Below are 49,582 nucleotides of genomic sequence, written 5' to 3'. Positions count from 1 at the left end.
TTAGGCCTGCCGCCAGCGTTCAATCTGAGCCATGATCAAACTCTTCAGTTTAAAGTGTTTAATCGACCCATTGAATCAATGACTTAATAAATCTAATTTGTTAAGCACTTTTCCAATCAGTCAGGTGGTCCGTCTCTTGTTAAAGAGAGCATGACCTTTTGTGCATCCGAAGATGCTTCTCTGCCTGAATCCGGTAAGTGCCCACACAGTTTGCTTGGCTTGGTATATTGTTAAAGAACGTTCGCTTTCTCACTCAAGGAGTGTGAAGCGGGATGCGTATTCTACGCTATCCGTGGTTCAGGTCAAGATCCTTTTGGATCTTTTTTTGTGATTTTCATCACAGCTTCTTAAGACTTGAACCGCCGTCATCACTTGGTGACAACGGCGGCGAATTATAAGGATCATGAGCAACGGCGCAAGATCTTTTTTGCTTAAAACGAACTGACTGCGGAGTTTTTAATCAACTGATGGTTTATCACTCGCTTTTTCAGTTTTTTCTTGATCGTTTTGTTGCTTTTTAGTTGCGTCTAAGTCGATTTCGTCCTCCGCATCACCAACTACGTGCTCTAACTTAATATTCTTCACAGTTCGGAATGTCGTAATTGGACCCGAGATAGCATACAAAAAGAATATTGAGAACAAAACGAGCGATGGCTCCGTTGCGACCACAACAAATGCAAGCACAATTGCCAAAATCGCGATGAAAGGCACACGGCCACGCCAATCGACATCTTTGAATGAGTGATAACGAAAGTTGCTGACCATTAATAAGCCGGCGGCAATAGTTAACACCGCAGCAATGTAACTAACGCTATTTGGATCGATTTCATATTTGCTACCAACCCAGACAAAACCAGAAACAATGGCAGCTGCGCTTGGAATGGCTAAGCCTTGAAAATAACGCTTATCGGCCGAACCCAAGTTGGTATTGAAACGTGCGAGCCGTAAGGCACCGCCGGCAACAAAGATAAATGCAGCTAACCAACCAAGCTTACCTAAATCACTTAAAGCCCAGTTATACATAACTAATGCCGGCGCCATACCGAACGATACGATGTCAGCCATGCTGTCATATTCGGCACCAAATGCACTCTCTGTATTGGTCATACGCGCAACACGTCCGTCAAGACCGTCGAAGATCATGGCAATGAAAATAGCAACGGCTGCTGACTCGAACATATTGTTCATAGACGCTACGATGGCAAAGAACCCTGAAAACAGCCCTGCTGTTGTCAAAAGGTTTGGCAACAGAAAAATCCCACGGCTCTTTGCGGTGGATAATGACTGCTCTTTGTTATCAGGCATATTTTGGTTCCCTTATATAATGTGGCCACATAGCATAACATAGCTTATTCGGCGCAATAAATAGCCGAGCTTATGCTTAGCTCGGCTATTACATTTGCATGCTCTACTGCGTGATCACAAGTTGCTCGTTGTTGAAGTCAACTTTGATGAGCTGTTTAGGCAAGAGTTTGCCCGAAAGTATTTGCTGCGCTAACGGGTTTTCCAACTCCTGTTGAATAGCACGTTTTAATGGCCGAGCACCAAACACAGGATCAAAGCCAGCTGCAGCTAAGTGAGCTAACGCAGCATCTGTGAGCTCAATACTGTAATCACGCTCGGCTAGCCGTTTGTACAATCGTTGTAACTGTATTTGTGCAATGTTTTTAATGTGATCTTTCGCCAATGGGTGGAACACCACGGTTTCATCCACTCGGTTTAAGAACTCTGGGCGGAAATGATGCGATAAAATACCCATCACCTCAGCTTTCATCTGCTCATAAGTATGCTCATGCGCTTTTTCTTGAATAATATCTGAGCCTAAGTTTGACGTCATAATGATCACCGTGTTGCGGAAATCAACTGTGCGCCCTTGGCCATCAGTCAATCGACCATCATCCAATACTTGCAGCAGTATATTAAATACATCGGGATGCGCCTTCTCAACTTCATCAAGCAGCACCACCGAATAAGGACGACGACGCACTGCTTCAGTTAAGTAACCGCCTTCTTCATAACCGACATAGCCCGGAGGAGCACCAACTAAACGAGCAACTGAGTGTTTCTCCATAAACTCAGACATATCAATTCGTACCATGGCTTCGTCGGTATCAAACATAAAGTGCGCCAGCGCTTTGCAAAGCTCAGTTTTACCTACACCTGTTGGCCCTAGGAACAAGAACGAACCAATGGGCCGTTGCGGGTCTGAAAGCCCGGCACGCGAGCGGCGAATAGCATTCGCTACTGATGTCACGGCTTCGTCTTGTCCAACCACGCGCTTGTGTAGTTGTTGTTCCATGGCCAGCAACTTATCGCGCTCGCCCTCAAGCATTTTGCTCACCGGAATGCCTGTCCACCGTGACAGTACATCGGCAATCTGCTCATCAGTCACTTTGTTCTTGAGAAGCGACATACCCTGTTCGTCAGCTTCTGCAGCCGCTTTCAATTGACGCTCTAGTTCAGGTATACGACCATATTGCAACTCGGACATACGATTCAAGTCACCAGCCCGACGCGCAATTTCAAGATCCGTCTTTGCCTGCTCTAGTTGCGCTTTTATATTTTGCTCGCCCTGTACGACGGCTTTTTCCGATAACCAAACCTCTTCCAGTTCAGCATATTTGTGCTGCTGCTCTTTCAGCTCCGACTCAAGTAGATCTAGACGCTTCTTACTGGCATCGTCTTTTTCTTTCTGTAATGCTTTCTGTTCAAGTTGCAGCTGAATAATACGGCGCTCAAGGCGGTCTAGGTCTTCCGGCTTTGAGTCAATTTGCATACGAATACTTGAAGCTGCTTCATCAATCAAATCAATTGCTTTGTCTGGCAACTGGCGGTCGCTAATGTAACGATGTGAAAGCGCAGCCGCAGCGACAATAGCTGGATCTGTAATTTGCACAGAGTGATGCACTTCATAACGCTCTTTTAAGCCCCGCAAAATTGCAATGGTATCTTCTACTGACGGCTCATCGACCAATACTTTCTGGAAGCGACGCTCAAGCGCGGCATCTTTTTCAATGTACTGACGATATTCATCGAGCGTGGTTGCGCCAACACAATGCAGCTCGCCGCGCGCTAAAGCAGGCTTCAACATGTTGCCGGCATCCATTGCACCGTCGGCTTTACCAGCACCAACCATAGTATGCAATTCATCAATGAACAGTATGATGCGACCTTCTTCTTTACTCAGTTCGTTCAGCACGGCTTTTAAGCGCTCTTCAAATTCGCCGCGATATTTGGCGCCAGCTAGCAAAGCTCCCAAATCAAGTGACAACACGCGCTTATGTTTCAAACCTTCTGGCACCTCGCCATTGACAATGCGCTGTGCAAGGCCTTCAACTATTGCGGTTTTACCAACACCAGGTTCACCAATTAATACTGGGTTATTTTTAGTACGGCGTTGTAAAACTTGAATGGTGCGACGAATCTCGTCATCGCGTCCGATTACGGGGTCTAATTTCCCGAGCTCAGCACGCTCAGTCAAATCAATCGTGAATTTTGTCAATGCTTGACGTTGATCTTCAGCATTTTGATCTTGCACGGCTTCACCACCTCGAACTTTTTGTATGGCCTGCTCTAATTTGTCACGGGTTACACCAAGCTTTTTCAAAATTTCGCCAAGCGCACCTTTGTCTTCTGTCGCAGCCAATAAAAACAACTCGGATGAAATAAATTGGTCATTGCGTTTTTGCGCGAACTTATCACACAAGTTCAGCAACGTGCCGGTGGCCGCTGAAACCTGAACGTCACCGCCGGTGCCTTCAACTTTTGGCAGCTTATCTAATGCCGCAGTCAACTGCGTTCGCAAACTATTCGTGTCAACCTGCAAAAGCGTCATGATGGGACGAATGGTACCGCCATCCTGCGTGAGCAGTGCGTGCATAACATGCACCGGTTCAATAAATTGATGATCACGGCCTAATGCTAATGATTGAGCATCAGCTATAGCCTGTTGAAATTTGTTAGTTAACTTATCGAATCGCATGATTACCCTCGAAAAATACAGTTATATCCTGATTTTTAATGTGGGTATTAAATAGACGATTTCAAGAGGGATATTTATTTTTTCCAAATCAAAGTTGCTATGCGTCCGCAATTCGGGTTTTTACGGTAGGAATAAAAACGTGAGTCGCTGTATGTGCACAAGTTACTCAAGGTTACATCGGTGCAACCGGCGCGATGCAATAGACGCTGCGCCATCAGCGGTAGGTTTGCCATCCACTTATTCTCAAGATGAGGATGAAATGTCTCGGAATCAACCAACTCTAAAGAATTAAAAGCTTGATATACATCAACCCCTACTTCAAACGCAGATTGGGAAATAGCTGGGCCAATATAGGCCCGAATCGCTTTTGCGTTGTGCTGAAAATGCTGAAGTGTTTTCTCAATCACGCCATTCACCAAACCGCGCCAACCTGCATGTACAGCAGCTATTTCGCTACCATCGTTGCTACATAGCAAAATGGGCAAACAGTCAGCAGTAAGAACGGCACACACAGAACTTGGTTGGGCAGAGTAGATAGCGTCAGCGACCTGAGTGGGGCGGGCTTGCGAAAATGTGACTACATGATTGCCATGTACTTGCCGCAACCAGCGAGGTGCCGATGGTAACGACATTTGTTGCATCAACTGGCGGCGGTGACGTATCGCCTGCGCTGGGTCGGCATTGACATGCGCAGCTAAGTTACCCGGTTGTTCAACCGTGGTTACTGTCGCTGCAACACCAGCTGGAAGCTGCCAGTTTAACTTAAGCACAGTTAATCGACCGGATGCTCGCGGCGATCGGCACGCAATACCTCAATTAACGCAACCATATCATCCGGAGTCGCTGCTTCCCAGCTCATCCATTCACCAGTTATTGGGTGATGCAATGATAACTTTGCGGCGTGCAATGCTTGACGACGAAAGCCGCGCAACGTTTCTAACAACTCGGCACTTGCCTTTTGAGGTGGTCTTGGCCGCCCCCCATAAGTCAAATCACCTACCAAAGGGTGACGCAAGTGGGCCATGTGTACGCGAATTTGGTGTGTACGTCCCGTTTCCAACCGCAAACGCAAATGAGTGTGAGCACGAAATCGTTCAACCACACGATAATGCGTCACCGCCGGTTTGCCAGTTGCCACCACGGCCATATGGGTACGCTTTGTTGGATGCCGGCTAATCGGCTCATCTATCATGCCGCCGGCGGTCATTGGTCCATTGCAGACAGCTTCGTATTCACGGGTTATTTCACGCTCTTGCATTGCTGCAACTAAGTGCGTTTGCGCGGGAATTGTTTTTGCAACGACCATTAGGCCCGTTGTGTCTTTGTCCAATCGGTGAATGATACCGGCCCGCGGCACTTGATCAATAGCCGGAAAGTGGTGCAACAAAGCGTTTAGCAAGGTACCATCTGGCGTGCCCGCGCCTGGATGAACAACTAAACCTGCCGGCTTGTTGATGACCAAAATATCATCATCTTCGTACACAATATTTAAAGCAATAGGCTGCGCTTCAAAGCGCTTTTCTTCGACTAATTCGGCAATAATATCAATCATCATGCCTGCCAACACTTTTTCGCGCGGCTTGTCGACAACCTGCCCCTCAACTTGAACTTGACCGTCGGTTATCCAAGTTTTTAACCGCGACCGTGAATAATCGGGGAACATCTCAGCCAGTGCTTGGTCCAAGCGCTTGCCGTTGGCAGATTGTGGGACTTGACCTGTTAAAGAAATCTGTTCGCTCATAAATATAGTATTCGGACCTGTGAAAGCAGCCAACGCTGCGCTAGAATGCGTGAATATGTATAGTGTACCTGTTTGGTGCGCTGCACCAAAGTTAAATCAACAGAGAACAAAAACTAATTATGAAATTTCGTCTTATCTTAGTCTGCGTTGCCGCAGTAACCATTAGTGCCTGCTCAAGTTCTCCCGATGAAGTGGATACTTCTCGCGTAAGTGATGTCGAAGCTGGTTACGCTCGCGCTCAAAGTGCTATGCAAAGCGGTAACTTCAATATGGCGCTGCAAACTATGCAAGCCTTAAGTACCCAATATCCATTTGGTCCACTTACGAATCAAATTCAATTAGACCTTATATATCTTTATTACAAAACTGGAGATATCGACAAGGCACTGACGACCATTGACCGCTTCACGCGTTTAAACCCGAATCATCAGTCGATTGATTATGCATTGTACATGCGCGGCTTAACCAACGAGCGTGCTTTAGAGAATTTCTTTCAAGAATTAGTTGGAATTGATAGAGCTGATCGCGATATTACTAAGGCGCGTGAAGCTTTTGACGATTATGCTGAGCTTGTGCGTCGCTTCCCTGATAGTAAATATGCGGCTGACGCACGCCTGCGCATGCTTGGTTTAAAAAGTCGTTTAGCGCGCCATGAACTAGCCGTTGCTCAGTATTATATGAAGCGCGAGGCTTACTTAGCTGCCGCAAATCGCAGCAAATATGTGCTAGAAAACTTTACCAATTTACCGGAAACAGAATTTGCGTTAGGCATCATGATTGAAGCATATGACAGCTTGAATCTTACAGAATTAGCAGCTGATGCTCGAGCAACCCTGCAACAAAACTTTCCGCAAAGCGCTTATTTAAAATAATTGAAGGGAAGACGCGGTGACTTACACCGCGTCTTCATTTTCCTCACCAGTACGAATGCGTACTACACGCTCAACGTTAGTTACAAAGATTTTCCCGTCACCGATTTTACCAGTTTGAGCGGTTTCTAAAATAGTGTCTATACATTGCTCTACTTGATTATCTGCAACGACAATTTCTAATTTTACCTTTGGCAGAAAATCAACCATGTATTCAGCACCACGGTAGAGTTCTGTATGGCCTTTCTGCCGGCCAAAACCTTTTACTTCAGCCACAGTCATTCCAGCAATACCAATTTCAGACAACGCTTCACGAACGTCATCTAATTTAAAAGGCTTAATGATGGCTTCAATTTTTTTCATAACTTCCCCGCGCTTGCACTTGTCGCTCTAATTCATAACGAAAGTGATTCGTAATAGGATAACGTCTATCTTTGCCAAAGTTTCGACTGGTTATTTTTGGCCCAATTGCGCCTTGCCGACGTTTGTATTCATTAATATCAACCAATCGTACAACGCGCAAGACATCGTCAGCGTCAAAGCCACAATCTATGATAGCAGCAGGCGACCAGTCTTGTTCTACATAAAGCATTAAAATTTTATCCAACACGTCGTACGGTGGCAGGCTGTCCTGATCTATTTGGTCAGGGGCCAATTCAGCAGATGGTGGCCGCGTAATAACCCGCTCTGGAATAACTTCATGGTCGCGATTTCGATACTGAGCTAGCTCAAATACCAATGTCTTTGGAATATCTTTCAATGGCGCAAAGCCGCCATTCATATCGCCATAAAGGGTACAGTAACCAACCGCAAGTTCGCTTTTATTGCCGGTTGTTAAAACTAACGAACGATTTTTATTTGAAACCGCCATGAGTAAGGTACCGCGTATACGTGCTTGTAAATTTTCTTCCGTGGTATCTGCAGGCTTTCCCGAAAAAATGGGGGCAAGCTGGCCAACAAAGGCTTCATACATTGGCTCAATAGCTATCACGTCATATGCTACGTCCATTCGCGACGCTTGCTCTCGCGCATCATCTTGGCTCATTTGAGAGGTATAGCGAAACGGCATCATAATAGCGTGACACTTTTCGGCTCCTAAGGCGTCTACTGCAACAGCAAGAGTTAACGCTGAATCGATGCCTCCAGACAAACCGAGGGTGATGCCTTGAAAACCGTTTTTACTGACATAGTCTCGAACGGCCAATACTAACGCTTGATAAACGGCTTCAAGCGTATCCAATGAATAGGGCGATAACTCTGTATCTGCGGTGAAATTTCCGGTTGCATCAATATGAATCTGAGCACATAGCGGCTGACAATGTGGCAACTCAGCAATCAACCGCCCTTGCCCATCCATAACAAGAGAATGGCCATCAAACACCAACTCATCCTGCCCACCACAGTTGTTGACATAGAGAATAGGTAACTGTGTTTCGCTTACCCGTTGCTGCAGAATATGCAGACGCTGTTGATGCTTGTCAATTTCATACGGCGAAGCGTTCAGCGACAGCACAAAATCGACGCGTTCCGCTTGTAAACGTTGTAACGGTTCACGGTGCCAAAGATCTTCACACACCAATAAACCAATGCGATAACCTTGCCATTCAAACACGCCGTTTTCGTGGCCAGGAATAAAATAACGTTGTTCGTCAAACACCCCATACTGCGGTAAACGCTGCTTGTGATAGCGCGTCAAGCATTTGCCACGATGCAACACCGACACGCTATTATATAGCTCATTACCTACACGTTGAGGGTGGCCGACCACAGCAACATTCAACTGCGCAGCTTCAGCAATTCGCGTCAATGCTTGATCCACTAGCGCTTCTAGGTCTTCTCGAAACAACAAATCTTCTGGCGGATAACCAGTTATAGCCAATTCAGGGAACACGACAATGTCGCTGTCTGAATATTTGCCGATAGTCGTCACAATAAGATCAGTATTACGTTGCACAGCACCCACGGTAAAGTCGAGCTGGGCGAGTGTAACCGTCATTGGCTTCATGAATTCATTCTCAAGCTTTGATACAAATAGGATGCGTATGATAGAGCAGGGTTATGCGCCGCGCAAATGCTCAAACGTTACAGGTTTAAATCAAATGAACAACCGGCACTGTTAATAAACCAAATTTCACGATCACCTTCATACCTGCTATGCGCAATTTCAGCCCATTGATACACCACATTTCGGTGCACTTTTGCAGATAAACCGCGACCACAATCAACGTAAAGCTGATGATTTTTTATAAATAGCGGATGCTGTTCGGATAAACCAAACTGCTGATTGATATTGGTTGTAACCTGAATAACTGTGGTATTTGACTGACGCAACTCTGACCATGTTGTCACTATAAAGGGTGCATCATCGACGGTTATTTTGACCTTTTCGGCAGGCGTTACCAGAAAGAATTCGCCGTGTTCGTGCACCAAAACACTGGCAAAAAGTTTAACCAGCGGTAGCCGCTTTATTGGCGACCCCTGATAAAGCCATTGCCCATTTGTGTCGATACGAATGGGCAACTCGCCACAATACGGAGGGTTCCATTTTTCCGTTGGTGCATGCTGCCCTTGCTCAATCGATGCTAGCAGTTGCTCCAGTTTCATATTAACTGACCAAGCGCTTTTGCCGCAGTAAGTACCACAAGGTTGCTTCGGTGCGATTTGATACTTTGATCGCTTTAAAAATTGCCGACAAATGCACCCGTATGGTCCCCTCGGTTATTCCCAAAATAGTCGCAATTTCTTTATTGGATAAACCTTGGGCCAATAACTGCATAATTTCCAGCTGACGCGGCGACAAAAAGTGTTCTGCACTTCCTTGTCGACTTAAATTGTCATTTAGTCGCGACTCTTCTGGTAAATAGCGATCATTTTGCAGCAATATACGAACAGCTTGTTTCGCCTCTTCGGCACTGGCGTCTTTTGGCAGGTAACTGCGAACACCATTGCTTAGGGCTTGACGAATTTCAGACAATGGCCGCGGCCAGCTAAACAATACAATGTGCGAAGCTGGTGCCATTTTCTTTAGCGATTGTAAGGTCGGCCGAATTTCTGCATCGGGAATATCCATATCCAAAAAAATTAAGTTATAGTCACTTTGATGGTTTAGATATTCTTGAGCGATATCAAAGGTGGGGGCCTCATAAATAGCAAGCTCATCCGAGAAGCTTGTTAACACTTGAATAAGGCCAGCACGTACAAAAAATTGAGAGTCTATTATTAATATTTTCATGTGAGTCCACGCGCTTTAAGTAATCCCTAACATTGAACGTATTGTACACGGTTTAACGAATGTTTGAAGTTTAGGTGTTACTAATTTGTAAAAATGTGTGACATTTGCGAAAAATGTCCAATTTGATCTAAACAGACTAATTGTTCTATGAGTAGGGTATAGAGCGTTAAATTCAACGACAAAGAGAAATTTATGCGATTTTTACGTTTACTTGCAGTTGTTTCAATATTGTTGCTTTCAAAAACCAGTATTGCACAGACAACGTTATTTCATAATTTTAACGGCTACACGTTAAGCGGCACGCCAGGGAACGGTGCTGTATTACAACAATTTAATGCGTTGCTGATACGCAACGGTAAAGTCGTCGCCGCGGGCGATTTAGCAAACATTGAGTCGATTTATGGTAGTAGAATTGCTAATAAAAAAGTCGATCTCAATGGCAAGTTCATGTTACCCGGCATTATTGACGCTCATGGTCACGTACTTGGTCTTGGGCAAAACTTAATGTTAGCCGACCTGCGTAACACCAGTTCAGAATTACAAGCCGCCCAAACCGTGGCGAGCTTTGCTCAGCAAAATCCAAATGCTAAATGGGTGTTAGGCCGTGGTTGGAACCAAGAGAATTGGCAAGTTCGTGAATTCCCGAAAGCTAACTCGCTCGACGAACTCATTGCTGACCGCCCAGTTTACTTAACGCGCGTTGATGGCCACGCTGCTTGGGCCAACAGCAAAGCATTAGAGTTAGCAGGAATTAGTGCGAATACCGTTAGCCCAGACGGCGGCGATATTATTCGTGACAGCGAAGGCAAGCCGACTGGAGTGCTTATTGATAATGCCATGATGTTGGTTGAAAAAATTATTCCAGCGCCAACCAAAGCCGAGCAACAACATGCGCTTGAGTTGGCATTTGCCCATTTGTTAGAACGCGGTATTACTGGTGTTCATGATGCCGGCGTAGATGCGACCAACCTTGAAGTGTATAAAAACCTTGCGCAAAACAAGCAATTACCGCTGCGAATTTACGCCATGTTGTCAGCTACTGAGCCAAAACTGCTCGAGTTGCTAGAACAAGGTCCTTATACCACTGATGATGATAAACTCGCCGTGCGTAGCGTCAAAATATACGGCGACGGTGCATTAGGCAGCCGTGGGGCCGCTTTGCTAAAGCCTTACCATGATGCGCACCATACACAAGGCTTAATGGTGACATCGCAAGAACGTATTCGCGAGCTTTACCAGATGATTATTCCGCATGGTTTTCAAATTAACACCCATGCAATTGGTGATCGTGCCAACCGCATTGCGTTAGATGAGTACGAGCATGCCTTTGAAACCATTGGCGGCCGTAACTTACGTCATCGTATTGAACATGCACAAATTGTGCACCCCGATGATATTCCTCGCTTCAAGCAATTAAATATCATTGCCTCTATGCAGCCAACGCACGCCACCAGTGACAAGAACATGGCTGAAGACCGTTTAGGTAAAGCGCGCATGAAAGGTGCCTACGCATGGCAAACATTTGCCAAACAAGGAACAATAATTGCTGCGGGCTCAGATTTTCCGGTAGAGTTGGCAGACCCATTCTTCGGCTTGCACGCCGCGGTAACTCGGCAAGACCGAGACAATCAACCTGAAGGTGGTTGGTATGCCCATGAAAGTTTGACGTTAGAACAAGCGCTAAGAGCGTTTACATTAGACGCTGCCTACGCCGCTGGCCAAGAACAAGTGCTCGGCAGCTTAGAACCCGGCAAATGGGCTGACTTCATTGTGTTAGATCATGATCCCTTTGCTCGCGACGCAGCTATAATATGGCAAAACAGCGTCGACGCAACTTACGTTGCAGGTAAACAAGTATTTAAACGATAGGAAATTAACGCAGTATGGATCTAAAAAACGTTCGTCGTGACTATGAACAAGGTCGTTTGTGCCGTGAGTCGTTGAATAACGACCCGATGCAGCAATTTGCAACATGGTTTCAAGCGGCGAAAGATCATCCGTCACAAACTGATCCAACTGCATTTGTGCTGGCCACCGTGGGTAGCGATGGTCAGCCTCGCCAGCGTGTCGTTTTACTAAAAGATATTGAGCCAAACGGATTTGTTTTCTTTACTAACTATAACAGCCAAAAAGGTCACGATATTGCTGTCAACAGCCGCGTGTCGATGCACTTTGCGTGGTTAGCTATAGAACAACAAGTGCGTATTGAAGGCTTTGCCCGGAAAATTTCACGAGAAGCAAGCGCTGAGTATTTTTACTCGCGCCCACGTGAGAGCCAGCTTGGGGCTTTAGCTTCAGCACAAAGCCACCCAATTGCTTCGCGCGCCGAACTTGAACAACGCTTTCACGAATTGGAAGCGACCTATAAAGATCAACAAGTACCTATGCCCGAGCAATGGGGTGGGTACTTAATCGTTCCTGAAAAGTTTGAATTCTGGCAAGGCGGCCGCTACCGGTTGCACGACCGCTTCACCTTCACGCAAAAACAACAGCAATGGCAAATTGAGCGCTTACAGCCTTAATTTGCGGGTAGTTGGATACCTGTTTGCTGCGCAATTTTTTCTAACTGCCGCCATAGCGCGGCAGTGTATTCAATGCCCTGCTGCAACTGTTGTTGACGAACCTTGAACGCCCCCTCACCCGGCACCCGTACTGGCTGCTGCTTGTTAATAGGCGTAGTAGCGTGAATTCCATCAACCATAGCCTGTGCTTGATTTTTAAATTCATCAAGATCGCCGAAAGCCGAAGGGTCAACCACTTGCACCCATACGGTATTAGCATCTAGGCCGGCTTGCTCTTGATACCGCCCTAACTGGCTCAAACCCATAGTCCAAAGCTCACTAAACAAACACAAACCGGTACCCTTGTAGCCAAGTTGCTCACCGCCCAAAGGCGCCAGCACGCTGGCTGGGTCGGCTAAAAACGTGGTGGCATCGGTAGTATAATTACCATCCGCTGTGATCAAAGCTGGGTATGGCAAGGGTTGCTGCTCGGCAATTGCCTTGCGCACCTTGCCGGCGGCAGTCATCGATAAACTAACATCGAAAAGAATAGGTTGCCCATGAGTTGGCGCACCTATCGCAAATGGGTTTGGTGAAAACCAGGCTGACTTGGCACCAAAGGGGGCAACCACTTGTTGCCCTGGGGTTGCACACATCATTTGTACCAACATGCCCTGCTCAGTCGCTTGTTCTAAATACACCGCAAGCGCAGCGACATGTTGCGCGCGTTTCACTACTACTGTACCGGTACCGCAGTGACGAGCCATAGCCATAGCCGCTTCAACCGCCTTGGGCATGACATATAACCCTGATAACAAATCCGCGTCCCACAACTGTACAGCGGCTCGCTTACTCAACACTTTAATCTCACCATTTGAGCGCGAACTACCGTCCTGCAAGCAATTTAGGTTATATCGCAATCGCATTAAACCATGCGTGCGAAATCCCATTAAGTCAGCCGCAACTAAATTTTCCGCCATTGCTTTGGCTAATTCTGATGCCGCACCAGCTTGTTCAAGACATTTTCGTGCCCAATCGCGCATTAATTGTGCCGAAATACGAATATTTTTCTGATCTGTCATACTCTGTTCGTTGTAAATTGGAATCAATTCGATAAGCTTATCAGACTAAACTTGTCAGACAATGCTTATAAGACAAAGGAAATAAGAGGAGTAGTTAAGTGTCGATAGCAACAACAGCGCAACGGATTGGAGTATTAACCAGTGGCGGAGACGCGCCTGGTATGAACGCAGCATTGCGTGCCGTGGTATTAGCGGCAGAGCATTACGGCATGGAAGTCGTCGCTTTTCGACATGGCTACGAAGGCTTGTTGAATAACGAACACATTTCGCTACAAGCGCCTGATGTTCTGCATATTTTGCAATATTCCGGCACCATCATTAAAAGTGCTCGCTGCCCACGCTTCAAAGAAGAAGAAAGTGCCGAATTAGCCGCCAAAAACCTTGATGCGCTAAACATTCAAGGGCTAGTCGTTATTGGCGGTGACGGCTCGTTTCGCGGTGCGCACCACTTAGGTAAATATTGGAAAGGCCAAATTATTGGCGTGCCAGGCACCATAGATAATGACTTGTATGGTACTGACGCCACCATTGGTTACTCGACCGCCGTAGCTATTGCGATGGACGCGCTGGATAAAATTCGTGATACCGCAGACGCCATGGACCGCGTATTTATTGTAGAAGTCATGGGCCGTCATGCTGGCTTTATTGGTTTGAAGAGTGCCATGGCCGCCGGTGCTGAGCGTATGATCTTGCCTGAGTTGCAAAAAGACAAGCCATTAACCATTGCTGCTATTGTTAAGCATATAAAACGTGTCGAAGCCGTTCGTGGCGCCGGTAGCTATGTCATGGTTTTAAGCGAGCACCAATGGCCAGGCGGCGCGGTTGCGTTGTCAGAACAACTTGAAGCGGAATACGGTATGCCGTGTCGCCCTTGTTTACTTGGCCATATTCAACGTGGCGGCCCGCCTACTGCAACCGACCGCGTATTGGCGTCAGAGCTAGGCGTACATGCCGTTGAACTCATTCGTGACGGTGTTACAGGCGTGATGGCTGGCCTGCGCGCCGGTGAGCTAGTGGAAGTTCCGCTTGAAGAAACTTGGACCAAGAAAAGCCCGCTAGATGTAAACTTGTTACGTATTCAACATGAGATTTTTAATCCAGTTAAAAAACCTGCACGTAACGAGCAAGAATAAGCCGTTTATTTAGGCAATTCGATAGTGGCAATTTGGGGCAATTACGACGATAATATGCCCCTTTTTTATTCTGCCCAATTCAACCCTGTTGAAGCGATGGAGGTGATTCACCTTGAGCCAACAAACAATGCACAAACTTACTGCTTTGTCAGTGCAAACGGAAACTCCGGTACGGGAGTTTTTTGGCGCCCAAACCGATGCCGCGATTTACGCAAATGGTACCCATATTATTGGGTTCGGTTATGACGGTACTGCATGTTTTCGAAAAGGTACACGCAATGGCCCTGACGGCTTGCGCTCGGTATCTGAAGACATTGAAAGTTATTCGCCTTATTTAGATGCGGATTTATTTGATCTTCCGTTTTATGACTTAGGTAATTTGTCGCTTGGCACAAGTGATGATGTTGAAGCACAGTGGCAACACGCTACCGACCAATTCGATGCCGCATTCGGCGCTATTGATTTAGCGGCGAACAATGTTCGCGTGCTGACACTCGGTGGTGAACATTCTATTTCGTATGCGCCAATTCGTAAGTATCTGCAACAATACCCAGAGCTTGTGTTGTTGCACTTAGATGCGCACGCCGACTTACGCGATGGCTTTTTAGGCTATCACTATTCGCACGCGTCTATTATTCGTCGCTCGCTTGACCATTTTGGCCCAGGCCATCAGTTAATTCAGTACGGCATTCGCTCGGGTACCCGTGAAGAATACCAATACATGAACGAGCACGGCACGGTGCGCAAATCACGCAAAGACTTTTTAGATAGCGTGGCTGCCATTCCTGCCGATCGCCCTATTTACCTAACGCTTGATTTGGACTACTTCGATCCCGCTTTCTTGCCGGGCACAGGCACTCCAGAGCCGGGCGGCGAAGATTTCCACTCGTATGTAAGCTTGATGAAAATTCTGCGCGAGAAAAACCTTGTTGGCGCTGACGTAGTTGAATTGTCACCAGAAATTGACCCAACCGGAAACTCGGACGTGTTTGCTGCCAAAATTGTGCGCGAACTACTGATTATTTTGAACGAAAAAGGAGCTCAATAATGGCTGAGAACTGGACAATTGACGATGCCGAAGAGCTCTATGGTGTAAACCGCTGGGGCGCTGGCTATTTTTCGATTGGTGCCAACGGCAGCATTCAAATTGCACCGAACCACCGCTTGCCAGACGTAACCATTGATATGAAAGAAGTGGTTGACGAAATTTTAGCAGAAGGCATTCAGTTGCCAGCGGTTATTCGTTTTCATGACATTTTGCGCTCGCAAGTGGAGATTTTAAACGAAACCTTCGCCAAAACCATTGAAGACGCTGGCTACAATGCCCGTTACATTGGCGTGTTTCCAATTAAAGTAAACCAAATGCGCGAAGTGGTTGAAGAAATCATTGACGCTGGTGAACCGTACGACTACGGCTTAGAAGCTGGCTCAAAACCTGAGCTCATGGCGGTTTTGGCGTACAACGAAAACCCAAATGCGCTGACCGTGCTTAACGGCTACAAAGACGAAGACTACCTAACGCTTGCCCTACTTGGCCGCCAGCTACGTCGCAAAATGATCATTGTTATTGAAAAATACAGTGAACTTGAAATGCTTATCCCGCTGGCGAAAAAGCTCGGTGTGGAACCTATGATTGGCTTACGTAGCAAAATGATGGTTCGCAGTGCCGGTAAATGGGCCGGTTCAAGTGGCGATCGCGCAAAATTTGGCTTAAGCATTACTGAAATTCTCAACATTGTTGAACTCTTGAAAAAAGAAGACATGCTGCACTGCGCCAAACTACTGCATTTTCATATTGGCAGCCAAATGTCTGATATTCGCAAAGTGAAAGAAGCGGTTTCGGAAGGCGCACGCTTGTATGCCAAATTGGTGCAAACTGGTGTGCCACTTGAGTATCTCGACATTGGCGGTGGTTTAGGTATTGACTACGACGGCACCAGCTCAACCACCGACTCGTCACGCAACTATTCAACCGAAGAATACGTTGCCGACGTAGTTTACGGCGTGAAACAGATTTGTGACTTAGAAGAAGTACCACACCCGAACTTAGTTAGCGAAAGTGGCCGTGCTATTACTGCCCACCATAGCTGTGTGGTGACCAATATTGTCGGTGAAATTAAAAACACCGGTGCACAGTTTGATATTACCCCAACCGAAGGCGAACATATTCTTGTAAGCAATATGCGCGAGCTTGTGAACGGTTCAGACATGCACCCACAAGAACGCTATAACGACGCTGCTTCGTTTAAGCAAAGCGCCTATGAGGCATTTAAATTAGGTATCTTGTCATTAGACGAAATGGCCAAACTCGACACCATGTATTGGCGCATACTAAGCGAGATCCACTCGTCGCTTGATCGCGAAAGCTTCGTGTTCCAAGAACTTGAAGAACTTGAAGACATGCTAGCCAGCCAGTACCTGTGTAACTTCTCTATTTTCCAGTCAGCGGCCGACACTTGGGCCATTGGCCAAGTGCTGCCAATTGTGCCAATTAACCGCTTAGACGAGAAACCAGAAGTACGCTGCTCCATTGTTGATATTACCTGTGACAGCGACGGCAAGCTCAGTAAATACATTGAAGGCACCGAAATTAGTGACAACATTCCGATGCATAGTTTGCGCAAAGGCGAAGACTACCATGTTGGCATGTTCTTAACCGGTGCTTACCAAGACGTTATGGGCGATATGCACAACTTATTCGGCCGTTTAACCGAAGTGCATATTTACTGCCACGATGACGAGCCAGGCGACTTTTACATTGAAGAAGTGGTTCCAGGTACCTCAGCCGAGAAAGTGCTTGAAACCATGCAGTACAACACCGATTTCATGGCCAAAACGGTGAAGAAGTCGATTGACCGTGAAGTACGTAAAGGCCACATTGCCCCACGTGAAGGCGTGAAGTGGACGGACTATTACGAGAAGTGTTTAGCCGGCAGCACCTACTTAAAGGTGTAAAAATCGGCAAATTGCGTATTTCCTGAGCAAACGGACTGAATTCACCGAATTTCCTTAAAAAAGCGGTTGACTCAGACCCGAAAAACTCGTTTAATACGCCCCGACGCCCAGATAGCTCAGTCGGTAGAGCAGGGGATTGAAAATCCCCGTGTCGGTGGTTCGATTCCGCCTCTGGGCACCATTATTCGAAAAGCCTCGCTAGCAATAGCGGGGCTTTTTTCGTTGTGTCGCCGATGATTGCTTCCCCTAAAAAAATACTGTATAAATGCACAGTATAATTGATTACACAAAAGGATAGACCATGGCAGTAGTCACGCAATACGTTGTCGTGCGAAATGGGGAAGAAAAAATGACATTTACCACCAAAGCTGAAGCCGATGCCCACGACAAAATGTTGGACATGGTGGATGAGCTGATGCCCCTACTAGAACGCAGCGAAACCATTGCTGAAGAGAAACAACTGGAAGATCTTGCTTTTTTCCTTGCGCGAGAGCGCGAGCAGGTGCTGATTGCGCTTGGTGCGAAGAAGCCAGTGAAAAAGAAAACCGTAAAAAACAAAGAACCTGAGCAGTAACCACAAAAAAGGGCGCATCCTTGCGCCCTACTCTTTTCGTTATCTTTGTTTACCTCAAAGCGTTCGCTTAGAACTGGTAGCTGTAGCTTAAGCTAAACGTTTGGCCTACTTCGCGTGACTGCACCAACACGCCCGACTGAGTTACTTCTTGGTCTTCGTCTAACAGGTTCTGTACCTTGAAGCTTAACTTTGAATTGAAGTCTGGGTAGTAGTTGTACACCAAATCAAGCGAGTGGAACGGCTGTTCATAAGCGTCACCACGGCCACCGATACCAGCCGCTAAAATGCGCTCACCAAACACGTTGTAAACTAACGAGCTTGAGTGGTTGCCGTTCAGCGAGTCATAACCTAACTGGAAGTTGGCAACGTACTTAGAGTGGCCCGTTAGGCGCTTAGTCGGGTTAGTTAAGTTACCCGCTAACGCCGGGTTAATGGCAGCTTCTGAATCACTGAAGGTTAAGTTACCCGTGGTAAAGAAGCCGTCAGCAACATAAGCTAAGTCGTGTAACCATTCAAACTCGACACCATATACTTCAGCGGTTTCGCCGTTAACGTAGTTTAGGGTGTACTCTTCGTCGCCAACACTCAGCACCGACTCAATAGGCTTGTCGATTTCTTTGTAGAATAACGACACCGTGTAGTTGTCGCCGTTATCGGCAAAGTACTCAAAGCGCGCATCTAAGTTGGTCATTGGGCTGCTTTCTAGGCCAGCACGACCAATGGTACGAATGTCGGTAATTGGGTCAAAGTACGCAACCGGCACGGTTTCACGAATATCTGGGCGAACCACAGTTTCTGAGAAACCAAAGCGCAATTGATAGTTATCGTCGCTAATGTAAGTTAAAGACAGCGCGGGATAAAAATCATCTTCAATGGTTGTACCGTTTAGCACGCGATCTGGGTTGTAGAAGGTGTCTAAGTCTTCGCGAGTGAAAATCAAGCTCGAAGTGGCCAAAGACACTTGCTTAAACTCTTCCCAACGCACGCCACCGGCTAACCGCCAGTTGTTGGTTATAAACGCATCAAATGAACCATAGTACGCATCGGTTTTTTGCACTGCGATGTAGTCGTCAGCATCGGGTGCTGTCGGCTCACGGTACGACAAAATAAAGTTACTTTGGTCAATACGTTCGTCGGTTAAATAGTTCGTTACACCAAGAATATTGTTGTAATCGTCATTTACCGTAATACGCAAGCCTGAGCCGTTATCCATGGCGAAACGGTCGGTGGTGTAATATCGGGCTTTATCGGTAAAGTCATAGCCGCCACGAAACTCAATATCCATACCCAGTAGCGTGGTTGGCAGCGAGAAGTTACCACTGTACGACTTCACATGATCTTCCATGTTCACATATTGATAAATCGCGCGGTTATCGTCACCGGTGACCACCGTGCTTTGATAGTTACCCTGGCTGTCGTAGATATCATCAAATCGATACGAGATATCGGTTGGAATTTCCGTTTCCGCTTTTGACTCAGTGTATTGCCAATCAAAGCCGACACCCCAGTAGTCTAAGAACGTATGTTGACCGCGAATCTGGTCAATATCTAGCGTCCGTTCTTCGTACTTAAACTCGTGTTCACGGTTGGCCAGACCTGAGCCATAAATGGTTTTTAAATTACTACCGTTCGGGCTTTGCATAATACCGAATTCAGATTCGTCTTCTGAGTCGGTTAAATACAACTTGGTATAGCTGACCGAGTGCGTGTCTAGCTCATAACCAACACTAAACACGCCGTTCATACGCTCGGTTTCTGTGGTTAGCGTGGTTTCGCTTAAGGTGTTGTAGCACGAGTTGGCAACGTCTTCGGCGCTACCTAAGCTAGTCGAACAGCCCGCCGGGGCGTTTTCACTTAACACCGCGTTTTTACGCTCAGAAACGTTCCATTTAGTGTCATAAGCGCCAGCTAATAAAAAGCCGATGCTGCCGCCGAAGTAGTCTTCATCAAAGCTATTGCCAATACTAGCCTTGATGCTGTAGTTCGGGTTTAGCGACTCTTCTTTTAAGGCAATATTTCGCGGTAATGCTCGCGCTAGACCGGCGTTAACTGCACGTGCCTGATCACTGGCAGAGCCACTGTCATTTGCGACTAAACCATCTTTGTTGATGATATTACGTAAGCTAAAGTCGCCACGATAATGAACAATTGCGTCGCGAATGTTCTGTGGCAAACCAGCTTCGTTTCTATTGTAGGTGTAGCCGTCGGTAGCATTCGTGTTTTGACCAACACCAACCTCTAAATTGAACTGGAAGTCGGTTGGCAATGACTTGGTTCGAATATCAATATTACCGCCACCAAATGCAGCGGGCATGCTTGGCGAGAATACTTTCTGCACCGCTAGGCTTTCAATAATCGTCGATGGAATAATATCTAACGGGATAACGTTTCGGGTTAAATCTGGGCTAGGAATACTTGCGCCATTTAGGCGTGCACTTGAATAACGCTCGCCTAAACCACGGACATACACATACTTACCGTCAACCAAGGTTAAGCCAGTAACTCGGCGAAGTGCTGAAGCGGCATCACTGTCGCCAGTGCGAGAGAGCTGCTCAGCACCAAGAATATCAGCAACAAATGCTTGGTTCTTACGTTCATCCACAACGGCCGCGGCACTACCTTGTAAACGCGTTCCTGTGGTTACAACTTCTTCAATTGTGGTGTCAGCTGTAGTTTCTGCTGCGGTTTGAGCGGTTTGCTCAGCATCTTGCTGTTGCGCAAAGGCTTGGCCACTGGCGAGCAGTGCAAGGCTAACTGCGAGAGCTAGCGGCTTGAGTTTATATTTGGTGCTCATAGTCAACTCCTGCGTTTTAGTGAACAGCAGGCGCGATGTTATTCACGCCCGCTATACGTTGCATTACAACAAGCTGTTATTAGTCTTGTTCTGCCGCAGTTAACGCAGTTTGCACCCACTGGTACCACTCTGACGACGTATCTGTGCTTGATACAGCACCAATGTAATCAACCGCATCGAAGAAGTCGTTGCCTAATTCACTTAAGTCATTCGCAGTAACAGTAATGTCTGCTGAGCTCATATCGGTTGAAAAACCATCAGCTGCAAAGACAGAGGCATTGCCGCCTAAACGAGCATTCACACCGCCGTTGTCGAACCATTCTTGACGTGATGTGCCATCAGCAAACAAAGCACTTGAAGTGAATTCGTTTTCAGCTACACAAGCCATGGCTGAGTTAAAGAAGTTCAAGTCACCGCCAGTTACACCCAATTCACCGTCACCAGTAAATAAGATACAACGGGTGTCGTTGGTCGACACATCGTCTTTAACTAACAAGAAGTTATACAGTTGGCCTTGGAAGTTATCGTCGAATTTCATTGCCGTTGATGGGTCATTGTCACGCGTTGACAAACCGTCAGTCGTAACAACAGTTACGTTAGCAATGTTTGGACGTGACGTTGGTGCTTGCGAATAGTCTGGGCCTGAGTTTTTCTCGCCGTCGGCTTCAAAGCCGCCGTTACCCATGAATACGTCAGTACCATCAACGTTTACTGTACCGTGCTTGATAAACAAGAACTGCGCGTTACCTTGCCAGCCCGCATCGATATCCATGGAGTCATCTTGCGTGTCAGTAAACACTACGTGCTTAACGTTTGCGGCACCACCGAAGAATTCGATACCGTCGTCATAGCCTTGGTGAATGTGTACGAACTCATACGAAGAGCCAGAGCCCACAGCGTTTAAGGTTAACGAGTTCAAGTCGTCACCATCGCCGCCAGCGCGCGGGCCAGAACCTGCGTACCAAATTTTTGCATACTTCATTGAGCCGCTGTCATCAGCGTTATCATTACCGCCGTAGTAGCTCACGATACCCTCTGAAGCTACGTTACAGGTGTTGGCATCGCGTTGTGCGTCGGTACACTGGTTGGTAATACCTTGGCCATTCACAATAATGCCACCCCAGTCAGCGAAGCGCGGACCGTTACCAACCACATCAAAGCGCGTGAACGCGTTTGCTGAGGTGAACGTTACTGGCTTATCAAAAGTACCTATCGCGTTTAACTTGGCGCCGCGCGCTACACGAATAATGGCTTCACCACTGGTAAATGCTAAGGTTGCACCTGGCTCAACAGTCATCACAGGGCCGTTTTCTTCAATCGAACACGCTGTGGTGGTGTCACAATCTTCACCAATCAATAACGCACCATCAAATACGTGCACGCCGCCATCTGGCAACTCTGCGAAAGTAATGTCTTCAGTAATTTCTACGTTACGGCTGGCGAACTCAAGGTTGTATTCACAGTCACGGCCGTCGAATGCGCCTTGCACACCATTGTGCACAGCACAGATATTTTCAGCGCCTGTGTCACCACCACCTTCTGCTGGTGGGTTGTTTACGGTGTTATTTGAGTTGTTGGTGCTATTGTCATTCACAGTTGGGTTTACTGAAATGTCGCCGCCACAACCAGCTAATGCCAAAGCTGAAGCGATAGCGGTTACTTTAAACAAAGTTTGCAATTTCATGGTGTTCTCCCGGATAGGAACAATGTAAGTATTAAAAACGACGCAGGCAGATTAGTGAGAACGCGTGACAGAAATGTGACAAATTTGCAATGTCATGAAAGGTTCACTGAAGCGCAACAGAAGTGTCATGTTAAAACTTGAAACCAATTATCCGTGGTTGAGTTGTCATTGCGGTGCTAAAGTTGATGAAGTGTACGTTTGTGGAGAAGAGTCATGCGTTATTTTGTTGCCATTGCGGCAGTAATTTTAGCGGTATTGCTGATGGCTAAACCTGACGCTTCAGGCATTCAGCTGATTACCTTAACCAAGTCTCAGTTGGGCTGGACAGTTACCTATTCACTGAATGAACCTACCGAACGCTTAATGTTTGTGCGCTCACCAGACCGCAGCCGCGCTGAGCGTTGGCAACCGCTTGACAGTAACATTTCAATTCAATGGCATGACGGCAATGAAGTGGTCGTCAGTTTAAACGGCGCGCCGTTCAATGAAGTATCGTTTGCCCTTGATGCTACATACGTGCCTTTACCGAAAGACTACGCTCCATTTTCACCATTTAGTAATGGCGGCATGCTGGTGCATACGGGGCGCTTTTTTGCCTGTGCTGACATTTGCACTGAGCATCACCACGAGTGGCCCATGGCCATGCAAGTATCTACTGACGATTATTTATTAGTAAACGGCACACGCCAAATGGGCTTTTTTGAATGGCAAGATGGTGACAGCGGGCGAGCAATTTATGTCGGCCAACAACCACCGGAACACTTCGCTGCGTTGGTGGCATTAATTGACCCTGCATTGCCGCAGTCTTTGCAATATGGCTTAGTTAGTGAGTTACCCATGATCATGAGCTATTTCACCAAGCAACTCGGCAGCTTAAATAGCACTCCAACGCTGTTTGCATCCTACAGTGACTACAAGGGCGGCTACTACGGCCAGCAAGGCGGTGTACTGCCAAACCAGGTGTTTATGCACTGGTACGGCAAAGCCGCTTTAGAAACTTTAAATGAAGAAACCACACTATGGTTTTTTGCCCATGAAATAGCGCATTTGTTTCAAGGCAGTGGTTTGCGTTTTTCTTCTACCGAAGAAGCCTGGATACATGAAGGTGCCGCGGAAATGATGGCCTATTTGTACACCGACAACAAACTTGGTGAAAACAGCGCCATTTTGGAAAATGCGGTGCAAGAAGCGCAACAACAATGTGCCGACGTGTGGCCCGTCAGTGAAAACTTTGTGGATGTCGGACGGGTCGATTTTCGTGCCCACTATACCTGCGGATTAGTGGCCAACGCAGAGCTGCATGCACAGCTAAAAGCCAATGGTGTCAGTAATGGTATATTCACATTATGGCAAACCTATTCCGACCTAATTCGCCAGGGTGAGCCCGCAAATTCAAGCACTTACTTTGCTGCATTTGAGCGTTTAACGGGGTATGCTTCAATGACATTACGACAATTGATTGATAGGCCAGTATCGGTATCTATTGCACCCTAAGGACGTAACATGAAACCACAACGTATTTTTATCACTGGCGGCGCCAGCGGTTTAGGCTTTGCTTTGGCGCAAATCTGCGCCAAGGGTGGTTGGCAAGTTTGTATTGGCGATCGCGATATTGACCGCGGTGAAGCAGTTATAGGTAGTTTGCAAAAATGGCAACCCAGTGCGCTGTTTGTGCCGTGCGATGTCACTCGTATGAATGACCTAGAAAGCGTCGCCAAGCAGTTGCAGGAGCAATGGGGTGGCGTCGATGTTGTAGTAAACAATGCTGGGGTAGCGCAAGTTGGCAAAATTGCCGACACCACGCTAACTGACTGGCAATGGATAATTGATATTAATTTGCTTGGCGTGGTGCGTGGTTGCAAGGTATTCACACCACTATTTAAGCAGCAAGGCCATGGTTATTTTGTCAATGTGGCGTCTATGGCAGGCTTACTAGATGTACCGAACATGAGTGCATATAACGCCACCAAAGCGGCTGTAGTTAGCTTGTCTGAAACGCTGCAAAACGAGTTAGCCAAGGACAATATTAACGTAACTGCCGTGTGCCCGAGTTTTTTTAGAACCAATTTAAACCAAGGCATGCGCTCAACTATTGACGGTATGGATGCCAAACTCGATAAACTCATGAGTTCTAGTAAGCTCAATGCTGTCGACATTGCGCAGCTGATTATGAAAGCGGTTGAGCGCAAGAAGTTTTTGGTGCTGCCCCATCGCCAAGGGCGCATAGCGTGGTACCTAAAACGCTGGTTGCCACGCCGCTGGTACCAGAAAATGCTTTACTCGCGAATTAAATGAAACGCGCGTTGGCGACCATTTAAATACTGTACGCGTTCGCCATCATAGAACGCGTCTTCTTCCAACATAATGACCACGTCTTGCTGCCAGCTTTCACTGTAGGTGGTATTGCTTAACTCTATTGAATAGGCTGTATTGGCAAACAACGGGTAGTCCCCTGTCCCTTTGGTGTCCGCTTGATTGTCCCACATACCAATGGTGGGGCCCGAACCATGACCGTAGTAACCAATTGGATGACTATAAATAAGCGGCCGTAACTGCTCAGATAGCGCTTTTGAACGTGCTTGCGCCAACACTTGGTTACCGGTGCGCCCTACGTTGAATTGCGCAGTAAGAATATCTTGCAACTTGTTGCCGTTCTGCAGTGCCTGCCGCAGTGAAGCCGGCGCCTCTGTCTGGCCTTTTGGCAGCACATAGGCGTGTTGCTGAGTGTCAGTATTCAGGCGCAAGTATGTTAAGCCTATATCTACATGCAGCAAGTCACCTGCCTGTACCACCTGATTGCTCAACCGTGGGGTTTTATTGCCTTGACGTTGCAAGGTAACCGTAGGAGGAAACCACGCGCTTAAGCCGCGCTGTTTAATTGCATTTAAAAACCACCATTCAATATCGCTCGTAGTGGTTTCACCTACTTGTACCACCGCATTAGAAAAGCCTTCGGCTATAATGTCGTGGGCAATACTTACCGCCTGTTGGTAATGTGGTACTTCTTCGGCAATGCGTGTCTCTAGCCAACCCACAGCCAATGCCTCGGCACTGACAAGACGTTGCGACTGCTCTGGCGTGAGATTCAGTATCAGTTCACGATAATCTGTTAAGGTTAAGCCATCGGCTTGAGCAAAGTCCGTTGACGTATTTATCCCAATGCGGCGCGGTTGACGCTCACTAATTATGACTTGCAATGCTTGCCATTGATTTGGTTGTTGCTCAGGGTTCCACGCTTTTCGGAACACATCACCAACGTCATAGCGTGCAACCGCAAGTGCTTCCACACCGAGATCAACACCATTGGCGTCTATACCACGATCAAAAAACACCAAGATTGTTCGCCGCCGCGCCGAAAACCAGTCACTGGGCAATAACGTACGAAGTACTGGGTCTTCATTGTACTCACGGCTGATCAATAACCACATGTCAATGTCAGCACGGCGCATTAGCTGAGGTAACAGTTGCTTCACCCGTTGCTGCAACAGCTGATCAATCAGTTTGGCTTGCTGCTCAGCAGGCACGTACTGTGATGATGGCTTGGCAGCAATCGAGAACGGCACCATTAGACACGCCATAAATATCAAAATGACTAATCGATTAGTGTTGTGAATACTCATTATCTTCCTCAATTACATAACAATAATGAATGGCTGTAATTAATTTAATAAATTTGTCGAATACTGCCGCGCGTTCTAGCCTTGAATTATTAACACATGAACAACAAACGGACGGATTATGACCCATTTAAACCATGACAACGCGCCACACGCTGTACTTACTATGCCGTCACTTGATGGTGTTGCACAACAGTTGATTGATGCACAAGCGCAACAATTTTTAGTTGAATTGGTCCGCCGGTTTCGCCCACAACTTGAGCACGTTCTTAAGTTACGGGCACAACGCCAAGCTAAGATTGATCAAGGTACTCTGCCAGATTTTGATCCAACGACTAAGAATATTCGCGAAAGCGAATGGCGCATAGCTGACCTGCCAAAAGATTTGACCAAGCGGCGCTTGGAAATCACCGGCCCCGTTGACCGCAAAATGGTCATCAACGCGCTGAACGCTAACGTTGACTGCTACATGGCCGACTTTGAAGATTCCCAGTCACCCACATGGGACGGTGTGTTGCAAGGCCAAGTAAACTTGTATGACGCCAATAGAGGTGAGCTTGAGTACACTGACCCAGCTAGCGGCAAGCACTACCAATTAAAACCCAATCCCGCCTTGCTGATTGCCCGCGTACGCGGCCTGCATTTACCTGAAAAACATGTACTCGTTGACGGAGATCCGATACCGGGTGGGCTATTCGACTTTGCCTTATATTTTTATTTGAACTATCAACAGCGCATTGCCAATGGTATCGGTGTGTACTACTACGTACCCAAACTTGAGCACAGCGACGAAGCCAAATGGTGGGCTGACGTATTCACCTTTACCGAAGACTACTTCAAACAGCCTCGCGGCACTATTCGCGCCACCATTTTAATTGAAACCCTACCCGCGGTGTTTCAAATGGATGAAATATTACACGCCATGCGCGAACACATTGTGGCACTAAACTGTGGCCGTTGGGATTACATTTTTAGCTACATTAAAACACTAAAAAATCACGCCGACCGAGTACTGCCCGATCGCCAAGTAGTGACCATGAATCAGCCATTTCTGAATGCCTACTCGCGGCTATTGGTCAAAACTTGCCACCGCCGTGGTGCCTTAGCTATGGGCGGTATGGCCGCGTTTATTCCCAGCAAAGATCCACAAGAAAACGCCACCATTCTCGCCAAAGTGAAAGCCGACAAAGAACTTGAGCGCGATAACGGCCACGACGGCACATGGATTGCACATCCAGGCCTTGCGGATACGGTTCGTGAAGTGTTTGTTGATGGATTACCCGGCAATAATCAGTTGCACATTCTGCGCGAAGGTGATGCGCCAATTACCGCGCAAGAGTTGTTGCAACCGAGCCAAGGCGAGCGCACTGAGCAAGGCATGCGCACCAACATTCGCGTGGCGTTGCAATATATTGCGGCATGGATTTCTGGCAAAGGCTGCGTGCCCATCTACGGCTTAATGGAAGACGCCGCGACCGCCGAAATTTCTCGTACCTCTATTTGGCAGTGGATTAAACACGGCAAAACCCTCGATAACGGCAACGTTGTCACCAAACAGCTGTTTCGCGACTACTTGCAACAAGAAGCGGCTGTGGTACGCAAAGAAGTAGGCGAACAACGTTGGGCCGATGAGAACTTTGCCAAAGCGACACAGCTACTTGAAGACATCACCACAGCGGACGAACTCGTCGAGTTTCTGACGCTACCTGGTTACCAATTACTTAACTAATTCCAATCAATACGAACCATAAAACAACATAAACTTACAGGACAACACCCATGACTACTGTTAACTTAAATCACGCAGAAGCGGCAAAACAACTTGAACAAGATTGGCAGACTAATCCTCGCTGGAAAGGCGTCGAGCGCACTTATTCGGCACTTGATGTAGTGCGCCTACGCGGCAGTGTGCAGCCTGAGTGCACCTATGCACAAAACGGTGCCGCCAAACTCTGGCGCCTAGTAAACGGTGCCGCGCAAGAAAAGTTTGGCAAGAACTATGTTAACGCTCTAGGTGCGCTAACCGGTGGCCAAGCTGTGCAGCAAGTGAAAGCGGGCTTGCAGGCCATTTATCTTTCGGGCTGGCAAGTGGCTGCTGATAACAACACCAGTTTAAGTATGTATCCAGACCAGTCACTCTATCCGGTTGATTCGGTGCCTACGGTAGTTGAACGCATCAACAATAGTTTTGCCCGCGCCGACCAAATTCAGTGGTCTAAAGGTGTCGGCCCTGAACAAGAAGGCTATGTGGACTATTTTGCGCCAATTGTGGCCGATGCTGAGGCAGGCTTTGGTGGCGTATTGAACGCCTACGAATTGATGCAAGCCATGATCCGTGCAGGGGCAGCCGGTGTGCATTTTGAAGACCAGCTAGCCAGCGTGAAAAAATGCGGCCATATGGGCGGTAAAGTACTAGTGCCAACACAAGAAGCTGTGCAAAAACTTATTGCGGCACGCCTTGCTGCTGACGTTGCTGGCGTACCCACACTTATTCTTGCACGCACCGATGCTAACGCTGCTGACTTGCTAACCTCTGACGTAGACCCAAATGACCAACCGTTCTGCACCGGCGAACGCACCGCGGAAGGCTTTTATCGAGTTAACGCTGGCATTGATCAAGCCATTTCGCGTGGTTTGGCTTATGCGCCATATGCTGACTTACTGTGGTGTGAAACAGCGAAGCCCGATTTGGAAGAAGCGCGCAAATTTGCTGAAGCCATTCACGCCAAATATCCTGGCAAGCTATTGGCCTATAACTGCTCGCCAAGCTTTAACTGGAAGCGCAATCTCGATGACGCCACTATTGCTAAGTTCCAGCGTGAGTTGGCAGCAATGGGTTACAAATTCCAGTTTATTACCCTAGCCGGTGTGCACAACATGTGGTACCACATGTTCGAGCTAGCCTATGACTATGCCCGCAACGACATGTCAGCTTATGTGAAGCTACAACAGCAAGAGTTTGGCGCAGCTGATAAAGGCTATACATTTGTGGCTCACCAACAAGAAGTTGGCACGGGTTACTTTGATGAAGTCACCAATGTCATTCAAGGCGGCAAGTCTTCTGTAACGGCGCTTACCGGCTCAACTGAAGAGGAACAGTTCAAAAAACCGGCGTAAGCTTCGGTTTACAAATACCTCTTAAGGATTACCACAGAAAATAATGAGTATAAGCCGCCAAGTAAGGGCTCTTGGCGGCTTTTTTGTGTTAGTATGCGCGCGCCTGAACAGCTCACCCTAAAAATTTGACTGTTCGTCTCCTGAAGCCTCACATGTTGAAGGAATAGCAACTCATGTGGAAACTATTGTTATTGCTTTTGGGCGCAAGCCTTTTCTCTCCCGCTGCCTTTGCAGCCGCTGGTCAACTTGACCTGACAACCGCAAATGTTGGCATTGCCGCCATTATCATTTTTACCATTGCGTATATTCTGGTCATGGGCGAAGAACGCCTGCACATGCGTAAGTCTAAACCGGTATTGGTTGCCGCCGGCTTAATCTGGATTATGATCGGCTTTGTGTACATGCAAAACGATTTACCAGGGGTGGCAGAAGACGCATTTCGTCACAACTTGCTCGAATTTGCCGAATTGATGTTGTTCTTGTTGGTGGCGATGACGTACATCAACGCCATGGAAGAACGCCGTTTATTTGACGCTTTACGTGCATGGATGATCAAAAAAGGCTTTAGCTACAAGCAGCTATTCTGGCTTTCAGGCTTCTTAGCATTCTTTATTTCACCCGTTGCTGACAACTTAACGACTGCCCTACTCATGTGCGCTGTGGTGATGAAAGTTGCCGATGGCGATAAAAAGTTTATTAGTATTTCTTGCATCAGCATTGTTGTTGCCGCCAACGCTGGGGGTGCTTTCAGCCCCTTTGGCGACATTACCACGCTAATGGTTTGGCAAGCTGGTATGGTTGAATTCCAAGAGTTCTTTGTGCTGTTTATTCCGTCATTGCTGAACTATTTAGTGCCAGCGGTGATCATGAGCTTCTTTATTGAAAACCGTAAACCTTCAGCAGTATACGAAGAAGTTGAATTAAAGCGCGGCGCATTGCGTATTACCATCTTATTTTTACTGACCATTGCCACCGCGGTAGCCTGCCACATGTGGCTACACTTACCGCCGGTACTGGGTATGATGATGGGCTTGGGTTACTTGCAGTTCTTCGGTTACTTCTTACGTATGACGTTACCAGGTTCTTTGGCGCGCAAACGTGCCATGGCCGAGCGCGCCGGCGATATGGCGCGTTTAGAACGCTTGGGATCAGTGGTTCCGTTTGACGTGTTTAGCCGGGTGCAACGTGCCGAGTGGGACACCTTGCTATTCTTCTACGGTATTGTGATCTGTGTGGGTGGTTTGGGCTTTATGGGATACTTGTCGCTGCTTTCAAACACCTTATATCTAGGCTGGAATCCAACGATTGCTAACGTAACACTGGGCGTCATGTCAGCCGTTATCGATAACATTCCAGTCATGTTTGCGGTGCTATCCATGCAGCCAGACATGTCACACGGTCAATGGCTGTTAATTACCCTAACTGCGGGTACTGGCGGTAGCTTGCTGTCGATTGGTTCAGCTGCAGGCGTGGCACTTATGGGCCAAGCACGTGGCTACTACACCTTCGCTAGCCACCTGAAGTGGACACCGGTTATTGCTTTAGGCTATATCGTCAGTATTCTTGCCCACATGTGGTTAAACGAGCACTTGTTCACCGTATTTAACCACTAATGCTTAGCGAATAACGTACTCACTCAGAAACCGTGCGCACACAACGCATAAAGCGCACGGCTTCTGGGTACGGAAATACATCAGTAATCACACCTTGGCGCAGATTTTCTTGTTGCTGTTGCCAATAATTCGCTTCAATTAATTCCGGATGGTAATGCAATAGTATGCTGCGTAATGCCGGCTGCGGCACAGCAAAAGTCGCCAACTGCTCGGGAAAAACGTCATTCGGTGCAACTGCATACCACGGCTCCGGTGCCATCATTTGTTCGTAAGTTTCTGCTTTCGGTAACGGCCGAAAATTCATTTCTGTCAGGTATTGCACTTCATCATAGTCATAAAACACCACCCGTTTATGGCGCGTTAAACCAAAGTTCTTAAGTAGCATATCACCAGGGAAAATATTCGCCGCCATCATGTCTTTAATGGCCTGCCCATAATCGTTCATCACCGCTTCTATTTCGGCTTCACTGGCGTATTCAAGGAAAATATTTAATGGTGTCATGCGGCGTTCAACAAACAGTTGGCTAATTACCAATTGCTCGTTTTCAATGGTGAGGCTACCGGCCACGGTTTGTTTCAATTCTTCAAGTAAATCGGGAGCAATGCGGTTTAATGGAATGGCCACGTTGGCAAATTCGTAGGTGTCGGCCATACGTCCAGCACGGTCATGGCGCTTAACCATGCGGTAGCGGTCAATAACCGTTTGCCGGTTCATTTGTTTGCCACCGCCAAATTCATCTTTAATGACTTTAAATACATACGGGTAAGAAGGCAGTGTAAATACCGTCATGACCATGCCTTTAATACCTGCGGCGGCAACTAACTGATCATTACTGGCTTCTAAGTGATGCAAAAAGTCGCGGTAGAATTCGGTTTTACTTTGCTTGTGCAAGCCAATGGCTGAATACAGCTCGGCGATGGTCTTCTTTGGCATTAAGCCTTTTAAGAACCGCACCAAAGCCGACGGCGCACGGGTGTGCACCATGAAGTATGAGCGCGCAAAGGCGAAAATAATCGCCATTTGATCGGTATCGGTAATTAATGCATCAAGGTATAGCTTGCCACTGGCATTGCGCAGCACCGGTACAATAAACGGGTAAATGCGGTTGGCACTGACTATACGTCCCACCACGTAAGCAGCTCTATTGCGAAAAAATGGCTCTTTTAGCACGTCAATGCGCAGTTGGTAGGTGGACAATTCACCGGCTGAGGTTTGTTGGCGAAACGCCTTGCGCAGCAAGCGGATATCTTCTGACAGGTCGTCGTACTGCGCACCGAAATCTATATCGCCCATAATGCGGGCCAGCGTACGTCGCATGCCTTGCACCACAGGAAAGTACGAACGAAATTCGGTTTCGAGCGCCAGCGGAATACTGTCACTTAAGGTGGTTTCAACAAAAATATAGGCGTTGTTGAAGTAACGCCGATGAAACAAGTTACAAAACACCGAGTTATAGAATGTTTCGGCAAGTTCTGCTTGCGGATGAAACTGTAAAAACTGGTGGTATAACTTACGCGTTGCTAACCACAAGTCTTCATCAAGCTCGCCTTGCGTTAGTTTACGTAAGCTCGCTGTGGTTTCTCGCACTCGTTGGTCATAAAAACTGATACGCGCCGTTGCAGCGTACTGCCCAGCATGCCAATCACCTTCGGCAAAGCGTGTTTTTGCCTGTTTGGTAACTTCTTGAAACACCGCATAGTGTTTGTGAAACCCTTGCAGAATTTTACGAGCTAGAACGCCGGCGCGCTTGTTGTCACTCATAAGTCGTGATGTGCAGCGGTATCAGTGATCAATTGGCGGAACCAGCGGTGGCCAGCATCGTGCTGCAACAACGGGCTCCAAATCATCGTCAACTCTAACGCCGGAATATCAAAAGGCGGTTTGAGCATAACCAACTCATCGTCGTCTTTGTACAACGTTGCGGCCTGCGTTGGCAAAGTGGCAATAAGGCCCTGCCGCGCTAGGTGCATGGCGACATGGTAGTTTCGCGTAAATACCCGAATACTGCGTTTATGACCCAATTTACCCAAAGCTTCGTCTACCCAACCGAGCTTTTGTACGTCGTGAGGGTCCATACCTACACCAACACCAAAACCCGTTTTACTAACCCACACATGCTCGCCCTCAAGATAGTTTTTCAGGGTATAGTTCGCAACGAGCGGGTGGTCTTTGCGCACCAAACAACTGAAATCATCTTCCCATAGGTTCTTTTGGTGAAACGATTGCGGTAGTTTTTCAAAACGGTTAATGGCTAAGTCGACTTTGCCGTTTTCAACGTCGTGAAAACTAATATCACTAGGCGTCATAATATCTAGCGCCACATATGGCGCCTGTTGGTGCAGTTTTTCTAACAACCGAGGCATCAAAGTAGATGCTGCGTAATCTGACGCCATAATACGAAATACACGGTCGCTGGTTGCAGCATCAAACTCACGGGCTGGCTGCACCATTTCTTCAACCGAATAGAGTATTTGACGCACCGGCTCTTGCATTCTCAGGGCCGTTTCGGTGGGTAACATACCTTCACTGGTGCGCACCAAAATTGGATCGTTTAACAACGTACGTAAACGTTTTAAGCCGTTACTCATGGCGGGCTGAGTAATGTTTAGTTGGGCCGCGGCTTTAGTGACATTGCGCTCGCGCAGCAGCACATCTAAATAGACCAATAGGTTCAAGTCGATGTCTTTAATGTTATTCATAGAAAAAATAAATCCCGCTATAAGAATATAGCGGGATTATAGACAGGTTTTTTCCGAGTTACACCTATTTAGGTGTGCGACTATGGTCTATTCCCAGAAAAATGGCTGACGCGGTTTAGCTTTTGGTACCAACTGGTTCATGGTTTCGGCATCAAATAAACGGCCGTTCACCATGGTATGGGTAACCCGATCGGTAACAGAAATGTCAGCTAATGGGTTGCCATCAATCACGATGATATCGGCCAGCTTGCCCTGCTCTAATGAACCAATGTATTTATCCATACCAAATTCTTTGGCTGGGTTAATGGTTGCGGTAGCAAGAGCTTCAAGCGGCGTCATACCGCCTTGCGCCATCATCCAAATTTCCCAATGTTGCGCCAAACCTTCACGTTGACCGTGAGCACCTGCCACCACATCAACACCTAAGTCTTGCAGTTTTTTCGCAACATCAGCGTTGTTAAAGTGGTTATAGTGGTTATGCGGCGCTTTTTCACGACGCACCGAGCCCACAAGTGCGTCTTGAGGCACAAATTTCGACAATTTCGGGTGCTTCCACACCTCGGTTTCTGCATACCAATAGTTCTCGCCCCAAATGCCGCCGTAAGCAACGCCCAATGTTGGGGTGTAATTCACTTCGGTTTGGCTCCAGAATTGCTCAATATCGTCATAAATTTTGGCAACAGGAATAGAGTGCTCAACTGTGGTGTGGCCGTCAGCAATCATACTCAAATTATGTTGCAACAGTGAGCCACCTTCAGGTACCACCATCATTTCAAGCTCACGGCCCGCCTGAATAATCTGCTGACGTTGATTACGGCGTGGCTGGTTGTAGCTTTTCACCGAGAAAGCACCCACTTTTTTCAACCGCTCTAAGTGGAACTTAGCATCGTCTAAATCATCCACATGCGCGGTATAACCAGGGCCGTTGGCACCGTACAAAATAGTACCGGTAGAGAAAGTGCGCGGCGCGGCAATCAAACCGGCTTTTTGCAGTTCGCTAGCAGCAAATATTTCCGTAGTGTCGTTCGATGGATCGTGAATTGACGTCACACCAAAAGCTAACGTGGCGTAAGTTTTCCAGTTTTGCTCCGGAATAATCTCGTTGTCGCCTTGCGGCCCGTGAGCGTGGCCGTCAAACAAGCCAGGCATTACGGTTTTGCCGGTGGTATCAATAACGGTTGCGCCACGCGGCACGCTCACTTCGTCAACCTGACCAACCGCAACAATTTTGTTGCCCGTAACCACTACCGCGCCGTTTTCAATCACTTTGTCGCCGTTCATGGTAATCACTTGACCACCCACAAAAGCAACGGTTTCATCATGAATACCGGCATCGGCTTCAAAGCTGATATCAAGGCCATTTGCTACTTTTTCAAAGCTGCTGTCACCGTCAATACCAAACAAGCCACTTACTGAAGCATGGTATAGCTCAGGCCCTAGCGACCAATACAGCGCACTGCCGTTGCCGCTCCATGAAATGTTTTCACCAGCGCGAACCGATAATTGCTCAACCGGAAATTGTTTGTCGTTCGGGCCAATTTTAATGGGCGCTCCGCGCTCAACAAAAGGCGTCACAAACACTTTAAAACGCTCAGCGAAAGCTAAATGCTCACCCGTTGGTGACACACGAAACTCGGTTGCGTGCTCGGCGGTATACAAGGTACGTTGTTCTTTGGTGGTTAGGTCTACGCTAATAAGCGACGGGCTTCCGTTGAACGCCATCAAGTAAACGCGGTCACTGCGCGCACCAAATTGTGGTGAGCTACCACTTTCACTTATTAACCGAGGCTTGGCGTTTTGGCTTAACGACACATGATAAACACCTGGATTTAAGCCGTAGGTGTCGGGGGTGATATAGCCGCCGCGCAACTTACGGTATACCACTGATTTGCCGTCTGGGCTGAACACCGGCTCGACAAATTTACCCGTACCAGTAGAAAGAACTGTTTCTTTGCCAGATTTCACGTCGCGGACAATGAGTTGACCTTGTTTCTGGTCATCCCACGTGGCGTAAACCAGTTTCGAACCGTCACGTGAATAGCTTGGGTAGAGCTCCCATGCACCCTCACGGTTGGTTAAACGTTTAGGTTCACCATTAGGTAGGCTACGAACATATAATTTACCCAAAGCTTCAAAAACGACCTGCTTGGCATTTGGTGCTACTTGCACCATGCGCAGCATTTTTACTTTGAACTGGTCTTGGTCAATATTTTGCTCAAAGTGCAGTGCGGTTTGCACTTTCTTGGTGGTTTCCACGCTAAACGGAATCACCCGAGTGCTTCGACTTGCAACATCAAGCTGCATGATTTTTCCGTCCGCCCAAAACACCATTTTCTTGCTGTCAGGTGTCCAGTCCATGGTTGGGTACACGCCGTGAATAGCCCAGGTTTCTTGCATGTCACGATCAAGCTGATTGTACAAACGCGTATGCTCGCCCGACTCTAGATCATACAAATATAATACGCTGTTGAAATCTTCACGTTTAATGTACGCCAAGTACTTACCGTCCGGCGACGGAGTTGGACGAATGGCGCCACCTGCACCACTTAAAATAACGTCAATGTCACCGGTTTCACGGTCAAAGCGCTTAATTTTGTAAATACCTTCTAGCGAATCTTTGCTGTAGTGGAAGGTTTTGCCTGGCGTGTCATCTTGCGAGAAATAAATGTAGCGCCCGTCTGGTGAAAATGCCGGTTCGCCGAGATCTTTCTGATCGTTCGGCCGCTCCGTTAGCATGACACCTGAACCGCCAGAGCGGTGATACATCCAAACTTCACCAGCACCCAACGAACGGCGTGCCGTGAAGTGTTTACGCGCTACAATAAATTCGCTGTCTGGGCTCCAGGCTGGGCTGTTTAACAGACGAAACGTTTCATCTGTTACTTGGCGTTGGTTGCTGCCATTAGCGTTCATTATCCAAATGTTATCGCCACCATCAGCATCGGAGGTGTACGCAATGTATTTGCCATCGGGTGAGTAAACCGGCTGCATGTTCCATGCAATTCCACCGACTAATAATTCCGCGTCGCCACCCGTGGCAGGAATGCGATAAATATCACCTAGCATATCGAACACGATGTATTTGCCGTCAGGGCTCATATCGACGTTCATCCAGGTGCCTTCGGTGGTTTTTATTTGAATGTCTTTAAACTCGCCTTGTGGGCTATTGACGTCCCATCCGTTTTCGGTTTGAGCCAAGGTTTGATGTGAATACGCAGAAAGCGCAACGCTGACCGCAAGGGCCAGCGTAGATAATTTTTTCATGGGGAAACCTTTTTTAGTTATTTTTTAGCAATGACCCACACGGCATGCACAATGCCTGGAATATACCCCAGAATGGTCAAAATGATATTGATCCAAAAGTGCTTACCAATGCCAACTTGTAGAAACACACCAAGCGGTGGCAATAAAATTGCAATAAGTATGCGAATAAAGTCAGCCATGGGTCATCTCCTTGTGATTAATATTTAGCGGCTTCGCCTTTAGCAGGAATAGTCGCTTTAATGAATTCACGCAAGTCATCATTTGATAACTTCAAGTCTTCAGCACGCAAATACATCATGTGACCACTACGATATCCTTTGAAGCCGATACGGTCAGCCATTTTGCCGCTCGGATCAATGTGCCACATATTGTATTTCGCATCGAAATAGTTGGTGGCACCGTCGTAGTAGCCTGACTGAATTAACACGTTCAAATATGGGTTTTGCGCCATTGCTTGACGTAAATTCTCACCGGTATTGTTATTACTGCGGTCCCACGGATGAACCGGACCGAACATGTTGTATTTCACGTCAGTTTTATAGTTCAGCTCTTCACGCAAGTAGTAATTGATTGCCGGCGTAAACGAGTGCAACCAAGACGTTAGCTCCGAGTTGTAATCTGGGCGTGAGCCTACATCATCACGGTCAATACCCAAGTAACGCGAGTCTAAACGGCCTACAGTCAACTGCCGATCGCGTAATAGTTCTTTCCAGAAAAACGACGTACTAATGTCTAAATTGGCACGTAAAACGGTTTGTTTGTCGATACCAGAATATTTCGCTACTTGCTCAGCAATTTGCTCTTTTTCAGCTGGTGGCAACATGGCGCCTTTAGCTAAAGCCGGCAAATAAACGTTCAAGGTGTACTGCTCTACTTCAGGTAGCAGCTCAAGTAAGTCTTTTTTCAATAGCTCGCTGTCTAGCGCATTGTGGTACCAAGCGGCGGCAGCAAAGTATGGTAAACGGTTAGCTGCTTTGACTGGGCCATTACGCTCAATGCCAATATCGGTTGGCGAAACTAATACCACGCCATTAAGGTACATCCACTGGCGATTTTGCAGCTCAAGTGCCAAACCAGAAACGCGCGTGGTACCGTAGCTTTCACCAATCAGGTACTTCGGTGAGCGCCAACGTTCATGGCGAGTAACAAAGGTATTCACCCACTCAGCAAGATATTTCACATCGGCATTCACACCGAAGAACATTTTCTGCAATTCGTCACGCGAGTAAGCACTGCCGTCTGGTTTCGGCAATGGGCGTGAATAACCGGTGTTTACTGGGTTTACAAAGACAATATCAGCCACATCGAGTACCGAATGCGGATTGTCTTTCACGCCGTACGGCATAATCGGAAAGCCTTCGTCGTCAACACGAAGTGATTTTGGGCCAGTGTAGGCAATATGCATCCACACAGAAGCAGAACCAGGGCCGCCATTAAAAGAGATTAATAGTGGGCGCTCTTCACGGTTTTTAACGCCTTGGCGTTCGTAGTAAGTAAAGAACAATGCCGCAGTGGCTTCGCCGTTTTCATTGAAAACCGGTTGTGTACCCGTTGTCGCCGTGTATTTAAAACGCTGGCCATTAATATTAGCGCTATGCTCGGTCACAACCACATCATCGGCTGCAATTTTTGCCTGTGGCAACTCTTCTGCGACAGCAGATGTCGCAACCAAACTGGTGCCTAAACTCACGCCAAACATTGCGGCTAAAACAAGCTGTTTCATGCCCTTCATAGATACTTCCTCTAGTTTTTATCGTGCTTACATTAAATGCAATGTAACCAAGAAGCTCAAGGGGTGTGAGCTAAATGCACTAAATTTCAAGATGGTTAATGAATACACTGGTTAAAACACAAAGAAATGTGATATAAAAGTTATCAAAATGACCAAAAGGTGGGCCGATAATGCGCAGTCGAAGCATTTGGATACATTCACTATTTATATGCGTAGCATTACATATTGCCGGCCCTGCCGTAGCAAACCAATCAGTCCCCCCTAAGTTAACTAATTACTTTCAAGAATTATGGACCACGCGCGACGGTCTGCCTCACAATACTATCAATAGCGTCACTCAAACCGAAGAAGGCTACATATGGTTAGCTACATGGGAAGGTTTAACCCGTTACAACGGCGCTGAATTCAAGAACTATGACTTATATAGCAATATTGGCCTGCGTGATGCTGGCGTACAGAATGTTCGCGTGGTTGAGTCAGGGCAATTGATTGTGGTGGGAGCGCGAGGCACCGTTGTCTTGCGCCAGCAAGGGGATTTAGGAAGTACTGAATGGCGTGCTTTAGAAACACCCTTAACCCTTGTTAATAAAGCAATTTATAACAAAGATAATAGTTATTGGCTAGCCACCGAAGAGCTCGGACTATTAAAGTACTACAGCCCCGACAAGGTTGAATCATTTTTTGACCAAGCTGCGCCAAACAATAACGTGATGCATGCCTACGATATTGCTAAACCCGATGACTCACAGTTGTATGTAGCCACAAATTTGGGCTTGGTTCGGGTTACTAAAGACAATTTAGATTTTATCAATAGCGACTTTGGGCTACCTAAGCTAGGTGTGTTTTCTGTCACCCAATATGGCAATGACTTGATTGTGGGCACCGAGCAAGGCGCCTTTATTGGTCGCCAAGAAACTGGGTTTAAGCTACTTCATCCCAAACTCGAAAACGTAAGTATAATTCGAGTGATGATTGATGATATTGGCGATATTTGGCTGGGCTCTATTGATAAAGGTTTGTTTCGATTAAGTAACGCACATGGTCTTGAGAACCTAACCATGGCAGACGGCCTGCCCAACTCGCGCGTTTTAGCAATATATCAAGACGCCGAGCGCAGTATCTGGGTGGGCACAAATGGTGGCTTAATGCGTCTTCGCAACACCCCGTTTCAAACTTACACATCTCAAGACGGTTTGGCAGATAACTTTGTCCGCACCGTCATTCAACGTGAAAATGGTGATATTTGGGTAGGCTCTGCTGGCGGCGTGAGCGTATACAGCAATAACAAATGGAGTAACCTTGATCTCGGGTTGCAAGCATCGGTTCTTAGTTTGCACGAGCATCCCGAGCTAGGTATTTTTATCGGCACCTACACCGACGGTTTATTGCTTTGGAACAACGGCCAAGTAATACAACACTGGACTCGTAATGACGGCCTACTGGCCAACGAAATTCGTTCGATTACCACAACGCACACCGGCAGAATTTGGCTTGCTACCCCTAATGGAATTAATTTTTATGAGCCTGGCAAGGGTATAGGCGAACCCAATGAACAGGTTGATCATGCTCGATTTAGCGTGTCACTGCATGAAGATAAAAACCAACAGCTGTGGTTAGGTACCGCTCGAGGGCTGTTTAAGTTTGAGGCCGACCACTTTGTCAGTGTTGATATCAGCAAGTTTAAACATGCTCAGTACGTGTTTAATATTCAATCCGTCGGCGATGAATTGTGGCTTGCCACCGACCGTGGATTGATAATTTACCAACCTGAGCAGCAACAAGGTGTGGTAATTGGACGCCCGCAAGGTTTAATTGTTGAGAAGATCTTTCAGTTTGCCATTGACGAAAACAACAATGTTTGGCTGACCTCAAATCGCGGCATTATGCGCACTACAGTTGACGATATTCGTGCTGTACAAACTCAGCAAAGCAGCGGCTTGACGACCGTCGAAGTTTTTCGTGAAAGCGATGGTTTGGTTAGCAGTCAGGCTAATGGCGGTTCAAACCCAGCTATTTTGCACGCCACCGATGATACCATCTGGGTGCCCACCGCAAACGGAATCGCTCGTATTGCACCGAATAAACTTGCGCAATTTACCGACTATCCGCCACCAGCGGTTATTGAAAACGTTGAACTAAATGGTCAATTTGTTAAGCCAAGCAGTGCGCAAACGCGTTTTGATGGTGAACGCATTAGCATTAGTTATGCCGGCCTTGGCTTTACCATGAATAATCAAATTCGTTACCGTACTCAGTTGCTTGGCTACGACGACAATTGGCGTACCACCTCAGCGCGCTACGCAGAATTTACCAATTTACCGCCGGGCGACTATACCTTTAGAGTACAAGCAGCCTACAGCAATAGCGATCAGATTGGCCGTACTGCCGAGTTTAGCTTTAGCGTGCCGCCACGTTATTATCAGCAGCTTTGGTTCTGGATTATAGCTTCAGTGGCGCTACTAGTCGCTATTCTTACCTTTGTTCGAGTTCGATTGAACGTATTGGCGCGCCGCGCTGCTGAATTGGAACAACAAGTTGCAGAAAAAACAGAAGCTTTGCGCACTCAAGCTGAACGGTTTGAGCACTTAGCACAATTTGATGAGCTAACTAACTTGCCAAATCGTCGTAGCTTTAATCGTGATTTGTCCGCTGAGTTTGCCGCAGCAACGCGACATAAAAAACCACTAACACTCGCCATTATTGACGTTGATAATTTCAAACAAATCAATGATAACTTTAGCCATTCATCGGGAGATATTGTTTTACAGTGGTTAGCTGATTTGCTGACGCAGCACACCCGTGAAGAGGACAAAATTGCGCGTTGGGGTGGTGAAGAATTCACTATTTTAATGACCGATACCACGATTGAAACGGCAGAAGTGATGTGTAATCGATTACGCGAGCACATTATGCAAGCACCGCCACCGGCACAAGTACCAATTGAGAAGTTAACGGTTAGTATTGGTTTGTCATCGCTTGCTAGCGCCAACTCAATAGACACCTTGCTGTCACATGCTGACCGAGCACTTTACACCGCCAAATCTAACGGTCGCAACCGTGTTTGTCGCTACCCAACAGCGAATTAGTAGCCCAACAAGTAGGTATATCGACTGCCGCTAAGTTGTGTTTATACTGAAGGTACGCTAACGCTGGTTAAGGACGGAAGGACGGAACAATGAGCGCAGAGCATCGGCAACTCATGGTCAACGGGCATCCCGCTAAATGGCAACAGCTATTGAAGTCAGGTGACCGTATTTTTATTGGCACTCACGCAGCAGTGCCACACGCCCTTATGCATGACCTTGCCGACCACAGCCAACACTTTCATGATATTGAAATTGTGCAAATTTATGCACTAGGCGACAACCATTGGGTGAACCCAGAATACAGCGAAACTTTTAAAGTAAATTCGCTATTTATTGGGGGCGAGAAAGTACGCCGCGCCGTGGCTGAAGGCCGCGCAGATTACACCCCAGCGTTTATGTCCGATATTCCATCATTGTTTAGCGAAGACATTTTACCACTCGACGCGGCGCTGATCATGGTAAGCCCGCCCGATCAATACGGTTATCATTCGTTAGGTGTGTCGGTAGATATTGTGTCGTCGGCATTAAAGTCTGCAAAAAAAGTGATTGCTCAAGTAAACCCGAAAATGCCGGTAACCTTTGGCCAAGCGTTTATTCATAAAGGCCAAATTGATGCGTTTTTTGAAGCTGAACAAGACCTACCAGAAATTACCGCACCGGAGCTTGATGCAGTTACCGAACGCATTGGTCAGTATGTGTCGTTATTGGTGGAAGACGGTGCCACCATACAAATAGGTTTTGGCAAAATTTGTGACGCGGTGCTGCGCTATTTGGTCAACCACAAAGACTTAGGCGTGCACAGCGAGCTCATCACCGACGGCATTATGGAGCTGATGCTTAGTGGCGTAATTAATAACCGCCGCAAAACCTACCATCAACATAAAGCGGTGACTAGCTTCTGTATTGGCAGCAAAAAACTCTACGACTTTGTGAACAACAACCCACATATAGGCTTTTACCCTTCCGAATACGTGAACTCGCCCGCCAATATTGCCCGCAACGAAAAAATGGTGTCAATAAACAGCGCCATTGAAGTCGACCTAACCGGGCAAGTGGTATCGGACTCGATTGGCCACCATTTTTATAGTGGCATTGGCGGGCATGTGGACTTTAGCCGCGGCGCCAGCATGAGCCCCGGCGGCAAACCGGTTATTGCCCTGCCCTCCACTGCCAAAAACGGCACTGTATCGCGCATTGTGCCCTTTATCAGCGAAGGCAGTGGTGTTGCCACCTCGCGCGCTCATGTGTATTACGTGGTGACCGAATTTGGCGTGGCCTCGCTACGCGGCAAAAGCATTCGTGAACGGGCGTTGGAACTGATACGCGTGGCACACCCGAAGTTTCGGCAGCAGCTACTTGAAGAAGTACGCAAACATTATTACGTGCCCCATTATCAAATTCTGCACTCCGTAGAAGTGCCCGAGTTAGGGCCCGTGGGCTTTAAAGAAATTTCTATTAACGGCGAGTTTTTCGACTTGCGGCCACTTAACCCAAGTGACGAGCGACGCTTGCAAGAGTTCTTTTATTCGCACACCAAAGAAACCTTGCAAATGCGCTACAACACCGTGCCCACCAGCATGAGCCGCGAAAAATCATGTACTTTGGTGAGTGTCGATCAGTCGCGAGACTTGGCGCTGTGTATTGTGCGGCAAAAGGGTTCAATGGCCCAAATACAAGCCGTTGGTCGCTATTATCTGCTACACGACGAAAAAAGCTGTGAAGTGGCCTTTGTTACGCGCGAAACTCAGCATGGCAAAGGCATGGCCACGCGCCTGCTGGACGAAATGAAACGTATTGCCCGTGAACGTGGGCTTGAGCGCATGCTGGCTTACGTACGTGCCGAAAACGGCAAAATGCTGGCGGTGTTTGAGCGCGCGGGTTTTGTTCGCAAACCCTCAGAGGAACCCGGCGAAGTGTATTTGCAGCTGAACCTAATTGAAAAAAGTGAGTGAGTTAGATGTCCATCACCGTATTTAGTCACCCCTATTGCAGTTTGCATCGCGTGTCAGAAGTGCACCCCGAAGAACCCGCGCGTATTGCTGCTATAAATGACCAGATTATTCGCTCAGGCATGGAGTTCGCGCTCACGCAAAAAGACGCCAAACCCGCTGAACGCGAAGACTTACTGCGCGTGCACGCCGCTAACTACATAGACGACGTGTTTGAACGCGCGCCCACCGAACCCGATCAGCATATATGGTTAGACCCCGACACCATGATGACCGCCGGCACCTTGCGCGCAGCGTTGTATGCTGCAGGCAGTGGTATGTGCGCGGTTGACGAAGTGTTTACCGCTGAAAACCGCCGAGCCTTTTGCATGGTGCGCCCCCCCGGCCACCACGCCACCTGGGACGCCGCCATGGGCTTTTGTATTTTCAACAATATTGCGGTGGCCACCGCCTACGCCATGCATACTTACGGCATTGAGCGCGTCGCTATTGTGGATTTTGACGTACACCACGGCAACGGCACCGAAGATATTTTCTTAAACGACGAGCGCGTGCTGTTTTGTAGCTCGTTTCAACACCCGCTGTACCCCAACTCAGGCACCGAAACCATCAGCCATGAAGTGATTAATATTCCGCTGCCTGCCGGTTGTGACGGCCCGACGTGGCAGGCCGCTGTGCGCGAGCGCTGGTTCCCCGCTATTGATGCTTTTGCGCCGCAGTTGATTATGGTGTCTGCCGGTTTTGACGGCCATTTAGAAGACGACATGGCGCAGTTTAAACTCACCGAAACCGACTACCATTGGATAGGCCGTGAACTGAAAGAGCTCGCTGAGCGCCATTGTGACGGCCGCATTGTCGCCACCCTAGAAGGCGGCTACGAGCATAGCTCACTCGGGCGCAGCGTGGTGGCATTTTTGAAAGGCATGCAGTAACAGCTGAAGCTTTAAGTCGTTATCGGTAAGCCGGCTGCGGTTCGTTGATGATTGACTGCGGCGCTTGCTGAAGCCAATTTTCTGTCATGAGCCCAGGTATTCGTGCAAACTCGCGTTCGTTATTAGTGACGACAGTGAGCGAATTTGCTCTAGCGTGCCCTGAAATCATGCCATCATAAGCGCCGATTGGTGTTCCCAAACGACGCAGCTCTGCGCGAATAATGGCGGTTTGATAAGCGGCGGCAGTGTCGTATTCCAGCACTTCTAAACGAGATAAGAAACTTTCTAATTTATCAGCGTTTGTCACCCGCTGTTGTGAGCACTCAACGCCATAATAAAGCTCCATGGCAGTCACCGAACTGACGCATAATTCACGCGCGTGCGCATCAAATAAATCAGCTAGAAATTCAGGCCGATTCTTCATCACATAAATACAAATGCTGGTATCGAGCATGTAGCGAAGGTTCATAACGTATCACGCTGTTGTTCTTCGGGCTGATCACGCTCAACCATAAAGTCATCGCTTAATGGCTCGCCCGCAAACCACGTGCGCCAGCTTGATTTCGCTGGCGTAATAATACGACTCTCACCAACCACAAGTACCTCAACATCGGTGACACCATCGGGAAACGCGACGTCTTTTGGCAACCGCACAGCCTGTGTCTGGTTGCTTTTAAATAGTTTTGTTTTTGCTTTCATATAGCCCCAGAAACCATCAGATTCAGGTTGGATATACATATTGAATATACAGAGTGTAGATAAAAAATTAAATTCACGCCAGCTTGATTTATCGCAATTTAGATATTTCGGCCGTTTCTTAGATCCAAGGTAAGTTAGCTAACGTAATTGGTGGACGAGACAAAACCTTTTTGTCTATTGGTTTAGTTGGAGAATGACCATGAAAAAATTTGCCGCTTTATTGTTGCCACTAGCTTTAGCTGCTACTTTCGCGCCAGCAACAGTTGCTCAAGAAAAAACAGCATTAGTGCCTTTGCCTTCTCTTGATGACTTTACCAAAGGTCAAGATGGTTGGGCTTTAGGCTTGGGCGCGGGTGTTGAATATGAATCAGCCTATGAAGGCTCAGACGAATTCGGCTTCGAAGCTGACCCTGCTGGCGCCCTGCAATGGCGCAGCGGCGATAATATTTTCTACTTTGCCGGTGAAGCCCTAGGTTGGCGCGGCCTACGTGACGACGTATGGCTATTCGAGGCCACTGTTGGCTTTGATGAAGGCCGTGAAGAAGCAGACTCTGATGACGGCTATTTGAACGGCATGGGCGATTCTGACGAAGGTGCTGAATTTGTGCTGCAAGCACGCCGTGCTTTCGATGCCGACTGGCGTTACTGGCTTGATGGCCGCGTGATTGCTAGTGAAGACGGCAACATTGGTATTTTCGGCGTCGGCACACGCTTCGGTGAGCAACTCGACGGTACCGGTCACGAGTTATCAGTAGTTGCGGTTTACCACGACAGCGACCGTGCCAATAAGGACTTTGGTGTTAATGCCGCGCAAGCTGCTGCATCAGGGTATAACCAAACGTACCTCGACAGCGGTATTCGCTCAATTGGCTTGCATTACAACTATCGCACTTACATTAACGACAACTGGTTAGTGTTCGTTGAAGGCCTATACGAGCACTACAGTAGCGATGTTCGTAACAGCCCAATTGCCCGTGGCGACTATGAAGCGGAGCTTGGTGTCGGCTTTATTTATATGTTCTTTTAAGCTTTTAACTCTAATCGGGGCTAGGACGACCAGCCGTAGCTAGCCCCATATCAATATAGGCCACAATATAACCATACTCTTTTTTCGAAAGATTCCCTTTCTCGTATTCGCGCTCAGCAAGCTCATGATTCCACGACTGAGCATTTGGTGCTTCTGGAATCGTCAAATCAAGCTCTAATAAATACGCTTGTTCTTTGTCTAGGCGATAGCCTTTCTCCGCAGCTTTTTTTGCACAGTGGCTTAAAGCGTACTCAACGGCAAACTTGTCCACACTTGGCATACCGACAAATTCAACATTGCAGCCCATAACACGATTGCCCGCCTGGTCTTGGTAATAAAGTTGACCCGTTGTGCAGGCTGACAGCGTAAATATTAATGCGATTAGTAAAGTTATTTTGTACTTCAAGGTTGTTCCTATTGGTTGGACTTAAAGTTCCGCTATGTGCCAACAGCGGACGTTAACGCTCGCATTGGCGGCTGGCTTGGAGCGCGGCGGAAAACCAGTCCGGTGGAAGCCCGTAAGGGCCGGAACGAACTTGAATGACTGGTTATGCTCAAGCACTTGGACCATGCTGTTTTGGCCCATGCCAGTCGAATGCTTCCAATGTCTGTTGCAGAATATTTTGAAGCCTCTCCATTGATTCCGGTGACACATCAACCTCCCCATAATGACCGTCAGCCATTGTTGAGCCATATTTGGAGCCATTAAGGGAGTTGAGAATAAGCACACCTCCGTTGGGGGCGCTTATCATATTGTTTTCAACTGGCTTCAGATCCAGAGGCTTCGGGTTCCTTCCAGCACCAAGGCCACGCGATCTATCTTCCAAGTGCTGAGCGCTGTTCCTTACTCCTCGAAGATCGGGAAATGCTTCGCCTACCTGGCCATGCAGCTCTGCAACGATTTCCGGCACACCGTCTTCTCTTGATAAAACCCCAAGGAACTTGTCAAATGAATCAATAGCGTAGAGAAAGGCTCGAGCGTATATGAAAGGTAAATTGTGCTCGAATTCCCGTGGTTGAAATCCATTCGACCATTTTTCTCTTTTGAACCGGACTTCGGTTTTAAAATTGATCTCATCCCACTGCTCGTGCCCCGGAAACCCACCGTACTCTTGCTCTATTTCCCGCCTAATCTCACTCCTTCGTTGGGCATCTCGTTCCCAGTTTTCACGGTCAGCGACTGAGGGGCAGACAGATCTGGCTTCAGTAAACAAGTTCAATGCAAAATTTGCCTCAAAATATTGTGATTTGAGTGATTGCAGCAGATTTCCGATTTTCCACGACCAATCCCGATCCTCACTTTCGAGCCATGTTCCAGGGGTTACGATTTCAAACACATACATTGCATATACTCCTAAGAGCATAACGCCGCGCTTTGCGGCTGGTTTGGAGCGCAGCGGAAAACCAGTCCGGCAACAGCGCCTTGTTACGCATTTTCTGGCCAGCCCTCGTGAAGTTCAAATATCTCTCTAAATGTGAGCCCTTTGTTCCACTGCATTTTGTCATTCTGAGGCTCTGCAAAGGGGAAACATTTCAATGATTCTGGAGCAGGCAACGCGGCCCAGGGATTAAAATATATGGTGCTATCCCTTACCGCTAAGGAAGAAGCATGAAGGTCATTAAAAATCCATGCAGCGCTAACGCGCGTATACTGCGGCCCTCTTTTTCCATGCCATGCCCCATTTGGTGCCCTTCGCATTTCCGGCTCAGCATCGCTGCCAGGTTTAAAAACAAATTGCTCTTGCCCAAAAAGCGCCTGCATTTCATCGATTCGGTCCAGATGGAAGCTATCTAAATTGACAGCTACAACCAAGGGGATTTCGAGATCACCATATTTCCCGCCCTTAAACTTAACTGCATCTCTAATGGGGCTCCAAGCATCGACCCAGCCACCCCCGCTACCACCGATGCCGATAAGGGTAGAACTCTGTCCTCTTCGTTCAGGCTTTAGAGGGATTGGGCGAATTTGCAAGTGCCACTCGTCATGAGCCCAAACCAAAGGTTCGATGCTATCCAAGCCTGCACTATCTATTTTTTCCAGCACCTCATCAGGATCAAGAGAATCCAACCACGCATGAATCTGATTCTTTAATTTTTTACCACTAGGAGGACTTTTGGGGCTTCCTTCATCGTCCAGCGCAATCATAAATTTATCATGGGGAGATTTCGCCAAGGTGTCTAAAACAGCTCCTTTTCTCGCTTCCCCACCTCTATCTAATTCATTGTTTTCTGTTGCTAAGACTGCTTCTAAATAAAAACACCGGCCTTCAGTGTCAGAAACGAGAAAATCTGGCCTATAAGGACTCCCATTGGGGAGTTCTGGATGAGGAGTTAGTGTAAAACCCTGTCTTCTCAGTACTTCATATATAAATAATTCAAAACATGCAGAACGAAAATGAACATCATCTCCGGACCGAAGACGAGAAATAATTTCCTTTTGTTCCGTACGAGGATAGTTCTTTACACAGTCTTCAATCAAATTTCGTATTTTTTCAATTTCGGTTCGAGCAGATCGATTATAGAAAATGAAGTCACTCTCAGTGTTCTGCTTAGGTGAGTCGTCTGTGCGTTTTACACTATCGAAGACTTTAGGAGCGGCAATATTAAAACCAATTCCTAAGGACTTTCTGAAAGCCTTCATTCTCTTCTTGCGTCCAACTCTTCCCATGAGACCACTCAGTCGTATGCGTAACGCTCGCCTATGCGGCGCACGATTTGTTGTGGAATTTGCAATAATGTAGCGCAGCGAAATACAAATTCCACAACGAATTGTGTGTCCGAACGAACGACAGTGAGTGCCATGAGGCGTTTGTTATGTGTTCATTCGGCAGACTCGTGACAATTACCATAATATTCAAACTCTACCGGAGACAATTGTTTAGTATTTTCATCCGCCTTAAATAGCTCAGCCTTGCATGATCTTGAAAACGAATGAAGTTCACCAGAAACTTTAATTTCATAACTCTCATTTGCTTTGGGACTAAATGAGGTGTAGATAGCGCAATTAATTGGGCCAGCAACTGACAAAATCATAAAAGTATATTTCTTATCTATTGACAATCTTACACCGGCTGGATTCAACTCAGAAATTAGTGGATTACCCTTGTCTAAAACCACAAGTCTTGCACCGCTATCAGAGCCAAACGATTTGCCACAAGGTTCTTCTTCTGTATGAACATTTACAAATGTTGAGTACCCAAGAAAAGGTGCTTCAAAATCGTGTTTAAATAGTAGCTTAGAAGAGGGTGTATCAGTTGGCGGTTCTGCATAATCCGGCAAACCAGCACATCCAGCGACTA

The 49,582-nt window shown here is 47.3% G+C and carries 39 protein-coding genes and 1 tRNA gene; 17 read left to right on the top strand and 23 right to left on the bottom strand.

Features of this window, described 5'->3' with window-relative positions:
* Window positions 1–456 precede the first annotated feature (456 nt).
* From pssA to rluD, 4 genes are all read right to left on the bottom strand, one after another.
* A complete protein-coding gene (gene pssA / locus ASC40_RS11040) occupies window positions 457–1,305 on the bottom strand; it encodes a CDP-diacylglycerol--serine O-phosphatidyltransferase (RefSeq protein WP_055439869.1) in 849 nt (282 codons plus the stop codon).
* Between the two features lie 103 nt (window positions 1,306–1,408).
* The gene (gene clpB, locus ASC40_RS11035; RefSeq protein WP_055439868.1) at window positions 1,409–3,982 is read right to left on the bottom strand and encodes an ATP-dependent chaperone ClpB; all 2,574 of its coding nucleotides are present in this window, start codon (window positions 3,980–3,982) and stop codon (window positions 1,409–1,411) included.
* Between the two features lie 74 nt (window positions 3,983–4,056).
* Window positions 4,057–4,752, bottom strand: coding sequence for a peptidoglycan editing factor PgeF (gene pgeF, locus ASC40_RS11030; protein WP_055439867.1), 696 nt, complete (start codon window positions 4,750–4,752; stop codon window positions 4,057–4,059).
* Between the two features lie 2 nt (window positions 4,753–4,754).
* Window positions 4,755–5,723, bottom strand: coding sequence for a 23S rRNA pseudouridine(1911/1915/1917) synthase RluD (rluD, locus tag ASC40_RS11025; protein WP_055439866.1), 969 nt, complete (start codon window positions 5,721–5,723; stop codon window positions 4,755–4,757).
* A gap of 119 nt (window positions 5,724–5,842) precedes the next feature.
* Between rluD and ASC40_RS11020 the strand changes: the two genes are divergently transcribed.
* A complete protein-coding gene (locus ASC40_RS11020) occupies window positions 5,843–6,595 on the top strand; it encodes an outer membrane protein assembly factor BamD (RefSeq protein WP_055439865.1) in 753 nt (250 codons plus the stop codon).
* A gap of 21 nt (window positions 6,596–6,616) precedes the next feature.
* On the opposite strand, the gene glnB is transcribed toward ASC40_RS11020, so the two are convergent.
* The 4 genes from glnB to ASC40_RS11000 all read right to left on the bottom strand — a co-directional run bounded on the left by glnB (window position 6,617) and on the right by ASC40_RS11000 (window position 9,824).
* Window positions 6,617–6,955 carry a nitrogen regulatory protein P-II gene (glnB, locus tag ASC40_RS11015; RefSeq protein WP_055439864.1) on the bottom strand — a complete coding sequence of 113 codons (339 nt, stop codon included), beginning with the start codon at window positions 6,953–6,955 and terminating at the stop codon, window positions 6,617–6,619.
* Window positions 6,942–8,597 carry an NAD+ synthase gene (locus ASC40_RS11010; RefSeq protein ID WP_055439863.1) on the bottom strand — a complete coding sequence of 552 codons (1,656 nt, stop codon included), beginning with the start codon at window positions 8,595–8,597 and terminating at the stop codon, window positions 6,942–6,944. Before ASC40_RS11010 ends, glnB begins: the two co-directional genes overlap by 14 nt.
* 77 nt (window positions 8,598–8,674) lie before the next feature.
* The gene (locus ASC40_RS11005) at window positions 8,675–9,196 is read right to left on the bottom strand and encodes a DUF1285 domain-containing protein (RefSeq protein ID WP_055439862.1); all 522 of its coding nucleotides are present in this window, start codon (window positions 9,194–9,196) and stop codon (window positions 8,675–8,677) included.
* Window position 9,197: 1 nt separating this feature from the next.
* Complete coding sequence (locus tag ASC40_RS11000) at window positions 9,198–9,824, bottom strand: LuxR C-terminal-related transcriptional regulator (protein WP_055439861.1); 627 nt, start codon at window positions 9,822–9,824, stop codon at window positions 9,198–9,200.
* Window positions 9,825–10,016: 192 nt separating this feature from the next.
* Here ASC40_RS11000 and ASC40_RS10995 point away from each other — a divergent pair, with 192 nt between their 5' ends.
* Together ASC40_RS10995 and pdxH are read left to right on the top strand one after the other, a co-directional pair.
* Entirely contained in the window at window positions 10,017–11,693 is a 1,677-nt protein-coding gene (locus ASC40_RS10995) for an amidohydrolase (RefSeq protein WP_055439860.1), read from the top strand.
* Window positions 11,694–11,707: 14 nt separating this feature from the next.
* A complete protein-coding gene (gene pdxH, locus ASC40_RS10990; RefSeq protein WP_055439859.1) occupies window positions 11,708–12,346 on the top strand; it encodes a pyridoxamine 5'-phosphate oxidase in 639 nt (212 codons plus the stop codon).
* On the opposite strand, the gene ASC40_RS10985 is transcribed toward pdxH, so the two are convergent.
* Entirely contained in the window at window positions 12,343–13,407 is a 1,065-nt protein-coding gene (locus ASC40_RS10985) for an Ldh family oxidoreductase (RefSeq protein ID WP_072243450.1), read from the bottom strand. The genes pdxH and ASC40_RS10985 overlap by 4 nt on opposite strands.
* A 98-nt stretch (window positions 13,408–13,505) precedes the next feature.
* On the opposite strand from ASC40_RS10985, the gene ASC40_RS10980 reads away from it, so the two are divergent.
* From ASC40_RS10980 to ASC40_RS10960, 5 genes are all read left to right on the top strand, one after another.
* Entirely contained in the window at window positions 13,506–14,540 is a 1,035-nt protein-coding gene (locus tag ASC40_RS10980) for an ATP-dependent 6-phosphofructokinase (RefSeq protein ID WP_055439858.1), read from the top strand.
* 112 nt (window positions 14,541–14,652) lie between these two features.
* Window positions 14,653–15,588: an agmatinase gene (gene speB, locus ASC40_RS10975; protein ID WP_245622267.1), complete on the top strand. Its 936-nt coding sequence runs from the start codon at window positions 14,653–14,655 to the stop codon at window positions 15,586–15,588.
* Window positions 15,588–17,495 carry a biosynthetic arginine decarboxylase gene (speA, locus tag ASC40_RS10970; RefSeq protein ID WP_055439856.1) on the top strand — a complete coding sequence of 636 codons (1,908 nt, stop codon included), beginning with the start codon at window positions 15,588–15,590 and terminating at the stop codon, window positions 17,493–17,495. The genes speB and speA overlap by 1 nt, the downstream gene beginning before the upstream one ends.
* Before the next feature lie 105 nt (window positions 17,496–17,600).
* Window positions 17,601–17,676 (top strand) — tRNA-Phe (locus ASC40_RS10965).
* 120 nt (window positions 17,677–17,796) lie between these two features.
* Window positions 17,797–18,069 carry a YebG family protein gene (locus ASC40_RS10960; RefSeq protein WP_055439855.1) on the top strand — a complete coding sequence of 91 codons (273 nt, stop codon included), beginning with the start codon at window positions 17,797–17,799 and terminating at the stop codon, window positions 18,067–18,069.
* Window positions 18,070–18,136: 67 nt separating this feature from the next.
* Here the strand turns inward: ASC40_RS10960 and ASC40_RS10955 are convergent, their stop codons facing one another.
* Window positions 18,137–20,863: a TonB-dependent receptor domain-containing protein gene (locus ASC40_RS10955; RefSeq protein WP_055439854.1), complete on the bottom strand. Its 2,727-nt coding sequence runs from the start codon at window positions 20,861–20,863 to the stop codon at window positions 18,137–18,139.
* 79 nt (window positions 20,864–20,942) lie between these two features.
* Window positions 20,943–22,547 (bottom strand): hypothetical protein, encoded by a 1,605-nt coding sequence (locus tag ASC40_RS10950; protein ID WP_055439853.1) that lies wholly within the window; start codon window positions 22,545–22,547, stop codon window positions 20,943–20,945.
* A 213-nt stretch (window positions 22,548–22,760) separates the two neighbouring features.
* Between ASC40_RS10950 and ASC40_RS10945 the strand changes: the two genes are divergently transcribed.
* Both ASC40_RS10945 and ASC40_RS10940 read left to right on the top strand, forming a co-directional pair.
* Window positions 22,761–24,041: a hypothetical protein gene (locus ASC40_RS10945; RefSeq protein ID WP_055439852.1), complete on the top strand. Its 1,281-nt coding sequence runs from the start codon at window positions 22,761–22,763 to the stop codon at window positions 24,039–24,041.
* Between the two features lie 9 nt (window positions 24,042–24,050).
* Window positions 24,051–24,842, top strand: a complete 792-nt coding sequence (locus ASC40_RS10940) for an SDR family oxidoreductase (RefSeq protein WP_055439851.1) — start codon at window positions 24,051–24,053, stop codon at window positions 24,840–24,842.
* Here the strand turns inward: ASC40_RS10940 and ASC40_RS10935 are convergent.
* Window positions 24,824–26,167 (bottom strand): M24 family metallopeptidase, encoded by a 1,344-nt coding sequence (locus ASC40_RS10935; RefSeq protein WP_055439850.1) that lies wholly within the window; start codon window positions 26,165–26,167, stop codon window positions 24,824–24,826. The two genes, ASC40_RS10940 and ASC40_RS10935, sit on opposite strands and share 19 nt — an antisense overlap.
* Window positions 26,168–26,330: 163 nt before the next feature.
* On the opposite strand from ASC40_RS10935, the gene aceB reads away from it, so the two are divergent.
* The 3 genes from aceB (at window position 26,331) to nhaD (ending at window position 30,894) form a co-directional block, all read left to right on the top strand.
* On the top strand, window positions 26,331–27,893 hold the full coding sequence (aceB, locus tag ASC40_RS10930) for a malate synthase A (protein ID WP_245622269.1): 1,563 nt from the start codon (window positions 26,331–26,333) through the stop codon (window positions 27,891–27,893).
* 50 nt (window positions 27,894–27,943) lie between these two features.
* Window positions 27,944–29,281 carry an isocitrate lyase gene (gene aceA, locus ASC40_RS10925; RefSeq protein WP_055439848.1) on the top strand — a complete coding sequence of 446 codons (1,338 nt, stop codon included), beginning with the start codon at window positions 27,944–27,946 and terminating at the stop codon, window positions 29,279–29,281.
* 173 nt (window positions 29,282–29,454) lie between these two features.
* Window positions 29,455–30,894, top strand: coding sequence for a sodium:proton antiporter NhaD (nhaD, locus tag ASC40_RS10920; protein WP_055439847.1), 1,440 nt, complete (start codon window positions 29,455–29,457; stop codon window positions 30,892–30,894).
* Between the two features lie 19 nt (window positions 30,895–30,913).
* Here nhaD and aceK read toward each other — a convergent pair whose 3' ends face one another.
* The 5 genes from aceK to ASC40_RS10900 form a co-directional block, all read right to left on the bottom strand.
* On the bottom strand, window positions 30,914–32,656 hold the full coding sequence (gene aceK, locus ASC40_RS10915) for a bifunctional isocitrate dehydrogenase kinase/phosphatase (RefSeq protein WP_055439846.1): 1,743 nt from the start codon (window positions 32,654–32,656) through the stop codon (window positions 30,914–30,916).
* Window positions 32,653–33,594 carry a LysR family transcriptional regulator gene (locus tag ASC40_RS10910; RefSeq protein ID WP_055439845.1) on the bottom strand — a complete coding sequence of 314 codons (942 nt, stop codon included), beginning with the start codon at window positions 33,592–33,594 and terminating at the stop codon, window positions 32,653–32,655. The genes aceK and ASC40_RS10910 overlap by 4 nt, the downstream gene beginning before the upstream one ends.
* 87 nt (window positions 33,595–33,681) lie before the next feature.
* A complete protein-coding gene (locus ASC40_RS10905; protein ID WP_055439844.1) occupies window positions 33,682–36,858 on the bottom strand; it encodes an amidohydrolase family protein in 3,177 nt (1,058 codons plus the stop codon).
* Between the two features lie 17 nt (window positions 36,859–36,875).
* Window positions 36,876–37,037, bottom strand: coding sequence for a YqaE/Pmp3 family membrane protein (locus ASC40_RS11815; protein ID WP_072243449.1), 162 nt, complete (start codon window positions 37,035–37,037; stop codon window positions 36,876–36,878).
* A 17-nt stretch (window positions 37,038–37,054) separates the two neighbouring features.
* Entirely contained in the window at window positions 37,055–38,590 is a 1,536-nt protein-coding gene (locus ASC40_RS10900; RefSeq protein ID WP_425415082.1) for a S10 family peptidase, read from the bottom strand.
* 170 nt (window positions 38,591–38,760) lie between these two features.
* Here ASC40_RS10900 and ASC40_RS10895 point away from each other — a divergent pair, with 170 nt between their 5' ends.
* From ASC40_RS10895 to ASC40_RS10885, 3 genes are all read left to right on the top strand, one after another.
* A complete protein-coding gene (locus tag ASC40_RS10895; protein WP_055439843.1) occupies window positions 38,761–41,676 on the top strand; it encodes a ligand-binding sensor domain-containing diguanylate cyclase in 2,916 nt (971 codons plus the stop codon).
* Between the two features lie 89 nt (window positions 41,677–41,765).
* The gene (locus ASC40_RS10890; RefSeq protein WP_245622266.1) at window positions 41,766–43,628 is read left to right on the top strand and encodes a GNAT family N-acetyltransferase; all 1,863 of its coding nucleotides are present in this window, start codon (window positions 41,766–41,768) and stop codon (window positions 43,626–43,628) included.
* Between the two features lie 5 nt (window positions 43,629–43,633).
* A complete protein-coding gene (locus ASC40_RS10885; protein WP_055439842.1) occupies window positions 43,634–44,557 on the top strand; it encodes a histone deacetylase family protein in 924 nt (307 codons plus the stop codon).
* Between the two features lie 19 nt (window positions 44,558–44,576).
* Here the strand turns inward: ASC40_RS10885 and vapC are convergent, their stop codons facing one another.
* Window positions 44,577–45,026, bottom strand: a complete 450-nt coding sequence (gene vapC / locus ASC40_RS10880; RefSeq protein ID WP_055439841.1) for a type II toxin-antitoxin system tRNA(fMet)-specific endonuclease VapC — start codon at window positions 45,024–45,026, stop codon at window positions 44,577–44,579.
* On the bottom strand, window positions 45,023–45,256 hold the full coding sequence (vapB, locus tag ASC40_RS10875; protein ID WP_055439840.1) for a type II toxin-antitoxin system VapB family antitoxin: 234 nt from the start codon (window positions 45,254–45,256) through the stop codon (window positions 45,023–45,025). Before vapB ends, vapC begins: the two co-directional genes overlap by 4 nt.
* A gap of 199 nt (window positions 45,257–45,455) precedes the next feature.
* Between vapB and ASC40_RS10870 the strand changes: the two genes are divergently transcribed.
* Complete coding sequence (locus ASC40_RS10870; RefSeq protein ID WP_055439839.1) at window positions 45,456–46,283, top strand: MipA/OmpV family protein; 828 nt, start codon at window positions 45,456–45,458, stop codon at window positions 46,281–46,283.
* Window positions 46,284–46,293: 10 nt separating this feature from the next.
* Here the strand turns inward: ASC40_RS10870 and ASC40_RS10865 are convergent, their stop codons facing one another.
* The 4 genes from ASC40_RS10865 to ASC40_RS11935 form a co-directional block, all read right to left on the bottom strand.
* Window positions 46,294–46,689, bottom strand: a complete 396-nt coding sequence (locus ASC40_RS10865; protein ID WP_055439838.1) for a hypothetical protein — start codon at window positions 46,687–46,689, stop codon at window positions 46,294–46,296.
* 148 nt (window positions 46,690–46,837) lie between these two features.
* Window positions 46,838–47,626 (bottom strand): hypothetical protein, encoded by a 789-nt coding sequence (locus ASC40_RS10860; protein WP_055439837.1) that lies wholly within the window; start codon window positions 47,624–47,626, stop codon window positions 46,838–46,840.
* A gap of 83 nt (window positions 47,627–47,709) precedes the next feature.
* Window positions 47,710–48,951, bottom strand: a complete 1,242-nt coding sequence (locus ASC40_RS11965; RefSeq protein ID WP_055439836.1) for a hypothetical protein — start codon at window positions 48,949–48,951, stop codon at window positions 47,710–47,712.
* Between the two features lie 152 nt (window positions 48,952–49,103).
* The coding region (locus ASC40_RS11935; RefSeq protein WP_169782098.1) for a hypothetical protein at window positions 49,104–49,582 on the bottom strand (479 nt) is incomplete at its 5' end.

The organism is Pseudidiomarina woesei (assembly GCF_001418345.1).
GTDB classification, from domain to species: Bacteria; Pseudomonadota; Gammaproteobacteria; order Enterobacterales; family Alteromonadaceae; genus Pseudidiomarina; species Pseudidiomarina woesei.
Note: the sequence above shows the minus strand (reverse complement) of the source record. Positions and strands in the feature narration are given on the sequence as shown.

Excerpts from the sequence above, each read along its gene's own strand:
- ASC40_RS11965 (WP_055439836.1), bottom strand. The coding sequence starts at position 48,951 with ATGGGAAGAGTTGGACGCAAGAAGAGAATGAAGGCTTTCAGAAAGTCC.
- nhaD (WP_055439847.1), top strand. The coding sequence starts at position 29,455 with ATGTGGAAACTATTGTTATTGCTTTTGGGCGCAAGCCTTTTCTCTCCC.
- pdxH (WP_055439859.1), top strand. The coding sequence starts at position 11,708 with ATGGATCTAAAAAACGTTCGTCGTGACTATGAACAAGGTCGTTTGTGC.
- ASC40_RS10955 (WP_055439854.1), bottom strand. The coding sequence starts at position 20,863 with ATGAGCACCAAATATAAACTCAAGCCGCTAGCTCTCGCAGTTAGCCTT.
- ASC40_RS11815 (WP_072243449.1), bottom strand. The coding sequence starts at position 37,037 with ATGGCTGACTTTATTCGCATACTTATTGCAATTTTATTGCCACCGCTT.
- ASC40_RS10895 (WP_055439843.1), top strand. The coding sequence starts at position 38,761 with ATGCGCAGTCGAAGCATTTGGATACATTCACTATTTATATGCGTAGCA.
- rluD (WP_055439866.1), bottom strand. The coding sequence starts at position 5,723 with ATGAGCGAACAGATTTCTTTAACAGGTCAAGTCCCACAATCTGCCAAC.
- ASC40_RS11010 (WP_055439863.1), bottom strand. The coding sequence starts at position 8,597 with ATGAAGCCAATGACGGTTACACTCGCCCAGCTCGACTTTACCGTGGGT.
- ASC40_RS11005 (WP_055439862.1), bottom strand. The coding sequence starts at position 9,196 with ATGAAACTGGAGCAACTGCTAGCATCGATTGAGCAAGGGCAGCATGCA.
- aceK (WP_055439846.1), bottom strand. The coding sequence starts at position 32,656 with ATGAGTGACAACAAGCGCGCCGGCGTTCTAGCTCGTAAAATTCTGCAA.
- glnB (WP_055439864.1), bottom strand. The coding sequence starts at position 6,955 with ATGAAAAAAATTGAAGCCATCATTAAGCCTTTTAAATTAGATGACGTT.
- ASC40_RS10905 (WP_055439844.1), bottom strand. The coding sequence starts at position 36,858 with ATGAAAAAATTATCTACGCTGGCCCTTGCGGTCAGCGTTGCGCTTTCT.
- ASC40_RS10935 (WP_055439850.1), bottom strand. The coding sequence starts at position 26,167 with ATGAGTATTCACAACACTAATCGATTAGTCATTTTGATATTTATGGCG.
- clpB (WP_055439868.1), bottom strand. The coding sequence starts at position 3,982 with ATGCGATTCGATAAGTTAACTAACAAATTTCAACAGGCTATAGCTGAT.
- vapB (WP_055439840.1), bottom strand. The coding sequence starts at position 45,256 with ATGAAAGCAAAAACAAAACTATTTAAAAGCAACCAGACACAGGCTGTG.
- ASC40_RS10985 (WP_072243450.1), bottom strand. The coding sequence starts at position 13,407 with ATGACAGATCAGAAAAATATTCGTATTTCGGCACAATTAATGCGCGAT.
- ASC40_RS10885 (WP_055439842.1), top strand. The coding sequence starts at position 43,634 with ATGTCCATCACCGTATTTAGTCACCCCTATTGCAGTTTGCATCGCGTG.
- pssA (WP_055439869.1), bottom strand. The coding sequence starts at position 1,305 with ATGCCTGATAACAAAGAGCAGTCATTATCCACCGCAAAGAGCCGTGGG.
- ASC40_RS10910 (WP_055439845.1), bottom strand. The coding sequence starts at position 33,594 with ATGAATAACATTAAAGACATCGACTTGAACCTATTGGTCTATTTAGAT.
- ASC40_RS10870 (WP_055439839.1), top strand. The coding sequence starts at position 45,456 with ATGAAAAAATTTGCCGCTTTATTGTTGCCACTAGCTTTAGCTGCTACT.
- aceA (WP_055439848.1), top strand. The coding sequence starts at position 27,944 with ATGACTACTGTTAACTTAAATCACGCAGAAGCGGCAAAACAACTTGAA.
- ASC40_RS11020 (WP_055439865.1), top strand. The coding sequence starts at position 5,843 with ATGAAATTTCGTCTTATCTTAGTCTGCGTTGCCGCAGTAACCATTAGT.
- ASC40_RS10950 (WP_055439853.1), bottom strand. The coding sequence starts at position 22,547 with ATGAAATTGCAAACTTTGTTTAAAGTAACCGCTATCGCTTCAGCTTTG.
- speA (WP_055439856.1), top strand. The coding sequence starts at position 15,588 with ATGGCTGAGAACTGGACAATTGACGATGCCGAAGAGCTCTATGGTGTA.
- ASC40_RS10940 (WP_055439851.1), top strand. The coding sequence starts at position 24,051 with ATGAAACCACAACGTATTTTTATCACTGGCGGCGCCAGCGGTTTAGGC.
- vapC (WP_055439841.1), bottom strand. The coding sequence starts at position 45,026 with ATGAACCTTCGCTACATGCTCGATACCAGCATTTGTATTTATGTGATG.
- ASC40_RS10945 (WP_055439852.1), top strand. The coding sequence starts at position 22,761 with ATGCGTTATTTTGTTGCCATTGCGGCAGTAATTTTAGCGGTATTGCTG.
- ASC40_RS11000 (WP_055439861.1), bottom strand. The coding sequence starts at position 9,824 with ATGAAAATATTAATAATAGACTCTCAATTTTTTGTACGTGCTGGCCTT.
- aceB (WP_245622269.1), top strand. The coding sequence starts at position 26,331 with ATGCCGTCACTTGATGGTGTTGCACAACAGTTGATTGATGCACAAGCG.
- ASC40_RS10995 (WP_055439860.1), top strand. The coding sequence starts at position 10,017 with ATGCGATTTTTACGTTTACTTGCAGTTGTTTCAATATTGTTGCTTTCA.
- ASC40_RS10960 (WP_055439855.1), top strand. The coding sequence starts at position 17,797 with ATGGCAGTAGTCACGCAATACGTTGTCGTGCGAAATGGGGAAGAAAAA.
- ASC40_RS10900 (WP_425415082.1), bottom strand. The coding sequence starts at position 38,590 with ATGAAGGGCATGAAACAGCTTGTTTTAGCCGCAATGTTTGGCGTGAGT.
- ASC40_RS10860 (WP_055439837.1), bottom strand. The coding sequence starts at position 47,626 with ATGTATGTGTTTGAAATCGTAACCCCTGGAACATGGCTCGAAAGTGAG.
- ASC40_RS10890 (WP_245622266.1), top strand. The coding sequence starts at position 41,766 with ATGAGCGCAGAGCATCGGCAACTCATGGTCAACGGGCATCCCGCTAAA.